Source organism: Anaerovirgula multivorans (assembly GCF_900188145.1).
Taxonomy (GTDB): Bacteria; Bacillota; Clostridia; order Peptostreptococcales; family Natronincolaceae; genus Anaerovirgula; species Anaerovirgula multivorans.
Map to the genome: position 1 here is coordinate 1 of NZ_FZOJ01000006.1, position 57671 is coordinate 57671.

Annotated in this window: 65 protein-coding genes, 1 tRNA gene and 2 pseudogenes (1 of these 68 running past the window's edge); 12 read left to right on the forward strand and 56 right to left on the reverse strand. The window is 36.7% G+C overall.

Features of this window, described 5'->3' with window-relative positions:
* Positions 1 to 661 precede the first annotated feature (661 nt).
* The 5 genes from CHB72_RS07450 to dptF all read right to left on the reverse strand — a co-directional run bounded on the left by CHB72_RS07450 (position 662) and on the right by dptF (position 10706).
* Complete coding sequence (locus CHB72_RS07450; protein ID WP_242975070.1) at positions 662 to 1495, reverse strand: nucleotidyl transferase AbiEii/AbiGii toxin family protein; 834 nt, start codon at positions 1493 to 1495, stop codon at positions 662 to 664.
* Positions 1492 to 2085 (reverse strand): type IV toxin-antitoxin system AbiEi family antitoxin domain-containing protein, encoded by a 594-nt coding sequence (locus CHB72_RS07455; RefSeq protein ID WP_089282261.1) that lies wholly within the window; start codon positions 2083 to 2085, stop codon positions 1492 to 1494. The genes CHB72_RS07450 and CHB72_RS07455 overlap by 4 nt, the downstream gene beginning before the upstream one ends.
* Before the next feature lie 198 nt (positions 2086 to 2283).
* Positions 2284 to 7497: a DNA phosphorothioation-dependent restriction protein DptH gene (gene dptH, locus CHB72_RS07460; RefSeq protein WP_089282262.1), complete on the reverse strand. Its 5214-nt coding sequence runs from the start codon at positions 7495 to 7497 to the stop codon at positions 2284 to 2286.
* Positions 7478 to 8902 (reverse strand): DNA phosphorothioation-dependent restriction protein DptG, encoded by a 1425-nt coding sequence (gene dptG / locus CHB72_RS07465; protein WP_089282263.1) that lies wholly within the window; start codon positions 8900 to 8902, stop codon positions 7478 to 7480. The genes dptH and dptG overlap by 20 nt, the downstream gene beginning before the upstream one ends.
* Positions 8903 to 8906: 4 nt before the next feature.
* Positions 8907 to 10706, reverse strand: coding sequence for a DNA phosphorothioation-dependent restriction protein DptF (gene dptF, locus CHB72_RS07470; RefSeq protein ID WP_089282264.1), 1800 nt, complete (start codon positions 10704 to 10706; stop codon positions 8907 to 8909).
* Between the two features lie 320 nt (positions 10707 to 11026).
* Here dptF and dndB point away from each other — a divergent pair, with 320 nt between their 5' ends.
* Genes dndB through CHB72_RS07495 form a run of 5 tightly spaced genes read left to right on the forward strand, consistent with a single transcriptional unit; the run spans position 11027 to position 17000 of the window.
* A complete protein-coding gene (gene dndB / locus CHB72_RS07475; RefSeq protein WP_089282265.1) occupies positions 11027 to 12118 on the forward strand; it encodes a DNA sulfur modification protein DndB in 1092 nt (363 codons plus the stop codon).
* A gap of 1 nt (position 12119) precedes the next feature.
* Positions 12120 to 13517: a DNA phosphorothioation system sulfurtransferase DndC gene (gene dndC / locus CHB72_RS07480; protein ID WP_089282266.1), complete on the forward strand. Its 1398-nt coding sequence runs from the start codon at positions 12120 to 12122 to the stop codon at positions 13515 to 13517.
* Positions 13518 to 15488, forward strand: coding sequence for a DNA sulfur modification protein DndD (dndD, locus tag CHB72_RS07485; protein WP_089282267.1), 1971 nt, complete (start codon positions 13518 to 13520; stop codon positions 15486 to 15488).
* Positions 15478 to 15864: a DNA sulfur modification protein DndE gene (gene dndE, locus CHB72_RS07490; RefSeq protein WP_089282268.1), complete on the forward strand. Its 387-nt coding sequence runs from the start codon at positions 15478 to 15480 to the stop codon at positions 15862 to 15864. The genes dndD and dndE overlap by 11 nt, the downstream gene beginning before the upstream one ends.
* Complete coding sequence (locus tag CHB72_RS07495) at positions 15864 to 17000, forward strand: cysteine desulfurase family protein (RefSeq protein ID WP_089282269.1); 1137 nt, start codon at positions 15864 to 15866, stop codon at positions 16998 to 17000. The genes dndE and CHB72_RS07495 overlap by 1 nt, the downstream gene beginning before the upstream one ends.
* An 85-nt stretch (positions 17001 to 17085) precedes the next feature.
* On the opposite strand, the gene CHB72_RS07500 is transcribed toward CHB72_RS07495, so the two are convergent.
* The 3 genes from CHB72_RS07500 to CHB72_RS07510 form a co-directional block, all read right to left on the reverse strand.
* Entirely contained in the window at positions 17086 to 17514 is a 429-nt protein-coding gene (locus tag CHB72_RS07500; RefSeq protein WP_089282270.1) for a hypothetical protein, read from the reverse strand.
* Positions 17515 to 17517: 3 nt separating this feature from the next.
* A complete protein-coding gene (locus tag CHB72_RS07505) occupies positions 17518 to 17880 on the reverse strand; it encodes a hypothetical protein (protein WP_089282271.1) in 363 nt (120 codons plus the stop codon).
* 115 nt (positions 17881 to 17995) lie between these two features.
* Complete coding sequence (locus CHB72_RS07510; protein WP_089282272.1) at positions 17996 to 18451, reverse strand: hypothetical protein; 456 nt, start codon at positions 18449 to 18451, stop codon at positions 17996 to 17998.
* A gap of 198 nt (positions 18452 to 18649) precedes the next feature.
* On the opposite strand from CHB72_RS07510, the gene CHB72_RS26375 reads away from it, so the two are divergent.
* From CHB72_RS26375 to CHB72_RS07520, 3 genes and pseudogenes are all read left to right on the forward strand, one after another.
* The gene (locus tag CHB72_RS26375; protein ID WP_207652516.1) at positions 18650 to 18817 is read left to right on the forward strand and encodes a hypothetical protein; all 168 of its coding nucleotides are present in this window, start codon (positions 18650 to 18652) and stop codon (positions 18815 to 18817) included.
* A gap of 252 nt (positions 18818 to 19069) precedes the next feature.
* Positions 19070 to 19147, forward strand: a pseudogene (locus CHB72_RS28235) (Arm DNA-binding domain-containing protein); the annotation flags it as partial.
* Positions 19148 to 19174: 27 nt separating this feature from the next.
* Entirely contained in the window at positions 19175 to 20065 is an 891-nt protein-coding gene (locus CHB72_RS07520) for a site-specific integrase (protein ID WP_242975080.1), read from the forward strand.
* Here the strand turns inward: CHB72_RS07520 and CHB72_RS27270 are convergent.
* The 5 genes from CHB72_RS27270 to CHB72_RS07540 all read right to left on the reverse strand — a co-directional run bounded on the left by CHB72_RS27270 (position 20034) and on the right by CHB72_RS07540 (position 23254).
* Positions 20034 to 20666: a tyrosine-type recombinase/integrase gene (locus CHB72_RS27270; protein WP_242975071.1), complete on the reverse strand. Its 633-nt coding sequence runs from the start codon at positions 20664 to 20666 to the stop codon at positions 20034 to 20036. The two genes, CHB72_RS07520 and CHB72_RS27270, sit on opposite strands and share 32 nt — an antisense overlap.
* A 231-nt stretch (positions 20667 to 20897) precedes the next feature.
* The gene (locus CHB72_RS27275) at positions 20898 to 21056 is read right to left on the reverse strand and encodes a hypothetical protein (RefSeq protein ID WP_242975072.1); all 159 of its coding nucleotides are present in this window, start codon (positions 21054 to 21056) and stop codon (positions 20898 to 20900) included.
* Complete coding sequence (locus tag CHB72_RS07530) at positions 21043 to 22017, reverse strand: tyrosine-type recombinase/integrase (RefSeq protein ID WP_176431252.1); 975 nt, start codon at positions 22015 to 22017, stop codon at positions 21043 to 21045. Before CHB72_RS07530 ends, CHB72_RS27275 begins: the two co-directional genes overlap by 14 nt.
* On the reverse strand, positions 22014 to 22463 hold the full coding sequence (locus CHB72_RS07535) for a tyrosine-type recombinase/integrase (protein ID WP_089282275.1): 450 nt from the start codon (positions 22461 to 22463) through the stop codon (positions 22014 to 22016). Before CHB72_RS07535 ends, CHB72_RS07530 begins: the two co-directional genes overlap by 4 nt.
* Complete coding sequence (locus CHB72_RS07540; RefSeq protein ID WP_176431253.1) at positions 22460 to 23254, reverse strand: site-specific integrase; 795 nt, start codon at positions 23252 to 23254, stop codon at positions 22460 to 22462. Before CHB72_RS07540 ends, CHB72_RS07535 begins: the two co-directional genes overlap by 4 nt.
* 164 nt (positions 23255 to 23418) lie before the next feature.
* On the opposite strand from CHB72_RS07540, the pseudogene CHB72_RS07545 reads away from it, so the two are divergent.
* Positions 23419 to 23580, forward strand: a pseudogene (locus tag CHB72_RS07545) (hypothetical protein); the annotation flags it as partial.
* 94 nt (positions 23581 to 23674) lie between these two features.
* Here the strand turns inward: CHB72_RS07545 and CHB72_RS07550 are convergent.
* From CHB72_RS07550 to CHB72_RS26385, 3 genes are all read right to left on the reverse strand, one after another.
* Positions 23675 to 23751: transfer RNA gene (locus CHB72_RS07550), tRNA-Pro, on the reverse strand.
* 132 nt (positions 23752 to 23883) lie between these two features.
* On the reverse strand, positions 23884 to 25779 hold the full coding sequence (locus CHB72_RS07555; RefSeq protein ID WP_089282278.1) for a recombinase family protein: 1896 nt from the start codon (positions 25777 to 25779) through the stop codon (positions 23884 to 23886).
* 73 nt (positions 25780 to 25852) lie between these two features.
* Positions 25853 to 26005, reverse strand: a complete 153-nt coding sequence (locus CHB72_RS26385; protein ID WP_176431254.1) for a hypothetical protein — start codon at positions 26003 to 26005, stop codon at positions 25853 to 25855.
* A 133-nt stretch (positions 26006 to 26138) separates the two neighbouring features.
* Here CHB72_RS26385 and CHB72_RS07560 point away from each other — a divergent pair, with 133 nt between their 5' ends.
* Positions 26139 to 26648, forward strand: coding sequence for a hypothetical protein (locus CHB72_RS07560; protein WP_089282279.1), 510 nt, complete (start codon positions 26139 to 26141; stop codon positions 26646 to 26648).
* Positions 26649 to 26652: 4 nt separating this feature from the next.
* On the opposite strand, the gene CHB72_RS07565 is transcribed toward CHB72_RS07560, so the two are convergent.
* From CHB72_RS07565 to CHB72_RS07675, 24 genes are all read right to left on the reverse strand, one after another.
* Entirely contained in the window at positions 26653 to 27330 is a 678-nt protein-coding gene (locus tag CHB72_RS07565; RefSeq protein ID WP_207652518.1) for a sigma-70 family RNA polymerase sigma factor, read from the reverse strand.
* Positions 27331 to 27414: 84 nt separating this feature from the next.
* Entirely contained in the window at positions 27415 to 27711 is a 297-nt protein-coding gene (locus CHB72_RS07570; protein WP_141131345.1) for an HU family DNA-binding protein, read from the reverse strand.
* A 39-nt stretch (positions 27712 to 27750) separates the two neighbouring features.
* Positions 27751 to 28332 carry a dTMP kinase gene (gene tmk / locus CHB72_RS07575; protein ID WP_089282281.1) on the reverse strand — a complete coding sequence of 194 codons (582 nt, stop codon included), beginning with the start codon at positions 28330 to 28332 and terminating at the stop codon, positions 27751 to 27753.
* The gene (locus CHB72_RS07580; RefSeq protein ID WP_089282282.1) at positions 28329 to 28853 is read right to left on the reverse strand and encodes a dUTP diphosphatase; all 525 of its coding nucleotides are present in this window, start codon (positions 28851 to 28853) and stop codon (positions 28329 to 28331) included. Before CHB72_RS07580 ends, tmk begins: the two co-directional genes overlap by 4 nt.
* Positions 28854 to 29231: a hypothetical protein gene (locus CHB72_RS07585; protein ID WP_089282283.1), complete on the reverse strand. Its 378-nt coding sequence runs from the start codon at positions 29229 to 29231 to the stop codon at positions 28854 to 28856. It abuts the gene before it with no gap.
* Between the two features lie 60 nt (positions 29232 to 29291).
* The gene (gene nrdJ / locus CHB72_RS07590) at positions 29292 to 31331 is read right to left on the reverse strand and encodes a ribonucleoside-triphosphate reductase, adenosylcobalamin-dependent (protein WP_089282284.1); all 2040 of its coding nucleotides are present in this window, start codon (positions 31329 to 31331) and stop codon (positions 29292 to 29294) included.
* 13 nt (positions 31332 to 31344) lie between these two features.
* Positions 31345 to 31686, reverse strand: coding sequence for a hypothetical protein (locus tag CHB72_RS07595; protein ID WP_089282285.1), 342 nt, complete (start codon positions 31684 to 31686; stop codon positions 31345 to 31347).
* A complete protein-coding gene (locus CHB72_RS26390; protein WP_089282286.1) occupies positions 31679 to 32026 on the reverse strand; it encodes a hypothetical protein in 348 nt (115 codons plus the stop codon). Before CHB72_RS26390 ends, CHB72_RS07595 begins: the two co-directional genes overlap by 8 nt.
* Entirely contained in the window at positions 31962 to 32138 is a 177-nt protein-coding gene (locus tag CHB72_RS26395; RefSeq protein ID WP_176431256.1) for a hypothetical protein, read from the reverse strand. Before CHB72_RS26395 ends, CHB72_RS26390 begins: the two co-directional genes overlap by 65 nt.
* 52 nt (positions 32139 to 32190) lie before the next feature.
* Positions 32191 to 32376, reverse strand: a complete 186-nt coding sequence (locus CHB72_RS07605) for a hypothetical protein (protein ID WP_141131349.1) — start codon at positions 32374 to 32376, stop codon at positions 32191 to 32193.
* Positions 32377 to 32420: 44 nt separating this feature from the next.
* Entirely contained in the window at positions 32421 to 33467 is a 1047-nt protein-coding gene (locus tag CHB72_RS07610; RefSeq protein ID WP_089282288.1) for a P-loop NTPase family protein, read from the reverse strand.
* Complete coding sequence (locus CHB72_RS26400) at positions 33460 to 33987, reverse strand: hypothetical protein (RefSeq protein ID WP_176431257.1); 528 nt, start codon at positions 33985 to 33987, stop codon at positions 33460 to 33462. Before CHB72_RS26400 ends, CHB72_RS07610 begins: the two co-directional genes overlap by 8 nt.
* A gap of 122 nt (positions 33988 to 34109) precedes the next feature.
* Positions 34110 to 34616, reverse strand: a complete 507-nt coding sequence (locus CHB72_RS07620; protein ID WP_089282289.1) for a hypothetical protein — start codon at positions 34614 to 34616, stop codon at positions 34110 to 34112.
* Entirely contained in the window at positions 34609 to 34794 is a 186-nt protein-coding gene (locus tag CHB72_RS07625) for a hypothetical protein (protein ID WP_089282290.1), read from the reverse strand. Before CHB72_RS07625 ends, CHB72_RS07620 begins: the two co-directional genes overlap by 8 nt.
* Positions 34787 to 35557: a DNA-methyltransferase gene (locus tag CHB72_RS07630; RefSeq protein ID WP_089282291.1), complete on the reverse strand. Its 771-nt coding sequence runs from the start codon at positions 35555 to 35557 to the stop codon at positions 34787 to 34789. Before CHB72_RS07630 ends, CHB72_RS07625 begins: the two co-directional genes overlap by 8 nt.
* Positions 35550 to 36107 (reverse strand): hypothetical protein, encoded by a 558-nt coding sequence (locus tag CHB72_RS07635; RefSeq protein WP_089282292.1) that lies wholly within the window; start codon positions 36105 to 36107, stop codon positions 35550 to 35552. The genes CHB72_RS07630 and CHB72_RS07635 overlap by 8 nt, the downstream gene beginning before the upstream one ends.
* A gap of 5 nt (positions 36108 to 36112) precedes the next feature.
* Positions 36113 to 36358: a hypothetical protein gene (locus CHB72_RS07640; protein WP_089282293.1), complete on the reverse strand. Its 246-nt coding sequence runs from the start codon at positions 36356 to 36358 to the stop codon at positions 36113 to 36115.
* Positions 36349 to 36891 (reverse strand): crossover junction endodeoxyribonuclease RuvC, encoded by a 543-nt coding sequence (locus CHB72_RS07645; protein ID WP_089282294.1) that lies wholly within the window; start codon positions 36889 to 36891, stop codon positions 36349 to 36351. The genes CHB72_RS07640 and CHB72_RS07645 overlap by 10 nt, the downstream gene beginning before the upstream one ends.
* A gap of 88 nt (positions 36892 to 36979) precedes the next feature.
* Entirely contained in the window at positions 36980 to 37804 is an 825-nt protein-coding gene (locus CHB72_RS07650; protein ID WP_089282295.1) for a Dna2/Cas4 domain-containing protein, read from the reverse strand.
* A 30-nt stretch (positions 37805 to 37834) separates the two neighbouring features.
* Positions 37835 to 38068, reverse strand: a complete 234-nt coding sequence (locus tag CHB72_RS07655; protein WP_089282296.1) for a hypothetical protein — start codon at positions 38066 to 38068, stop codon at positions 37835 to 37837.
* A 32-nt stretch (positions 38069 to 38100) separates the two neighbouring features.
* Entirely contained in the window at positions 38101 to 38319 is a 219-nt protein-coding gene (locus tag CHB72_RS07660) for a hypothetical protein (RefSeq protein WP_089282297.1), read from the reverse strand.
* The gene (locus CHB72_RS07665) at positions 38313 to 38591 is read right to left on the reverse strand and encodes a hypothetical protein (RefSeq protein ID WP_089282298.1); all 279 of its coding nucleotides are present in this window, start codon (positions 38589 to 38591) and stop codon (positions 38313 to 38315) included. The genes CHB72_RS07660 and CHB72_RS07665 overlap by 7 nt, the downstream gene beginning before the upstream one ends.
* Positions 38581 to 40839 carry a DNA polymerase gene (locus CHB72_RS07670; RefSeq protein ID WP_176431258.1) on the reverse strand — a complete coding sequence of 753 codons (2259 nt, stop codon included), beginning with the start codon at positions 40837 to 40839 and terminating at the stop codon, positions 38581 to 38583. Before CHB72_RS07670 ends, CHB72_RS07665 begins: the two co-directional genes overlap by 11 nt.
* Before the next feature lie 252 nt (positions 40840 to 41091).
* Positions 41092 to 41661 (reverse strand): hypothetical protein, encoded by a 570-nt coding sequence (locus tag CHB72_RS07675; RefSeq protein ID WP_089282300.1) that lies wholly within the window; start codon positions 41659 to 41661, stop codon positions 41092 to 41094.
* Between the two features lie 376 nt (positions 41662 to 42037).
* Here CHB72_RS07675 and CHB72_RS07680 point away from each other — a divergent pair, with 376 nt between their 5' ends.
* Entirely contained in the window at positions 42038 to 42664 is a 627-nt protein-coding gene (locus CHB72_RS07680) for an RDD family protein (RefSeq protein ID WP_089282301.1), read from the forward strand.
* Between the two features lie 48 nt (positions 42665 to 42712).
* On the opposite strand, the gene CHB72_RS07685 is transcribed toward CHB72_RS07680, so the two are convergent.
* From CHB72_RS07685 to CHB72_RS07715, 7 genes are all read right to left on the reverse strand, one after another.
* Entirely contained in the window at positions 42713 to 43255 is a 543-nt protein-coding gene (locus CHB72_RS07685) for a sigma-70 family RNA polymerase sigma factor (RefSeq protein ID WP_176431259.1), read from the reverse strand.
* Positions 43236 to 44246, reverse strand: coding sequence for a toprim domain-containing protein (locus CHB72_RS07690; RefSeq protein WP_089282303.1), 1011 nt, complete (start codon positions 44244 to 44246; stop codon positions 43236 to 43238). The genes CHB72_RS07685 and CHB72_RS07690 overlap by 20 nt, the downstream gene beginning before the upstream one ends.
* Positions 44247 to 44417: 171 nt before the next feature.
* Entirely contained in the window at positions 44418 to 44672 is a 255-nt protein-coding gene (locus CHB72_RS07695; protein WP_089282304.1) for a hypothetical protein, read from the reverse strand.
* The gene (locus CHB72_RS07700; protein WP_089282305.1) at positions 44665 to 44958 is read right to left on the reverse strand and encodes a hypothetical protein; all 294 of its coding nucleotides are present in this window, start codon (positions 44956 to 44958) and stop codon (positions 44665 to 44667) included. Before CHB72_RS07700 ends, CHB72_RS07695 begins: the two co-directional genes overlap by 8 nt.
* 17 nt (positions 44959 to 44975) lie before the next feature.
* The gene (locus CHB72_RS07705; protein ID WP_089282306.1) at positions 44976 to 46208 is read right to left on the reverse strand and encodes a DnaB-like helicase C-terminal domain-containing protein; all 1233 of its coding nucleotides are present in this window, start codon (positions 46206 to 46208) and stop codon (positions 44976 to 44978) included.
* Positions 46209 to 46604 carry a hypothetical protein gene (locus CHB72_RS07710; protein WP_089282307.1) on the reverse strand — a complete coding sequence of 132 codons (396 nt, stop codon included), beginning with the start codon at positions 46602 to 46604 and terminating at the stop codon, positions 46209 to 46211. It lies immediately after the preceding gene.
* Between the two features lie 14 nt (positions 46605 to 46618).
* Positions 46619 to 46939 carry a hypothetical protein gene (locus tag CHB72_RS07715; RefSeq protein WP_089282308.1) on the reverse strand — a complete coding sequence of 107 codons (321 nt, stop codon included), beginning with the start codon at positions 46937 to 46939 and terminating at the stop codon, positions 46619 to 46621.
* 134 nt (positions 46940 to 47073) lie between these two features.
* Here CHB72_RS07715 and xerA point away from each other — a divergent pair, with 134 nt between their 5' ends.
* Positions 47074 to 47922, forward strand: coding sequence for a site-specific tyrosine recombinase/integron integrase (gene xerA / locus CHB72_RS07720; RefSeq protein ID WP_176431260.1), 849 nt, complete (start codon positions 47074 to 47076; stop codon positions 47920 to 47922).
* Between the two features lie 24 nt (positions 47923 to 47946).
* Here xerA and CHB72_RS07725 read toward each other — a convergent pair whose 3' ends face one another.
* The 9 genes from CHB72_RS07725 to CHB72_RS07765 all read right to left on the reverse strand — a co-directional run.
* Positions 47947 to 49575, reverse strand: a complete 1629-nt coding sequence (locus tag CHB72_RS07725) for a DNRLRE domain-containing protein (protein WP_089282310.1) — start codon at positions 49573 to 49575, stop codon at positions 47947 to 47949.
* Positions 49576 to 49603: 28 nt separating this feature from the next.
* Positions 49604 to 51859, reverse strand: coding sequence for a hypothetical protein (locus tag CHB72_RS07730; protein ID WP_089282311.1), 2256 nt, complete (start codon positions 51857 to 51859; stop codon positions 49604 to 49606).
* A 412-nt stretch (positions 51860 to 52271) separates the two neighbouring features.
* Entirely contained in the window at positions 52272 to 53180 is a 909-nt protein-coding gene (locus CHB72_RS07735; RefSeq protein ID WP_089282312.1) for a hypothetical protein, read from the reverse strand.
* Positions 53181 to 53882, reverse strand: coding sequence for a hypothetical protein (locus CHB72_RS07740; protein ID WP_089282313.1), 702 nt, complete (start codon positions 53880 to 53882; stop codon positions 53181 to 53183).
* A gap of 33 nt (positions 53883 to 53915) precedes the next feature.
* Positions 53916 to 54896, reverse strand: coding sequence for a LamG domain-containing protein (locus tag CHB72_RS07745; protein ID WP_089282314.1), 981 nt, complete (start codon positions 54894 to 54896; stop codon positions 53916 to 53918).
* Between the two features lie 3 nt (positions 54897 to 54899).
* The gene (locus tag CHB72_RS07750) at positions 54900 to 55688 is read right to left on the reverse strand and encodes a hypothetical protein (protein ID WP_089282315.1); all 789 of its coding nucleotides are present in this window, start codon (positions 55686 to 55688) and stop codon (positions 54900 to 54902) included.
* 17 nt (positions 55689 to 55705) lie between these two features.
* Positions 55706 to 56455, reverse strand: a complete 750-nt coding sequence (locus tag CHB72_RS07755) for a hypothetical protein (protein ID WP_141131350.1) — start codon at positions 56453 to 56455, stop codon at positions 55706 to 55708.
* 320 nt (positions 56456 to 56775) lie between these two features.
* A complete protein-coding gene (locus tag CHB72_RS07760; RefSeq protein ID WP_089282317.1) occupies positions 56776 to 57387 on the reverse strand; it encodes a hypothetical protein in 612 nt (203 codons plus the stop codon).
* A gap of 14 nt (positions 57388 to 57401) precedes the next feature.
* Positions 57402 to 57671, reverse strand: the 3' portion of a protein-coding gene (locus CHB72_RS07765; protein ID WP_141131352.1) for a hypothetical protein. Its footprint extends 234 nt past the window's final position; only the last 270 of its 504 coding nucleotides appear in the window; the start codon falls outside the window, past its right edge; the stop codon is at positions 57402 to 57404.

The window sequence follows — 57671 nt, forward strand, 5'->3', positions numbered from 1 at the left end:
CTTGGTCAGAATCCATACCTCAATCCTGCAAAGTGCCATCTGAAAATTAATGATCAAGCCCATATCTGTCAAGGTGTGGGCATTTTGACGCTTACAAGCATTTTACTTTGTCTAGTCTAATTTTTTTAAGCCATTTTTATCATTCTCTTATATAGAATATAAAAGCAATTGAATTTGTAACATCTTCAAATACTAGATTGTATTTTTCAGCAATTTTAAAAAAATGGTTTATATCAATGATTTCTTTTGATTGCAATAAATTTCTTAAATTTTGTCTGTTTATAGAATTAGTTTTAAACTTCAACCTTACCACATAGAGTCTCTGTATCTATATAGTCTGTTTCTGTCATGCAACCTACGCTTTTAGGTGAAATTGATTCAATATATTTTTTGCGCTGAATTTCTATTATCGGCATATCCTCAGCATCAATCCTAGGATACTCAAGTAGCTTTGAAAAATCAAAGTTTTTTAGTTCTTTGCATATATTCTAAATTATGAAGCCTACAATATTTAATAAATGGATAAGAATAACTATCACAAATACATTTTTTATTGGTGTCATCGACGCCTATAGAGGCGCGAGACATCCTAATTTACTTATAAATCAATTGTTAAATTTATTCAATTGTCTTATAAAACCTACTATTTAATTGTATTTGCTCATTTTATATTTAAGGTAAGCATGTTCAATATTTCAATAATATCACCATAAGATATATCTTCAGCATAACGGTAATTTTTAGTATACTTCATCCACTGTTTTTTAAAATCTTCACTGTTTCCAATATTATTTATTCTATTTTCTATATCTTCAAAGATATGGGTAGTTCCCCTATTGGCTGAAGTCTTTCTAACTGCATCTGCAAATAATTCTTTATCAAAATCTTGAGTTTTAGCTAAAATATATATATCATAAAAATCCCTAGGTCTAGTATTGAGTTGACCTCGCCTTAATATGGTTTCATACTTTTCAGCTAAAACTGTTTCAATATTGTATGCCCAAACCTCAATAGTTCCATCATTAAAAATCATCTTAAAGCTATAAAGAATTTCTTTTGGTGTTATGGCATTACCAGTTGTTACATCAATCTGCATTGGAGTAATAATTGTATCATAATCAGCTTGAATACTGACTCTTAACCCACCATAATGGTTATCTTCTCTTATAGGCTGAGTTCCTAAAAATGAGAATTTTACATTATCATCTACATCTATTAAGCAAATATCAATAATAGCTTTCGATAAAGACTCAATATTCAATGGATAATTTTTTATCGTTGCATCCATGTCCATTGTTGCTCGATTATCAATACCTACGATAGCTGCAATCAACATACCGCCCTTAAGTATAAGCTTATTCTTGTACTGTGATTTTGATAAACGCTCTAAAAACCTCTCAAACATATAGTTTTGAAGAACTACTTGAGCAGACATATCTTTTTGCTTGGCTAGGTTTTTGATTCTAGCTTTTAAGCTCATAGCTTTATTGCTCATAGTAGTACCTCCATATAATTTTTAATTAATTTCTCGACCTTCAATTTTTTTGCATATTCTATAAGAAGTGCATAATCTGTAGATTTAAGCTTTATATACCTCTTTAATGCTTCATTTACAATTTGAATATCTATTTTATTTCTACTTCTTACAATATCACAAATTGTCCTTTCAACGTTATACACCTTTATCTTATTCCCAAAAGAAGTCATACTATCAGTAATTCCTAATGAATGTAAATCATTTTTAATATAGTAGATTTTGAAGTTCTCAGATATATTTCTAACAACTTTGTAGCTACTTGGAACAGTAGCAGAATACTCAAATGGTGTCCTATCAGTTAAATTATGTAGAAATAAAGCAGTTTCATGAGAATAGATTATTCTAGGATATTTACACTGCATATAGTACATTTCATCCTCAATTGTTTCAGGCGACACATATACACCTCTACTAACACGTTCCAGCTTTCCCATGTCAACAAGCTTTGATAAATATATCCTTGGGATATTTAAATCTTCTAGATCTGAAGTTAATATAGTTCCATTTTTTTGTTTTATAAAATCTTCTAATTTTTCAAGGTAATTCATTTATATCACCTCTTTTTACAAATATACCGATATTGTATATCATATCAGTATATTTGTAAATGTTATTTTTGATGCAATATATTTTAAACCGTTGAAAAGTATAGATTTATACAACAATAGTGTTTTATTTACTAAATATATTTTATACTACCTTCGTACATGTTTTATACATAAAAATTACTTCTCCATCTTAATAAATCATAAAGCTTTCTCCAATTGATCTTGCAATAGCTCTTGTATTAGTTCATTCCTTAACTCCCAAAAAGCTTTGTCCTTAATATATATTGGTCTATTCTCATTTTGTAGCTTAACAAGACTTTCATGTTTCACTAAACTCTTAATTTTAGTGTATATATTATCTTCTTCAGGTTTAGATTGAGTATTAAATATATATCGAACGTCTTTATTATTTAGGTCTGAAACATTATGAACAATCCATGTTGAAATATAATTTTGATACTCATTTTCACTAGTAGAGAAATGACTTAAAAGCTGTGTTGATAGAATTGTCCCTACTCCAAACATCCTACCTTCTTTCATAATCTTTTTAATAGACTTGAAGTTTTTACTTAAAAAGTTATCCGCTTCATCTACCAGAACCATTTTAGATAACTGTCTATACTTACCCTCTTGCTTACTTTCTCCCATGACCAGCATTTGAGTATAAAAAATATCTAGAGTCATAGCAACAACTAAGTTTTGTATTCCCTCATCGTAGCCCGAAAGATCTATTACCGTTACCCCATTTACTATGTCAAATAAAGACTTGGTATTATTGGAATCAGGTTCAAAGATTTCAAATTCATCTAAGTTTTTCAATGCTACATACAACTTATCTTCATTTACATCATCATTATTAAAATATATAGAACACACATCTCTTATGGTTGGGGCAGGTTTGCTCCAGGTATTGACATTAACCTTATCTATGCCCCTCCGTCCATATGCCTCCATAATTATTTCTCGTAACGCATTCTCTTGTTTTGGACCTAGTCCAAAAGCTGTTGAAATGGTCTCCTTTATCATATTGGCAGTATGAAGAGGCAATAAAGGTTTTGGTTTTTCGGGAAGAATCAGCGCCAAGGGGTTATAAGGTAAATGAAATAAATTATATACCTTAGCATTTGTAGCCTCAACAAATTCCTTGTCTATATAGTCTCCTTTGTAATCAAAGATCAGCATGCCAATTGGCCTGTTCTCTACATTATTATCTTCTTCTAAGTGAATTTGAGTAATTAAAGATTTAGTAAACTGAGTCTTGCCGGTTCCCATCGTTCCGATAATACCTGTATTTGTATGGGTTGTTTTCTCAGTATCTGTAGGATACCAAACTAAAGCCTGATTGTTAACAACTTCTTTTCCAAATAAAATTTCTATTGGTCTGCTACTTTTTTTACTAAGTTTAGTTACGTCATCTTCTTGCTCTTCAAGCTCACCCTGGGATACATAAATTTCTTTACTATCCCCTACATTATTAGGATCTTTTTCAGTTTCTGCATCATCATATTCTACTTCAATTAAAGGATTATATTTGTTACCTAGCAAATCTTCTACATTAAAGTCACTTTGGTTATTTAAGAATTTATTCTTCAGGTCTTCTATACTACTTACAATATTGTTATATCCCTCTTGTTCTGAGAAATCTAGAACAAGAATATCTTCCTTTTTAAAAGGCTGTGAATTAAAGTGAGTGCCTTTCTTAAAGGATATTATAGCACCTTTGCCTATATATTCATCTAATGCATTGCTTATTTCATAATCATCATTCAATAACTTTGACCTAATATCGCTATCTATAATACCGTCCCAATTTTGTTCTTGCCAAATATTATATAATTTCATCTTCTCTATACTAACGATTGTTAGTTGCATTAAGAAGTTTCTATAGATCTTCTTAGTCACCTTATTCAAATCTTCTTCGCGTGGTATTAGGAATTTTTCTAATAGTTCTTTGGTTTTGCTAGCTTGGGTTATTGCCTTTGCAATTACACTATAGTTATTTTCACCTATTTTCACCTCTATAGGATAAAAATATACTTTTAGCCCGCCACTAGTATTCTCTATTCCCACTAATAATAAGTCATCTGAATAGGATTCATTCTTTCCTGTTAAATTTTTTATGGTGAATAACCCATCCGTCTGGTTTAACCCTGCTCCACTAGATACCCTCAAGATCTCTTCTAGAGAAATCGGTACCCAGGTAATATTTTTGTGATGGAAATATGCTAAGCTGAGTTTGATCGCAGATAAAATACTTAACTTTTCTCTTGAGAATTGAGATTTACTTGAAATTAGTCTTAAAAGCCAATCTCCATTAACCCCATTAAACAAATTTATTATTTTAGGTAAACTTTCTTCAATCCTAGATACATTCTTACTTTTTAAGAACTCTTCTATTATCACTTGATACTGTTTTGATTTTCTTGTAACAGTAATTGCATCATATCCGCTAGAAGAGGTATATTGATCACTGTAGTGGATGATCAGCAAATCTTTTGCATCTAAATCATTCTTAAAAAAATTCAGGTCAACTTTTGGATCTATAAAAGTAATCCAATGGGAGGATTCATATATTCTGTCTAAAAACTCTTTATTTTTTTCTCCCATAGAAGTTGTAATACTTAGTGTATCGTCAAAAGGATCTCCACTGGCAGCGGATTTTATTAAAGCATTTGTCTTCATAATAAGTTTTAATAAATCATTTTTTTCTGTTGGTAAAAACCTGGATCCGAATCCAGTCCTGTAGGTATCTTTTAAATACACTGACGGCACTCCTGAAATCAAGCCATCTAGTGATACACCAGTATTTACATCAATCATATTACTGCTATTTATATCCACATCCTGTTCCATTTCATAGAAGGTAATATGACTATATTCATAATTCTGGTCTGCTTTATCCTTCTTATAAAACTGAACCTTCTCCCTAACTATGTTTATTATATCTTCTTCACTATAGTATTTTGATCTTAAGTTGATTCCAAAGGAACTTTTTATTGCTTCTATTGAATTGTAAGCTGCAAATTCTTCAAAAATACTAGTAGAACTACTTTCTCCATAAATATATAACTCGATAGAAATTAAATCTTTAGAATCAATATCATTATTCAAACTTCTGTTGTAATAATCTAAGATTCCATTGAGAATCTCTACACTATCTCCAAGATTTATCAAATTAAGTCTTAATATAGATGAATTTGTGTAATCAAATAGATATGAAAAGTGCTCTATAAACTCTTCAATCTTTTCTCTTACTAATTTAGATACAAAGTCTCTTGAACCCTTATATCTAGGCATTTTATGATTTACATAGTAATTCCACTCAAGCGAATGATCTTGTTCAACTGGCTTGTATAGGGTTCCACTATCATTATAAACGTAGGGAATCAAGTAGGTAGCATGTAAATTTTTTAAAATTTCTTCGTCTATCTTTTCATCCTTTAACTTTTCATTTAGTAAAACCTGATATGCTACATTTAAAGGGTGTAATGGCGTCATCATCATTTCATAAGATTGATCCAACCTTTTGATCGTACCTACTTTAATTAAATTCCTTTCTTTTTTTGATAATACTTCACCATTATTTAATTCATCAACTGCATTTAAATATGCGGTAATATATTGTTTAGATAAAGCCATTAGCTCATCATCGTAATAGCTTAAGCTAGGCAGTAGATTATTAACTCTATAATATTCGATTAATTTTTTATAAGAATCAACTAAAGTTTCTTGTACTTGGAGTTCTTCTTCTCTTAATTCATCTCCAATTAATGTATAGAACAAAGCTCCCTTTTCAACAAGAACTTTCTCCATCTCAATATTAAACTTAAAATCCTCTTTAGCAAAATATTCTGTAGTGCCCTGTGTGATTTTATTATTACCTATATACTTAAAGTGTTCTTTGTTTTCTCTTTTGAGCTTCCACACTTTCACACCTGTAATCACTTTAGGTCTTTCCTTTTCCTCTTGTTTTCCCAGAGGAATGATTATATTGTCAATGACAACATTACATCTTATATACTCCTCATCCTCTTCATTATTTCCATCGAAACGAAGGTGTAGTTCTTCATTTTCTTCTATTTCTATTTGTACATTATTTTCATTAACTTCTTCATTTCTCAGATGACCTTGACCTGGGTTGAAAATAATTATATCCTCGTCACTATTACATAAAATGAATTTGTCTGCACCTTTTATAATTATAGAGTAGTTTGTCTTTATATTTTCTAAAAACTTCTCATTGCATGTTAGGACAGCTATTCTAAACTCGTACTTTACTCCATCATTATATACAACCTTCCCAAAGGTGCTTTGTCCTTCTTGAGGTTGAATTGCAATTTTTAATTTTTTTCCTGAGTTCCAAGCATTTATTGGCTCATTACGGTTTGTTCTGATACTAGCTGATTTAACATAGTCGTCGAACGATACTTCTAAATGGATTTCTGTTTCTTTACTTTCATTAAATATTATAATATTTCGTGTCCTTTGCTTTACGATGGTGTCCCCTAAAGGCTTATCCCAAAAGCTAAGCTTTCCTTCTATTGATACTTTTTCAAACTGAATTACTTTTTCCTTTGACTTGTTTTCTACCGATTGTTTTACTTCTTTATATTCTATTTCATGCCACAGTTTGTCCTTAAGTTGATTTACTCCTTTGTCATCAAGAAATTTTTCTAACTCCACATCTGGATTTCCATATTGATGTATGGAATCTATTTTTGCAAAAAAATCTGCATTTTCCTTTAGTCTATTTTTTATAACATTCTTATCTTGAGACTGAGTTAAATTAGGATCATAAAAAAGTCCAAAATCCTTATATTCTTCTCTTGTAATTTCTCTTCTATTTAGAACCTTTAGAATATCCTCGTACTGAAATAGCGAGGAATTATCCTCAAAAACATTTTTATTCATTTCATCTAAAGCAAAATTTAAGATATACCGATCACCTATACTTAAATTGCTATAGTTTAACTGCATTTTTATATCCTTAATTATTGATTCTGTATGAAAGGGCATTCCTTCTTTTAGAAAACTTTCTGTTCCTCTGACAATGCTATCAAGTGTAGTATTGTGTATGAACAATATCGCAGTATTTTTGAATCGGACATCAGTTTCGTCTCCCACCAAATTTCGTAAACGGATTAAAAAATCTGGCTTAACATCATCGATTGTTGCAGCAATAATTACTTTAATTCCGTTAATATCTATGCTATAGGCCTTATACTCTATCTCGTCAGTTATCTTATATATGAATAAGTCTGCATTATCTTCCTTTTCTAACGTTTCATATAGTAACTTGACCTGTTCTTCTTTTTCAAATTCAATATTAAACTTATCTCCGCTTTTTAATTCTCGAGCCTTAAAGTATTCTATTATCTTTTTTCCTAAATAATTATAAAATTGATTTGACATATTGAGCATCCCCACTATCACTTTTTTTCTCAATTAAGTTTAATTTCTCAAATAATTGAATAATCTTGGTTTGTGAATCTCTATCAAAATATAACCCTCTTTTTGTGTATGCTTCAAATAGATCCTTAAGCTTCATCTTATCTTGATTCTTAATGCAGAGCTTAGTCAAAAACAGGAGATACTCTTGTGTAATATTTAGAGTATAGCCTAGGGACCCTCTTTTTCTTAAGAAATTACTTTTACAAAACTCCTCAAACCATTTTGCATAACTATTATAAGCTTTTTTTCTGCTGGTTTTAGATTCATTGAACTGATAGTCGATCGTTCTAAATAGTTCATTAATATGATCATATATTTCATCCTCATGAGATGTGGAAAAGTTAAATTTATTCCAGTCAATGTCCTTAATATTTTGCTTATATATATTTATTGCATCTTTAATACTGTTACTGAATTGACTTTTTTCCTCCGTATTCATGTTGATAATCTGCTGTTTTATACCCCAGTAATCATAACACTGCTTATGATCTTTGGTATTTAAAATTTCTAAAGTATTTGCATGAGAAAATAATGCTCTCATATTACTTTCAAGCATTTTCCATCCCCTCATGTAACTAGTTCTTGTTTTAGAGGTAGTCTCCCAATCTAAATTAAAGAACAGCATTTCCTCGTTATCTATTTCCATGTGACATAGTTTAGAAAACTTTAAGGATAATTGAGCTACATAAAAGAAATAATAATACTTTAAGAGCATTTGAAATCCACTCAGAAAAAATTTTGTATCTTCTAACATAAAAGACAAATCTTCTTTAAAAATCTTGCTAATAAAAGGAAGTGAATTATAATACTGGATTTCTTTCTTGCTCTGATCTTCTGATAGTTTTGGTAATCCATTCAACATTAATCTTTCTAAAACATTTAGTGGTTGTTGATCAAAGCATGTTTTAACCTTTTCTAGTATTTCTTTATGATCGTTGCCAAGTAAAACATCATATAGAAATTTTCCTAGCTTATTGTTATACTCCTTTACCCCTTTACTACCTTGAATATAGTTAAACAGCAATGGGTAGAAAGTGTATATTTCATCTTCCGTAAAAAATAGTTCTTTTAGAATACTTTTTAAAGCAGTTTTATCTTGATCTTCAATTTCAACTCCAGCAATATAATTATCAATATTATTTAAATTGATTTCCTCATCGCTTACTTTTTTTTCATAAGTTATTCTAGAAAATTCTCCAAGGGCATACTGAAAATTCTCAATTACCTCTTTATGCTTACTTTCATATTTTGTAGTATAAGGTAAAATACTTATTGCTTTACCAATATCATGTCTTACACTTTCTTTACCGTCTTTACTTGGGAAGTATCTATTCTTAAATTCTCCTATATTGATTAATAACTCCATCTGCCTATACCCCCTTTATCTCTGTAAATCTATACTCATCAAAGGACTTATTATAGGTTAGCTTAAACCTTCTAGTTTCATTTCCATTCCTATCTTCTATTAAAAGTTCTTTGTTTTGATTTCCTAGTTTCTTAATTTTCTGTATAAACTCTACAAAACTTATATAATTATGTTTATCTTTTTTATTTGGTCTATATCCGTCCTTAACCTTCACTAGTAGCTTGTAGAGATTAAAATCAATATTAATATTGTAAATTTCATTTCGATCTGCATTTGTAAATTTTAAAATTAGGTTAGGCACAAATTTCACAAGTTCGTCCTCTGGTACATAAGGTAAGTCATCTAAATAAGGCTCGATGTTTAATTTTTGACTGGTCTTGTATTTCACTTGATTTTTCCCGATTAATAAACCAATGTTTTCATCCTGGTTTACACCATTCCATTTATAGATAGCACTGTTTATATCCTCATATAAACTACTTAGTGACTTTCTTTCACCTTTATTCCAGTAGTATAAACTCTTCATATAGTCTTTATATATTTTATCTTCTAAGTTCAATTTAGTATTTTTGCATGTAAAAAGATACTGCCTTACAAATAATTTAATTAAATCATTTTTAAAAGTTTCCTGGTCTCTTACTAACTTTATTTGATTAAATATTTCTTTTAGGTTTGTGTTGTTAAAGATGCTGTCTCTTATATAGCTTCCTTCTGCTACATTAAGATACTCACTAAAAATACAGCCCATATCCTCTGTAATATTCAGATTAATAATTATATCATCCAATGATTCTCTTCTTGTTTTTATAGGGTCTAGATCTGAAATAGCTTCCAAAATATTTGAAAGTTCCTTATGTCCATACAGATTACTAGTAAAGTTATATTTTATATGCTCTTCAAACTTTAAGTTCTTTACTCTATCAGCCAGTCTATTAGTATTTGCATTATCCAGTTCATTGTTTACCACAAGGTCATATATAAAATTTAAAAGAGATCTAGTCGAGATGATAATTTTATTCTTTACTATGGCCTCAACGAGAATATCAATAATTTTTTGTTTTACATTCTCTTTCGATAACATCTCATAGTTTTCTTTTATAGGACATCTATATCCCTGCTCACATTTTAGACAGTGATCTTCATATGCTTGATAAAAAGGATTACCCTTGTCAGCACCTGTCACCTTATTTAAAATTTCTTTTATATATTCTGATCTAGGTCCTTCATCTGTTAAGGTAAAAATATGATAATCACTAAAGTTTATAAACTGGAAATTACTTTCCTGGTTAAAGGTGTTATTAATAATGCTTGCTTCTAATATTTTTTGACTATTTACGTAATTAATTAGCTTAGTAAATCGATCTTTATACTTTGAATCTATAAAATTATTTAATGCTCCTAAGTTAATTGCTAGGATTAATTTAGTTTTTGCTCCACTTCCCAAGCCTTCGTCTGAAAAAGCATCTAGCACATCATTGAGTGTGTCAATAGATGTTTTTTGAGGCTCTAGACTTTCTGTAGCATCGTTATGCTTATCAAATCGTTTCATTAGTTCAGGATGTTTATCAATAAGATAGGAAATAAGATGAGATTTTCCATCACCTACTCCGCCACACACAAGAATGAGTTGAGATTCGTCGACTTCACTAGCTTGTTTGATCAGATCAAATAATTGATCTTGAACCTCCCTCTTTACATGCATATAATTTTTAAAAGCACTAAAAGAGTTTAGGTTTTCTACAGCTTCTTTAGAGGACTCTTTTAGTTTTTTTAACTCTTTTATTAAACAATTGTTATGTAACACAAGCCCATTCCCCCTTTTCTTCTGCCCTATAAGCTAAAGTAATCTATAAAAAATACGTACTTCTTATATAAAATTTAAAATTAATATCATTTTCAAGAATATTTTATCATATCCTTGGACTTAATCCCAGTAGATAACAAAGTTTTACATTTTATTACAATCTTCGCGCTAAAAGTTGGCTCGTATTTAAACCGTATTTATGACTATTCATTTTTTACGAACATATATTCTATTTTTTTTGATTATTTATTGACTTTGTACAGTAATTAAAGTACCATATAATTAAATATTAAATATTACGTACGTAAGGTGGTTTTGTTATGAGTGGAAATTTTTATTATTCTTTTCCTGCGGTCAAAGGTAGGCAAGCTAAAAGAGATTTTTTCGTAATTATGTGTCCGTTGAACATAATTTCAAAACTTTTTATATTTAATGAACATGATGAGCTTCCTCCAGAATATAGGGCACAGCGAATTCTCAATAAAAATCGTATACCTGATATTACTGAGTACATAATTGCTAATCCAAACGAATACGTTTTTTCTTCTTTAACTGCCTCGATAGACGGTGAATTTGAATTTGCTCAACTAGCCACTAATCAGGATTTCAAAGATATTGGAGTATTGAAAATTTCTATGGACAGTAGGTTGTTAATTAATGATGGCCAGCATAGAAAATATGCGATTGAGGATGCCTTAAAAGCTAATCCCGAATTATCAGAGGAAACAATTTCTGTTGTTCTATTTATAGATGAAGGTCTGAAGAGAAGTCAACAGATCTTTTCAGATCTAAACAAACATGCTGTAAATGTTTCTAGATCAATAGGTATTTTATATGATTCTAGAGATGACTTAGCAATGGTTACAAAGAATTTATTGGATTCAAATACAAAATTAAAGAAATTTACGGATCTTGAAAACTCAACCCTACCCAAGTTCTCAAATAAATTATTTACTTTAAGTAACTTATATAGTGCAAACAAGAGAATTATTGGTAAAAATTCTCTGAGTGAGCCGACCTTGGTAAATTTTATTATTGATTTTTGGAATTTCTTAACTGATGAATTATATGAGTGGAATTTAGTGTTCAATAAAGAAACTAGCCCTTATAATTTAAGAAATGATTCAATAATTTCATATGGAGTTGTTTTAGAGGCACTTGGAATGGTAGGTAACGATTTATATGAAACCCAAGTTGATCATTGGAAAGATTATTTGAAGAATATTAACAAAATCGATTGGGATCGCAGCAATCTTGAAGATTGGTCTAAAAGAGTAATTTCTTCTTCTGGAAGAATTTCTAAGAATTCTAATTGTATTAAGCTAACAGCGAACCTAATTAAGATCAAACTAGGTCTGCCATTAACCAAAGAAGAGGAAAAAATAGAAAATAAGTTTTTAAAGGAGCGTTAGTATGTTTGATGGATTAATAGCAGAAAAAGGATTAAAGAATGTAATACAAGAAAAGCATGAGGAAATCAAAAAAGTTTACTTAAATGACTCTCGACCTTGGATTATTGGTTATAGTGGTGGAAAAGATTCTACAACAGTAGTTCAGTTAGTATTTAATGCTCTATCCGAACTTCCTAAAGAGCAATTACATAAGCCTGTATATATTGTATCCTCAGATACACTTGTAGAAAACCCTCTAATCATTGAGTACATTAGCAGCAATATGTCTCAAATTGAGGAGTCAGCTAAACATCAAGATATGCCTTTTACATCTCATTTAGTTACCCCTCTTGATTCAGATACTTTTTGGGTGTTACTACTAGGCAAGGGGTATCCATCTCCTAGACAGAAGTTTAGATGGTGTACAGACCGTTTAAAAATAAGCCCAATTGATCGATTTATTAAAGAGAAAGTTGATCGTTTTGGAGAAGCAATTGTCGTTTTAGGAGTGAGACGATCTGAAAGTTTTTCTAGAGCTAATGTTATAGATAGTCATAATATAGAAGGAAAAATTCTCAAGAAGCATTCTACTACTAACAATGCCTTTGTCTATGCTCCTATAGAAGATTTTACGCTGGATGATGTTTGGATTTATTTACAGAATGTACCAAGTCCATGGAGTGGTGACCACAAAGATCTACTTTCACTATATAGAAACTCCCAGGATGCTTCAGAGTGTCCTATCCAAGTAGATAAAGATGCACCATCATGTGGTAATAGCCGTTTTGGTTGCTGGGTATGTACAGTAGTAAAAGAGGACAAATCTTTGAGTGGTTTCAGAAAAAATGGTCACCCAGAACTAGAACCTTTAGTTAAGTTTAGAAATGAATTATATGATATTCGTGAGAATCCTGAATACAGGTCAAAAAGAAGAATGAACGGTAGCATATATTTCATTATAAAAGATGGTGTGAAGGTCCAAGGTCTTGGTCCCTTCAACTTAGCAGCTCGCAAAAAATTATTGGAGGAGCTTCTCATTGCAGAAAAGTCTTACCAACAGCTTTCAGGAACACAAACTAAGCTAATTAATGAATTTGAGTTAAAACTTATTAGAGATCATTGGCTACAGGATGGTGACTGGGAAGATTCCTTGCCGGCGATATATAAAAAAGTTACTGGTAAAAACTTTGTAACTACATATGATGAACGACCACTTTTCAGTAGTGATGAGCTGATTCTACTCTCCTCTATCTGTGAGCAAGAAGATGTAGATCCTGAACTCATCAAAAAACTAATTAATATCGAAAACTCTTACTACGGTCTAAAAGCTAGATCTGGTGTTTTAAATAAAATAGACTCTACATTGAAACAAGATTGGGTTCATGAAGAGATTGTATTTGAGGAAGAAGGTGTGTCTTAATTGATTATAAATAATATAACAATTACTAATTTTGGTATTTATAGTGGTAGTAATTATTATGATTTTAAAGTAGACAAAGATAAGAATATCATATTAATTAATGGAAAAAACGGTTCTGGAAAGACTACCCTTTTAAATGCAATTAAACTGTCTTTATATGGCCCCTATTTTTTAGGATATCAAGCTTATAATGATAAGTACTTTGAATATGTTCACAGTAAATTAAATGCTTTTGCCCTAAATAGAGAGAATGAAGACTTCTCAATCTCTATCTGTATTAGTTTTTGGGAGAAAGGAAACTTAGTTCCTTATACAATTACTAGAAAATGGTTCTTAGAAAAAGAAAAATTAACAGAAGAATTAGTGGTTACTAAGAATCAGAAATCATTGGATCTTTATGGAACCCATAGCTTTTTAAACTCAATTCATAGCTCCATCCCCCCTCTGCTATTTGATGTGTTTTTCTTTGATGGAGAGAAGATTGAGAAGTTATTTTTACTTAAGAACGGAAGTCGAGAAATATTTGGCGTTTTTGATACGATCTTCAATTTAGATCTCTTTAAAACTTTAAAACTGGATTTAAGAAAATATCTTAAGCAAAAAAATATATATTCATCTCTAAGTGAACAAGAAAGAAATTATACTGACTTAATTTCAGAGCATGATCACATAATAGATGCTATAGAAAATCAAGAAAAAGTGATCAGTTTACTTACGGAAGAGACTTCATCTACTGGTAATAAACTTTCAAACTTAGAGGCTGAATTCCAATTGATTGGTGGGTTACAAGAGCAAGAGTCTATAGAGATCCAATTGAAGATTGATAAATTAAATAAAACTAAGCAAAATATTGCCAACAAAAACAAAATGATTATAAGTGAATATCTACCCTTTTTAATTATAAGAGAAACTATGAGAGATTTAGTTCAAGAGCTTGAAAATGAGAAAACCATAACTGAAGATATTCTAATTTCCAATAAGTTGAAAGATGATTCATTAGTAGACCATTTAGCCAATGATCAACATTATAATGTTGATAGACTTAAAGAACTGCTCTCTTCGATCTCGGATTATTTTGAGAAAAGTGTCACCAATACGACAATATACAATCTAGCAAATAGTGACTTCTATTTTATAGAAAATTTACTTACAGAGATAGATACTATTGAGGATGCTGCGTTAGACAATTACTTTAAGCAGATTAAGAAGTATAATGACCAACTGCTTGAGTTAAATAAGGAGTTGGAACTAAGTCGTAGCAAAGAAATTACTGAGAAAATGTTAGAAATTAAAGAGATTAATTCTGCTTATATAATGCAAAAAGAACGCTTAGTTTTGGAACAAGAAAAACTTTGTTCCTTACAAGATCAATTGGCTACTATCAAAAATGAGGTTGAAAAGATTCAACAACAGATTATGGATTCGAAAAAAGATGAAAATGTTTTTAATATCATCTCCAAGATTCATAAGGTTATTGATGAATATACCAGACAAACTACTTCTATTAAGTTAACACAACTGGAACAATATGTTACTGAGATTTTTAAAACGTTGATTAGAAAAGATGACTTCATACAAAAAATTGAAATTGATAAAACAACCGGACAAATCTACTTAATTAATTCTTTAGGTATGCCAATGCCAGAGGATAATTTATCTGCTGGCGAAAAGCAAATTTATATTTTATCTCTACTTTGGGGAATGTTACAGGTTTCAGGAAGAAAGATTCCTTTAGTCTTTGATACACTACTTGGGCGATTAGATAAATCCCACAAGTCTAATATTGTGAAGAATTTCCTTCATACTTGTGGTGAACAAGTCATTATTCTTGCAACTGATTCAGAAATTGATGATGAGTATAACGATTTACTAAGCCCTTATGTAAGCCAGAACTACAAGATCGACTTTGATACTCAATCTAAATCTGTAAAAATCAAGAATGAAATGAAGGTGATAGATCATGCGGTTTAGCCTTAAAACATCTGACGAAGCTCAAAGAATATTGCTAGAAATGAAGGATATAACAAACATCACACCAAATATACTTTCACGGTATGCTATCTCCTTGTCTTTGGCACAGCCTGAACCAGTCAGTAAATTCAACTATAATACCCGTGGTTTAGAGTTCAATCGCCACATTTTAACTGGTAAATATGATGTTGTTTTCAAAGCACTTATTTCACATAAGCTTCAGAAGGAACTTACTGATGAAGAGTACTATCCTGATTATATTAAAGCCCATTTAGAAAGAGGTATACGATTATTGCATGCGGAATATAAATATGCTGGTAATGTTGAAAATTTTTTAGTGAATCTTTCTAATTACAAGTTTGGAGGGAACATGTAATGATTTATCTAGACCATGCTGCTACTACTCCCATAGACCCAGAAGTAGCTAAAGAAATGATTGCTTATTTGACTAAAGAGTATGGAAATCCTTCAAGCAAGTATTACACACTTGCAGAGAATGCTAAGCAAGCACTTGCAAGAGCACGGCAAAGTATTGCTAATTTAATCACTTGTGAAGAGGATGAAATTATCTTCACAAGTGGCTCATCAGAGGGTAACAATTTTATAATAAAGGGCATAGCTGATGCTTTCTCTCATAAAGGGAAACATATCATTACAACAAAAGCTGAGCATAAATCTACATTAGAGTGTTGTAAACATCTAGGTACTAAAGGATTTGATATTACATACTTAGACCTAGACCAATATGGTAATCTCGATGTAGAACAATTAAAAAGAAGTATAACAGATGATACTCTTCTGGTCTCAGTAATCTGGGGAAATAACGAAATTAGCACACTTACAGACATAGAGAGAGTATCCACCCTATGTAAAAGTGCTAATGTTCTACTTCACGTTGATGCAACCCAAGTATTAGGAAAGGTTGAAATAGATTTAGAGAAATTACATATAGATTTTCTGACTATTTCAGCTCATAAGATCTATGGCCCCAAGGGAATCGGGGCTTGCTATATCAAAAAAACTAAGCATGATACAATCTCCCAAATCACACCTCTGATCCATGGAGGCCACCAAGAATTTGGCGTTAGATCTGGTACACATTCAATGCATAATATTGTAGGTTTTGGAAAAGCAGCTGAAGTCGCAAAACGAGATATGTCTACATATATTCCTAAAATTATTGATCTAGAAAACTTATTGAAGTCTAGCCTATTGGAAAAAGTACCTGATGTTATATTCAACGGTAATCAAACTTATAAGATCCCAGGAATATTAAGTGTTACAGTCCCAAAATTGAACAACGAGTTGTTTATTAAAATGATTAGTGACAAAATCGCTATATCCACAGGATCTGCTTGTGCTCTTGGAGAACCATCCCACGTCCTAAAGGCTATGGGTCTAGAGGACTTTACATCAAATACGATTAGAGTTAGTATTGGTAAGTTTAATGATGAAGGTATACTAGATTTAGTGGATTATATTAATACGTATATAGAGAAGTTTACTATATAAAAAATAGGTCAGGCTATATTTCCTGTCTCCTGACCTATTCTTAATCTTATCACAATGATAATTGATAATTGTTTTTTTAAGAAACTTAGCTTTCTTTATTTAATGTATCAATCATTTTAAAAAAATTAATAATAAACATCTCAATAGAGTATGGTTTGTCTTCAAAATATTCTTTTAAAACAATTATTCCTCCATTGGCATACTTGTTTATTTCCTTCTGTCCTTCCTCACTTAAGTTAGAGGGTGACTCAGAGTCAATATATTTCTTAATTGTCTCATGTACTGTTTTTCTGTCTTCAAGACTTACTCCCATTTTATCTAATTCCTTTTTCAAAAAAAGTGCCGTGATAATTTTACTTTGTGCTCTATATTCTTGTGGGAACCTTAATATGAGGTCTCTTACTTCACTTCCCGGCATTGCCTCCTTCAGGCCCTTAGATAATCCAGCTATAAGACAAAAATAGTAAATATCAAAATCAAACCATGTATCCGCTTCCTTTGGTAATCTAAACATAGTCTAATCCTCCTCTTCCCTCTCTTTGTGGAACTTTAAGAAGAATTCTCTTTCTGAAACACAAATGCCATCATTAGTGTGCTGCACGTTGTCGTAATTTTTTGTTAACTCTTCTAATTCCTGATCACCACTCCTAAATAGTGTTATATATTGTATTTTTTCATCACATGCTTTTTCTAAAAGTAAAATGAAGCTCTCACGTTCACTTGAAATAGTAAATGCTATAAACTGATCAGTTAGTTTTGGAATTAATTGTGCCACCTCTGCACGAACTTTTAAATCTATTGAGTTTGCGGGACTATCAACAATAAATGGTAGTTGACGTTCAGTATTACTAAATAGAGTAGCTAAAAATGCATATGCCACTGATAAAGTTTCTCCAACACTATCAGCGTCTTGACCTTCTAGATGAAGTACTTTATCAATTTTGCTTATACGTATATCATTGTTTGGTAATAGTTTTTTTATTAGGCTATTTGAATCATTTCGTAATGCTCTCTGCGATCGCTATTTGGGAGCTGATTTTAGCTTTTTTTAGTATAGTATTTAATATTTCTGTTTTTTCCTTAATTTCGACAGTTTCTGTAATTTCTGCAAGTTTTTCTTTAGCATCTTTTAACCATAGTTTTAAAACAGCAATCCCATATGTTTTTTCAATAGCTTGAGTATCATCTTTGTCATCAAATTTATTTAAATCATTAGTAAGATTTTTCTTCTTCACTTCAAGTTCCTCTATTTTTTCTTTAGCTTCTTGTAATTTATTGTCTCCTCCTGCAATGGTTTCTTCAAGCACGTCAAGATCTGTCTTCGCCTTTTGTCGCTTTCGGATTGCATCTCGGTATTTTTCTATTTGTTCTTTAAATCTTACTTCATGTTCTTTTGGGTCTAAACCTATCTGTTCTGCGATCTCTGATTTCATGTTATTTAGTAAAGCCATGTTTCAGGTCATCCTAACAGATGGTGGTTCGGAATTTCAACATCCGGTAAAACTTGAATCGGCGGTACTAGGCGAACTCGTATTTATTATTGTGACCCTTATAGCTCATGGCAAAAAGGCATGATTGAAAAGAATCACGAATATATTCGATTGGTTCTTCCAAAAAGTCAGTCCTTTAATGAATTGACGCAGGAACTAGTGACATTATTACAAGATCATATCAATAGTGAAGCAAGGGACAGTCTTAACGGCTGTACGCCATATAAGCTGTCCCAACTTCTTCTGGAACAATCACTTCATCAGTGCTTAGATCTATTAGAAATAGCACCAGATGACGTAACATTGAAACCAGAACTACTGAAATAAAATAGTTATAGCACAGGCAGATTTCACTGTATAGAATTTAGTCTTACACTAAAGGCATGTGGAATTTAGTCTCGCACACTATTTTCAGATGCCCCTTTGGCATGCAAGAAAACCTATGGATATGAGCCTGTAATATAAGTATAGAGGATATTTAGGCGTTTGTTAAGCGTCAATAACGGAAGTTAATCCTGCATAAAAGACTAACTTCCGGGTTACTGGAATTTACTTTTTCATTTAACGAATGGAAAACGAAAGCAGAAATGGTTTTCCGGCTACAATACCAAAAAGGAGGCTGAGAAGGATATACCTGAGATTATATCCAAAATCGAAAAGAATCAATTTATAAACGTAAAGGACATTACCTTATCCGAATTTCTAGAAAAATGGCTTAAGGATTATGCAAAACATAACGCAGTTGCCACCACCTACTCCAGCTATGTAGATGCAGTAAAACATCTGTCACAGGGCTTAGGTCTGATTAAATTGGATAAACTCCGGCCTGACCTTATCCAGAGCTTTATTTCCACCAAATTAGAAACCCATAGCAACCGAAATGTACGATACTATTACAAGATACTGAATTGTGCTCTGAATACCGCTATAAAATGGCAAATAATTAGTTTTAACCCCTGTGTTGCTGTTACTCCTCCTAAGGTGCCTAAAAAAAGTATAGAGATATTAGATGCTGTGGAGGTCAATGTCCTCTTAGATGCTGCAAAGGAAACAGTTATCTATATGCCTATCCTATTAGCCATCACCTGCGGGATGCGAAGGGGTGAGATCCTAGGACTGAAATGGAATCACATCGACTTTGAGAACAATATCCTTCACATCAGGGATAACTTAGTTAGAACCTATACTGGAGAGGTGCTTACACAAAACCCTAAAACTGATACAGGTAAAAGATCCATTACAGTACCAGCAGAAACTATTAAGGCCTTGCGACAACATAGAAAATATCAGCTAAAGGTGAAGTCTATGCTGCATCATCAATATCAGGATGGAAACTATGTATGCTGTTGGGAGGATGGCCGGCATTTTCACCCTGACTATGTTATCAGTGCTTTCAAAAAGCTTATTAGAAAACTAGAGTTGACTGACATACGATTCCATGACTTACGACATTATGTTGAGAGTTTTGTTATGTGGAGTGAATTGATTTTAGTCTTGATTTTACAGGCTTTTATCAAAATCACTCCACATAATAATAAATTCACTACTTACCAAGCGAGTTTAACCAGTCCATAAGCTCCCCATCCTTTTCCCAGTCAGGATACACATTCGGAAGCACATCCTTATACGCGTTTTCGATAGCCTTTCTTTTCATTTCAGTATCTGACCTCGCATAAATCTCAGTAGTATTACAGTCGACATGTCCAAGAAAATCACGGATATATATCAAGTTCACGCCGGACTGCAGTAAATGCATTGCTTTTGCATGGCGAATTACATGAGGTGTAACCGGAAAGCTGACTTGAAATCGACAATTCTTTCTTGCCATTTCAACATACTTATCAAGTACGTAGGATATACCCCAGCGCGAAAGCCTCTGATTTTTTTGATTCACGAAAAGATAGTTATTCCCTTTTGAAATACCCGTATGGTATTCTTTCCGCTCAATATATTCTTTCAGGAGGTCCCTTGTCTTGCTCATGATTGGCACCTGCCGTATCTTAGCTCCTTTCCCATGAAGCGTGACAACAGCAGGGTTATCCAGACGTATGTCTTTTAGCTGTATTTCGGTCATTTCCTGGACTCTTGCCGCAGTATCATAAAGGACTGATAGAAGAACTGCATCTCGAAATCCGGAAATTGTTGTACAGTCCGGCTGAGATAACAGTATCTGCATTTCCGGTCCAGTTAGGTATGAGACCATCGACTTTTTGCCTTTCTTGTTTGGGATGGAAAGAATACGCTGTATTTCGTGAAGGTTTTCTGGGTATTCCTTTTGTACATACCGAAAAAAAGAATGAATGGAAGCCAGTCGCTGGTTTCTTGTGGAAATACCGCAATTTCGTTCTTTCTCCAACCATTCCAGGTAAGATGTTACAAGCTTGCTGTTTATGGAAAGTATTCATAGTCATTCCGGTTTCAAACTGCGTTCATTTTCACAGAATTTGAGAAATAGCTTGAATGTGTCACGGTAAGATGCTATGGTTTCTTTACTGGCATTCTTCTGGTTGGGAAGGTAATCTGACAGAAAAGAAGAAAGATATTTGGGGAAATCAGCTTCTTTCATTGTCAGCACTCCCTTCCGGAATTAGATAGCCAAATCCTGTTTCTGAACAGCTGATGATGTGTGGATACAGATCAGCTGTCAGGCGCAGGTAATACTGGGTTCCCCTGAAATCGGAATGACCCATGTAAGCGGCAAGATAGGGAAGGATGTTTGTAAGCTCTTCCCCGGCAAGTACACGTTTCTTTAAGCACTTCACTGCATAATTGTGCCTAAGGTCATGGACTCTCGGGCGGGATTTTGTATGAGCTATCCCTGCTTTTAAAAGATACTGACGGAACCTGCGGTAAACAGTACTTTGATCCATCTCTTTGCCTTTTCCCACGTGAAAGAGGTATGAATCATTTTTTGAGTACCGGTGCATAACAGCCAAGTATTCCGTCATCTTTTCTACAAGGCTTTGCGCCAAGGGTATCAGACGATCTTTGTTGTTTTTGGCATGATAAACCGTCAGTGTACCGTCTTCTATGTGAAAGTCCGCAACAGTCAGGTTCAATGCCTCTGAAACCCTCATCCCTGTCCCGTATAAAACCCGGAATAGAAGGTAATCCACCTGTATACGGTTTGTATAAAACGATTCCGGCCAAGTGTCAATCGCTGTAAAAAGACGTTTCATTTCATCATCCGTAAAAATGTATGGGATATGTTTGCACCTGTAATATCCGGAATGTATTAATGGAACATATATTTCATGAAATCCTTGGGTTTTCAAGAATTCAGCAAAATCTCTTAAGAGGGTTTCTTTGCGGTAATGGGTGGAGGGCTTTTCGGAAGCATCATATATGAATGTTTCTAGCATTGATTTTGTCAGGCGGATTCCGGTATAGCCTTCCCTGTCATAGAAAGCAGCAAACCTCCTGATACATTTCTCGTGCCATTCATATTTAAATCCTGTCATATGTTTCTGATCTATGAAAAGCTCAGCCATTCCTGAAATGGTATCCGGAAGCATATTTTCACTCATTGCATAAACACCTCCTCCAGATCGAGAGCGCATTTTCGTAGTCCTTCCACATCAATTTTCAGATAGATACTGGTAGTATTGATGTTCTGGTGTCCGAGTGTTTCGGATATTACAGGAAGTGGTGCATTTGAATCCAGCATCTGCCTTGCAAGGGTGCTCCGCAGTGAATGCAGTCCGCAGTGCACTCCCTGGGGAGGGATAATCCCGGCGGCATCCATATACTTGTGAAGTTCCCTATGAAAGGCTTCATTTTCACCTACGGCATCAAATGGTGCACGATGCCGTACAAAAAGGAGGTTACATCTGGTATCCGGACGCCCGTTTTTCAGATAATCAATCACTACCCATCCAATATCATCAAGTAACGGTAATTCAATGGGATAGCTGGTTTTTTGCATGGTTAAGCTGATGGTCCTTCTTTGCCAGTTTATGTCGGTGATTTTCATCTTCCATATATCACTTGCCCTAAGCCCCGGCGGACAACCATAAGAATTATTGCATAATCACGCTTTCCCTTACAATCTTCCCGATCGATGGAACCCAGTAGCTTTAATACATCCTCTTTTTTCCACGAGTGCGGAATGAATGCATTTCGCATCAAGCGTACACTAGGGAGATTACCAGATATATTACAGGCCATAAATCCCTTTTCATGTAAAAAGCCAAGATAATTGCGGAGGACATACAGGATGGTTGCAATGTATTTGGGCTTTAAATTTGAATAGGCTTTGAGAAATCTTGTAACATGTGAAACTGAGATTTCCTTAGAAGAATGAACACTATTTTCCTTAAGATAAAGGATAAATCTCCTGACGGTGGTATTATTGGATATGATTGTTGCATCGGCATAGCTGCGGGCATGGTACTCATCCTGGAAAAGCTGATATTCCTTTTTAAATTCTTCCGGGCATAGAAATGGAGGTACTTTTGATCGCATGTAGAATCCAAGTTGGCCTGTTTCGTGATACCTTAGAAGGTTTTGGACAGGCTTCAGGTATCTGTTAATTTTCCGATTACCTGCTCCCCATAATCCTTCCATCGTGATACCTGTTTTCGCTTGGATAAAAAGCAAAGCAGTGGTCTCGTTCAGTTCAGATATCTGCTGGTTTAACATGAATTTCATAAATACATTTAGGACGCAAGAGTGGTTTTTGATTGTGTAAACAGAATACTCTTTTTCACTCATCCACGCGAGAACGGCATCAGCAGATTCTTGAACGTGTTTTAAATCATTCATATGACTCATCCTTTCTTTACTAAGATAGGATAAGTATGTTTTATTATGTAGAGTAATTCAATAGAAGATGCTTGTGCTTGTAAGGAAAATTTAAAAGACTCCACATAACAAAACACTCCACATAATGTTTATTATGTAGAGCTCTACATAATAGGCATACTCATGCCAGCTTGCTTTTAGCTGACGGTGTTAATGTCAAAGTCATCCAAGAACGTCTCGGCCACTCAAATATTTCTATCACCCTCGATACCTATTCCCACGTATTACCCAACCTTCAGAAAGAAGCCGCCAACAAAATAGATTCTCTTCTAAAATCCTTCAAATAAAAATTACGTTTGCAAAATGTTTGCAAATGGCCCCTAAACTGCAAACAGCCAAAAAAGTAAAAAACCTGCATTCATTGAAAATACAGGTTTAAACTGGTCTGGCTGACAGGACTTGAACCTGCGACCTCCAGACCCCCAGTCTGGCGCGCTACCAAACTGCGCCACAGCCAGATACATATTTAGTTACCTACTATATTGTATGTGGATTTCTATCTGTTGTCAAGTAGTTTTACCATAAAAATATAGGGGTATACCTCTATACCCCCTCATTTTATGAAATTCTTCTCCCATATTTTATTATGGCTATAAAATGATAGCAATAAAACCACTGTTACCATCGTTGATGATCTTCTGCAATGTTTTTTGAAGCTTAATTCTAGTATCTTCTGGCATTACAGTCAATTTATTTTGCAATTGCTCTTTCACCATATCATGAAGGGATTTTCCAAACATATTCGTTTCCCATATTTTTTCTGGATTTTGTTCAAACTCATCTAGCAGATACTTTACCAGCTCTTCACTTTGTTTTTCTGTACCTACTACAGGGGAAACTTCTGTAGAAATATCAGCGCGAATGAAGTGTTTTATTAGGGACAAACGCAAATCCTTTCTATGGTAAACTTCCACCGCCGCCCCTGTTTTTAGGGTGATTTCCATTTCAACTTCATTATCGTTCTCACCCTTACTTACAGTTACTCGGTCTAAGAATTTGTCTATTATCTCAGTATCTATTTTTTCAATAAAATCTTCTTTAGACAACATTTTTTCTATATCTGTTAGCTGACTAGCTAGATCAGATGTAGCTTTATTGAGTTTTTCGTATTGCTCAATTTGTTCTTCAAGACTCTCTATAGTTTGGTTGAACTCATCATTTCTCCTTTTAAACTCATTATTTCCGATCATATCATTCAAGCTCAGGTCCAGTAGCTTATCTTTACGTTTATTGATCTGATCTACCTGTGCTTTTAGACCTTTTATATCTTTATCGTGGTCTGCATTCTCTACGTTAGCTCTGTAAACATCCATTAGATAGTCTGCAAATCTAGACTTGTGTCGCAGCACGAAATTTAATATCTGTTTCAGTATAAAGTTTATTTCCTCAGTGTAGATTGTGGGAAGATCACAAGCTTTTTTCCCCCCGTTCCTGTATTCCTTGCATTGCCAGACTTCTTTATCAGGCACGGTCTTATACTTGTATAGGGTTCTCCATAGTGGGTTACCATGTTCCTTACAAAATAACTTACCCGAGTATAGATATTTATTCGTATAGCTTTCTTCTTTCGACATCACCTTACCCCTTTTGTGCTCCAGTAGTTCGTTAGCTTTGTCCCATACCTCCTCGCTGACAATAGGTGGGGCGGCCTCAGTATCTTTATAAATGATCCAATCATTCTTATCTAGGTACTTCCTCTCCCTAGTTAAGAAGTCAACTATCCTTGTACGATTAGCTGTGAAGTATCCCTTGTACCTTGGATTCCTTATTATATAAGAGAGGGTGGAGTAAGACAAAGGATTGCCATTATTATTAACATAACCTTCTTCTTTTAAAATTTCCCCTATTCTTCTGAACCCAATTTTCCGACAGTACAGTTCAAATATTTTTCTAATCATTTTAGCCTCATCTTCTATAATACAGAGTTTACTATCAACTAGCTCGTAGCCCCACATTCTAGGGTTAGCATATATCTTACCGTTTTCTGCTGATCTTTTCTTCCCCCACTTAACACGTTCACTAATTTTCCTGCTCTCTTCTTGTGCCATCGAGGCCATTATAGTCAAACGCAACTCAGAGTCGGGGAGGAGTGTATTAATGTTATCACTTTCAAATAATACCCCTACCCCATTTTTAAGTAGTTCCCTAGTGTACTGAATGCTATCCAGTGTGTTCCGAGCAAACCTTGATACTTCTTTAGTTAAGACAAGGTCAAACTTCTTAAGCCTTGCGTCATCTACCATTTTATTAAAAGCATCTCTTTTATCTGTTCTAGTACCAGACAAAGCTTTATCTACGTAACCATCTACAAAAATCCAATTGTCTTTACCTTTTATAAAGCTCTCGAAGTATTGTACCTGATTTTTAAGAGATTTTAATTGTTCTTCCTCTTTAGTAGATACTCTGGTATAAAAAGTTACTCTTAAGTTTAGGTCATATATAGATTTTCCTAGCATTAGCTCATTTCTTATCGTGTATAAGTCCATACTGCTCCCCCCCTATATAAGTTTGTTACCTACGATTATATGATAACTAGTTACTCTTTACAAGAAGGAAAGGTTATAGTTTTTCTAAATCAGCTTTAGCTTTAGTATAAAGTTCATAGTCAATTATTCCTGCTTCATACGCTCTTTCATTGATTCCAAGCAGTATTTCTTTTTCAATATTTCTATCAGCGACACCTAAAATAGTCTGCTTCGTAATATTACTCATATTTCTCGCCCCCCTTGTTAGAGTATATGTGTAAATGCTTGTCCTATATGTTATATACTGGACAAGTAAAGAAAAGTTAAGGTTGTCTAATTTGGTAAAATAATGTAATATAAATCTAAAAGGAGGTTTTACCATGAAAAAGCTTTTATCAGTAGTACTTATTATCACTGTTTTATTGGTGGGGACGGGCACCGTCCTAGCAGAGTCTAAGGATATGTACAAGATTCCGTACAGCAACCCTTATACAGATGGCACGTATACTGTTGACGAGATATCATCCTTCTACGACTTAACTAAATATACTTGGCTAAACGAAGAAGGATTAAGATATACAGGTGCTCTAGTAGGCACATTATGGGGAATTTTAGACGTAGTGGGTGCGTATGACGTTATAACACTAGACAGTGGCTACGCTGTACCTGAAGACTTTGCGGCATACATGGAAAATGCCTTGGCTGACAGGTTAGCTAGCTTAGAGCAGATAAACCAGTTCGACTCTTTGCCTAGCATTAATAGCATGGTTGCAAGTTATCTTAACCAAGTCTCATCTTATGCAACTACTGAGGACACCTTTGACATGTATGGACATACGCTTGATTTAATATCAGATATCTATGAAGGAATAGAAAGACTAAAACCTTAAGGTTTTAGTCTTCGTTTACATAATCTATATCTTTAAGCATTTCGGCTACTTTTTTCATAATCCTACTAACCCTCATCTGAGATACTCCTGTACTTTTGGCTGTCTGGGTCTGGTTACAGTCTTTCAGCATATGCTCTATTATTTCCATTTCTTTCTCTGTTACTTTATCTCTAACCATGTCTAGTATACTATCTACATACAACTTGCCTACTACACCATCTTCTATCTCCCCGCCCGTCTCATCCTGTAACATCGCACGGCATCCATCTTCTAAGCACACAGAGATTGGTGTCACATGGCGACCTATGGTTAGTGCCTTAGTTATGCTACTCTCAGTCTCACCTAGTATATAGGCTAAGTCTTCAACCGAAGGTAAATAGCCCATCTCTTCTTGTAACTGACTGATTCTAAGTAATAACTTGCTGGCACTTCTTGTAGGACGGATTATACTGCCCTTATCTCTTAAAAACCGCTTTACTTCTCTAGATATTACAATAGCTGCATAGGTCGAAAATTTAAAACCTCTGTTAACATCAAAGGCTCTTATAGCCTTGATAAAAGCTAGCCTTCCTTGCTGCAATAAGTCGTCTTTCTCTATATGATTTTGCTCTAGTATATCCTCTGGTGATGCTATATACTTTCGGATAGCGAACCATATTAACTTCTCGTTTTGGCATATCACTTCCCCCATGTAGTGGGAGTCGTTCTTACATCTGATAATATTTTCAGTTTTGTAGAGTGAGTACATGATATGAAAGAAACTCGTCTAAACAGACGAGCCTATTCCTTTCACCTTGCGTTTTGTGGAAGCTGACATGCTTGCAACAACAGTCTTAGTAGAGGGTATTGTCATCGGTTTACCAGTACTGGGGTTCCTACCCTCTTTAGCTTTTCTCTCTCTAATCTTGAAATTGAAAAACTCTGGAAACATTACGTCGTTACCATTCTCTAGACAAGAAGTTACTACACTCGCCACTTCCTTGAGTCTTCTCATAGCTTCCGCCTCTGATATGCCATATTTTTCAGCGTATAGCTTTTTTAGACCTTCTGAATGTATCTTCAATTTAACCACTCCTCACATATATAGGATAGACCACAAACCTTATTCTGTAACATACAACTCTATAAAATTTACAATGGACTCATTGAGTTGCTCTGGTGAAGCCTTCGAAGCGTCTAATAAAAATGTGCTATCGTTTGAAAAGAGTTTGTAAGCTTTTCTTACTCTGTTAGTATACTCGAAGTCTCTCTCTAGCCTGTCTGCATCCTTGCTTCTCTGTATATACACATGTAGTGGCAGGTCCAGCACAAAGGTTACGTCAGGACTTGTCAATCCTTTTTGTAAGTCTGCCAGAAGCTGTGTGTCAATGCCCTTTCCTGTCATATAAGCTAGGTTAGACAGTGTGAACCTGTCGAGTATCAAGTAGTCTAGCTCCTTTTCATATTCCTCAAGCTCCTTTATAAAGTCGTACCTGTCTGCCTCATAAAGTAGGTGGGCGGCATTATCCGTTAAATCTACCTCCCCCGCCAACCATTGTTTAATTAGTGCGCCCACGGGTGTCTCATACCTGGGAAAGTGTACTACCTTTACTTTCTTACCTGTCCCTCTAAGATGCTCTTCAAGGAGAGCACATTGAGTACTCTTCCCTGAAAAGTCTATTCCTTCGATGCAAACTGTTATCATTTAATCTCCTCCGCATTATTGAAGGTAGTCCCAAAACCCCCACGGTTTTTATTTTCTAGTTCGTCTACCTCCACAGGTACTACTGGTAGTGTAGGTAAGAATACTATCTGACAGATTTTATCGCCATTCTTTATAGTGACAGGCTTATCTGTCATATTCTGCAGTTCTGCTGTATACTCATCGTCACTACCACGGAATAGTGGGTCTCCAATTCCTACTCCATTTGTCAACCTGACCCCCCACTTCCTAAAAGTGGAAGATCTTTGACACAAGAAACCTACTCCCCCATAAGGTACTTCTATCGCCACGTTAAGAGGAACCTTACCTGATTCCATAGGCTGCAGAACCAGAGGCTCTTTCAGTCTAGCAAACACATCATACCCTGCATTACCATCTTCCTTGCTGAGGGGAGGGAAGCTCTTGTCGAACCTCTTATACCTCATCTCACAAGCTTTGCTACCCCTTTCTAGCTGATTTAGCTTAGCTTGCATAAGTCCTGCTATATCTGCTGTTTCTCTCATCTAAAAGTCCTCCCCAGGTTTCAGTAACTTTGGCTTCTCCATAATTTGGCTTGCTTGGTGTTCCGCCACCATTTCTGCAAATTTTTCTTCGGTAATTTTTTTGACTTCACAGTCCTCGGACAGTTGGTATCTCATACCATCACATAGAAGTACGGCGAAAGATTCCATGGGTTCTTCTAAGAACTCCTGTGTCATATGGTCATAGATAACGTGTGCTACTTCATAGCCAGCAACCCGCCCCGCAAACCAACAATTCAGTTCTACCTCTCCATCCACAGGGTCATTCACTTTAAACACGTTAGTTGGGACACTTATAAAATTTCCTAAAAGCCCACTGATTAACCCCTCTGTTAACTCTTGTTCTTTTGTTTTTACCAAGCTACATCACTCCCTCTCTATTATTACTTACCGGACAAAACCTAAAAAGTTAAGTGTTACTTATCGAATAGGGCATAAACCGCTCTCGCAACTGTCCGTACCTACGTCTATCTCTGTTTCCTCCTGCTCATATTTGCTGATTAGACCAGGATCAAACGACTTCATTTCACCCGCTCGCTTAGTAAACTCTTCTTCACCTATAGCCTCGTAAGGCATAAGGTCATATACATGATCCCCATCTGACAACAGTGTGATAGCTACTATGGAATCCCAATTATCCCATATCCAGTCTTCTACTGCCCCCCACTCGTCATCTTTAACTGTAACAGTTATGCTGCAGTTATGATTTACGTAGTTATCCATGAACAGTTTATAGTTCTCCAACTGCTCTATAGCAGACACATCAGCTTTTGTTTTTCCCTCTGGGGCTTTCACTGGGAACTCCACAACTTTAGTAGAACAATTTTCTGGGTCCTGCCCCACCTCTGGAAATACAGGATAACCTAACTCTTCGCACACTTTCAACAGTGGGTCATGTGCACTAATTCTAACACGTCTAATATAGTACGGAGAATGAGAATAGTGCACGCCACTAGATACAGTGGGTAACTGACTAAGTGAACCTTCTGGTTTTTCCGTAGTTACTAGAATAGGTGTACTAACCCCAAGTTCCTCAGCATACTCCCTTGCCTCATCTTCTGCAGTTACTCTCAATATATTTAAAAGCTTGACTTCTAGTTCCTTGCACATGTCCATTGCGTTAACCGTATCCTGCCACCCTGTTAAGGAACAACCTAGTAGCCTATCTCTGTGCTGGACTGTATTCCATTTAGGTAGTTCTAGCTCTACCGTCGACATCCTTAGCCCCGCCCGAGCGGACAACATCTGGGCTGCTACTAAGCTAAGCAAATCTAAACCTCCGTCTGGAGTAACAAATGCATGAACATTAACGGTTGTAAGGTTACACATTCCACGAGAATCCAGTAAAATTTCCCCACAGGGGTTCGGTAGCTTGAAGTTCGGATTCCTCTTTAAAGCGGCTTCCTCATTCATCCACCCTGGTTCTCCTGTGTATCTTACTTGCTCTAAGTGTTTCTTTAACTGCTCTCTAGTAGGCTTGCTCCTATATAGAATAGAGTTATTACTCATCTGGCGGTGGGATAAGTCTGTATTTATCTCCCACTTGCCATCTACCCCACTATATAAATTAGCCTTAGCTTCCATACAGTCTTTATCATTAACATCTATAATAGCTATTTCAGAACTTCTTCGGACCCCGCCCACCACTACGTTTTCCGCTATAATATTAGCAATGTCTAAACAATCTATGGGCTCTAACTTCTCACCTGTTCCTTTTGACATTAACACGTTAACAAGTTTCTCAAACATAATTTTCAATGATTCATGACCAGATGCCCGCCCACCAAAGGTTTTTAACTTCTCACCTTTTGGTCTTACGCTATTGTAATTTATAGTTACAGTTTTGATCTCTCTATAATCGTTTCTCCAAAACATCTGTAAAAGGTAATCTAGTGCCTGTACCCATCCATCCTTGCTGTCCCCTACGGCAATCCAAACATGGCTACTATCAAAGCCAGAGTTTAAGGAAGTGTGTTCATCTCTAAAATATTTAGACATAGGCTCATAAGGAATGTGCTCGACATTTGGATGATTCAGTATCTTAGGTAGCTTAGCTACATCCTCAGGTAACAATCTAACTCCTACACCAGCTCCCACCATTAACAGATAAAAAATATCCCTAAAAGCCTCGAACTCATCCACGACTGTTGCACAACAGTTGAAATTGCTAGTGGGATACTTATCAGTGACAGGTGTCTGCCCGACCCAAAAAGTTCTCCCTGACAGAAACTGTCTTAGATGGAATATATTGTCGTATAATCTCTCTGCTTCTTCCACTGGAGTGGGGGCTAGGCTACAGTTGTACTCCACTGCTCTTCTGACAGTCTCCCACCAGTATTCTCTCCTCCCCTCACTACTCAACCAACGTGAGTAAGTCCTGTAATAAACAAAGCTACCTAACTCTGTCATTGGTGGTTGAATGTGTTTATATTTCTCCAAAAACTTGTCTGATAATAACATGTATTGCCTCCCTCTAGAATATATTCTTGATGTGGTCTAGAGCTTCATGTAAAAAAGTGAATGACCTGCATAAAAGCTCACACAACATAATGCTGTCCACATGGTTTCCCACCCCATATATGGGGGTATTATTAGTATAGAGCAGGTATATCAATATTGCCTCGTCGAGAGGTAAAGTTTCTTTACAAAGATTTACTACTACGTAGTCAGGCACTTCCACGGCTCTCCGCATCTCGGATAGATTTTCCCGCCCGTTCCTATCACTGTCCTCTCTGTACATATAAATAGAAAAGGGGTACAGCTTGCTATCAAACTTTAGGTCCTCACTGAAACCTATAAGCAACACATTACCCATCCGCCTCACCTCCATGTAATTTCTCTACCATTGTGTAGAAATCTCTATCCCTCAACACCATATAATCTGTACCATCCCCAAAAGAGAAAGCAAGGGCGGGGGTCTTGTTTGTCTCAAAAGCCTCCACCGCAATTTTATCTAGCCACTCTCTTTTTATAGTAATGGATTTAGAGTCTTTAACCTTGGTCTTAGCCTCCACCCTAAAATGTTCAGAAACTACGTCAGACTTACAGTAGTACTGGTTGCCAGACCCGGGAGTCGTTCTAGCATCTTCTTTAATCTGTTTTAGGCTTCTTGTTATTCGCTTTTCCTGTCGCTGTGATGACCTTCTTACATCCATCGACTGTCACCTCCACTGGCTCGTCAAATTCATATACTAGCTTCCCATTCTTATCTAAAACCCTCATTTGGTAAGCAGATATCTTTCTCATGTTGCTACCGCACTTCTTCATACACACTGCCCTCCCCTAACCCTCAGGTCTTATAATATTTGAAAGCAAAACTTTAATGATTAGGCACTCCATACATATCAGGTGTATTTTCTTCTTCCCATTTTGTACCATACTTTTTATTTTTATATATCCCAGAATCACAGGTGTAATTAGAGTCAGTCATCGACCTTGTTAAATGACAATTTCCAGAAATCTTGTCTATTTTTTCGTAATATTCGCAATCAATACATTTGGGCACTATATGACCCTCCTTCGCATAATCACCATTTTTTCCATCCCACACTATCCCCTTATTACTTCATTGACGATATCTAGTATCTTAGTGTACAGTTCCCCGCCGCCATTTTCTATACTGTCCATAATGGCTTCTCTAGCCTTGGTGGTCCCATTCCATTTAAGATCTTTTCCGTCCTCCTGCATAACCTCACCAGTTATAGGATTCATGAGAGTTAACCAAGATGTACCATGCAAGACATTTATTTCCTTGGCTACAGCAACTAACTCACTGACTCTGTCTACACCTTCGTCATAATAAACATCTACTGTAGCTGTTCTAAAAGGTGGGGCGATCTTGTTCTTGGTAACCTTAGTTCTAATTTGCTGTCCAAAATATTTAGCACTAAAACCAGTACCCTTCTTAAACAGATCACCTATGGACACTTCTACAGTAGTAGTAGAAGCATGTTTGATACTGCGGCCGCCCCCTGTTACTGTGGGGGTCCCATACGCGGAGAATCCACCTATTTTATCCCTAAGTTGTTGTATTATAATTAGAGTAGTCCCTGACTTAGCAAGCACTCCTGAGTTAATAAGCTTACGCATAGCCTTAGCGTTAAGCTTAGATGTACCACCCACCCTACTCTCTTTTTCCCAATCAGTTTCTTCAAGTTCATCTTTCGGAACGAGTCCATCAGCCGAGTCAAGTACTATATAAGCAAACCTGCCTGACTTGAGCATGTATTCAATCATGTCATATACCTTCTCTGCAGGGCAGTCAGGTTGCGACACAAGAAGTTTACTAGTATCTACACCAAGTGTTTCAGCCCACTTAGGATTGAAAGAGTTCTCCAAATCAATTACAGCATTCTCCTTTTCTGGCTCTGCCTGCTGTGCTTCTGCTATTGCCAAACAAGCTACACTTGACTTACCACTCTTCTCGGGCCCACTTAACAGGACTAACCTACCTTTAGCCCACCCGCCACCGAGGGCGAGGTCGAGCATCAATGACCCACTTGACCTAACTTCTATATCAGCTAACCTACCTTCACCTAACCTAAATATAGAAGTCTCTCCAAACTCTTTACGAAAAGCCTGCACTATATCACTCATTCTCTCCCACCTTTTTAATAACCTTATCAAATAGTTTATTGGCAATTCTTCTACGTTCCTGACATGCTGACTCCATAGGGTCCCAATTTTTACCCAACCACTCTTTGGGTGATTTATTTAATGCGCCCTTATACATATCAAAAGAATTTTTAAGCATTAAATCCTTAATAAATTCAGAACGTTCCTTATTCTCTGTTAGCACTTTACTAAGATTACTGTGGTCAAAGTTAAACATACTCTCATATGCTAACATGCCGTAATAGCACTCTTCGCGTGTAGGCATTTTGCCTCCCTTAGCTTCTGAAATAATGTCATACAGTGTTCTCACATCATCGCCTCCCCACGTAAAATTACAACCCCCACAAACAAATTTTGTCTTATCGTCGTCCACCGCCCACAGCTCGGTAGTGCTCTTGGCTATAACCTTTTTAGTGAGTCTCCCGTAGTCCCTTGAGTCTATATACATACACACCTTAACCCATACACGTATATTTTCACTACCACACTTATCACACTTCATTTATGCACCCCCTATCTATAAACTCTTACTGATCTTCATAAAGGAACAGATTCTTACGCTTCTCCCACTTACCCTCTAGGCCATATGGACGAATATTAATCTCATACTCTGTAACGTATACTCTATTTGGAATTTGCATCTTGCCCACCCCCAAGCTGCAGATTTACCCAAGGTTTGAATACTGTTGCATCTACATTTTCAAAGGCAGGCGGGACAGCAGAATCACACTCAACAGGGTACTCTAAGTCACAAGCTTTCAGATACTCTAATATCTTTTTAGGTGAGTTTATCTTTTTAACATTAGAGTATACCTTCTCAAACTCATTCTGAATCTTTTCCATGTCACCGCGATATAGTTCATCTAATTTATTAGAAACATATTCTTGCTTATACTGCCCCTCACTATAACGGAAGGGATTATAATAACTTTTACGCACTACTACGTCTCGGTATAATTTTGAGAGTTTCCTTACGTACTCGTCCCACTCAAGACACGCCTGCTCCACCTCAGTACCTACGATAGATTTAGTAATCTCCGCTTTTTTAACCGCTCTGAAATTTTCAAGTGCTTTGTACCTTTTTGACCTTACCCACTCTAGAATCATTGTTTTTGTTGGTAATTTACTCATCTTCGTCCTCCCCCACATTTGCTAAATAATTTTCATAAGCCTCATCACAAGCACGCCCCTCGCATAGGTTCCACGGTCCCGTATTTACCCTGGCCCTACCATAGTCTGTACATATGCAGTACTCGCATATTATCTCCTCTTCTGCTAAATCTTTTATTATTTTAGCTCTATTACTCACCCCCCATACCCCCCTTTAAAAATGTTTGTATTCGCTCATTGGCTAAGCCAGCCCAATACCTCCCTGCATACTCCCCTTTTTTATTGCATACACCGTTGTCGAAAGCTATAAAGTTTCTGTTAAGTTTCACTGCCGCCAGTGGTATACTCCCATAACCTGCTGTAAGGTCTAGTACGATCATGCCCTCGTTCGTATAAGTCTTTATGAACCACTCACATAATTTTAGCGGTTTCTGTGTTGGATGAACTGGGTAGGTGTCCCATGAAAACTCAAGCACATCCAAAGGACATCTTTCAGTACTCCCGCCACCGCTTATTCCTGTTTTGGTAGCACCATAATTACTGCCGTCGGTCTGGTGCTTGGTGTAGTAGTTTACAGGTTTGTGACCAGCAGTATTTTGGGGATTGTAAATAGGCAAACGGTCGTAGAACACTAGTACATCCTCATGAGCTTTCATAGGCATCTTCTTTGCGTTTAAATGACCTTTAGGTTGCATCTTCCTGCACACTACCTTATACCTGTACTTGTTAATATTGCTGCACATCAACTTACCTAAGAATTTCCCTTTAGCAAATAAGCAGACAGCAGCATTACGCTTTTTAACCCTGTTGCTTGTCTGCCAAAGTAGATCAAATGGTACTATGCTATCCCAATTATTACGTGTTTCACCATAAGGTAAATCGCAGAACACCATGTCCACACTATTGTCCTTAATGCCCTTTGACCCTTCTATACAATCAAGGTTGTGCACTGTATTAATCATGCCCATACCTCCCTATGGTCTTTCCATTGTCACCTCTCCTGATATCAATTACGTCATTCCCCCGACGTGTTAGCTCTCTGGACAATGCAAACACTCTTTGTTCGTAGCCCTCCCTCAAAGCTTTGGTGGCAAGCATTAAGGTTAGCGACTCTGTGTATTTCTTCTCCCACTCCCTGTATATTGGTTCTGTACAAACTTCTGCTGACCGAATCTCCCGCCCACCATCCTGCAAGGTGTACAACTGCTGTTTCACAGTGTCCCTTATCTCACGGGCAGAGGCTTGGTCTATGTCAGTAATAGCCTCACACCACCTAGCATAAGCAAGGACGCTAGTCCACCTATCTAAGAAGTCACCTAGAATGTGGAAAGGTATATTAGCCATACCGCCATGCTGTTTTTTAACTTTTTCCCACTCAGTGAATATATTCACACCTTCAGCAAGCTCTACTGGCTTGGGTGGGATAGGCAGACCTGCTTTTTGTACTTTACTAATGATTACCCTACTATTCGTATACTCGTTGAGCTCACCTTCTATCTGTCTCCTATCCAATTCCCTCACTCCTTTGGCATTGTGAATACTGGTACAAACATTTTGTCGTCTTTACATGCATGACAGTCTACAATAAACTGCTGTAACTCATTTAAGACTTCCGCCGCTCTTTCGTGACTGCCATAATCTGGTGAGTGGTACGCATAGACATCATCACGTGCAGAAAACAGTAATATACGGAAGTCACTTATCATAGGGAGAAATCCCCCACATCCGATAGGTATTAAAATATCGTCAAACCTTACCCACATACACTCGCCCCCTTTAAATCCTTAATAATGTCTTGCTGAAATTTTGTCAGCCTAGCGTTGGTCTTTAACGCTCTTACTATCTGTGCTAACACGTAAGCGTCTGCTAGGTTATCATCCGTAAACTCTTCCCCCCACCGCTTATACACTTCCAACATCACAACATTCTTTGGTGAGTTACCCTTACCTGTGGCAAATTTCTTCACTTGGGAGGGGGTGGGTTCAATAAAAGTTATGTCTGTGTCAAGTAACTCCTCGCGTATCCTGTAGCCCATATAAGCTATGTCGAATACTGCCCTACCCCTACTACCGTAAGAGAAGCCCTCTACAGCTACATAGATCTTATATTCGTTTCCCTTAAGCTCAGACATAATACAGTCTTTTATATCCTTTACCCTTGCCATTGTATCTTGCGTATGGTTCTCTTGTTTAGACTGCTTAGTAACAATACACCTGCTCAAAACAATCTCTCCATCTTCATTTAATATAATAAGTCCTGTACCTGTTAGTGATGGATCTATTCCTATAAAATACAATTTATCACCTGCTTTCTTTGATTAATTGGTTACATATATACTTACCGGGGAAATCTCTAAAAGTTAAGCAAAAAGAAAAAGAAACCTTTTACGGTTTCAATTCCACACTCTTATCTACATCACACAAATGTTTATACTGACAAAACCTACACGATTGGTTAACCTCTTTGTCTGGTAACTCTTTGGAATCTATAGCTTTCTCTATGCCTACTATATGTTTACGCACCCACTCTATTTGCTCATCAGTATATGTCACAAGATATGCCTTCAAATTCTGTGTATCTTTACACAAATATAAAAACATTACGCGTTTAACACCTAAGCTTAGACAGTATAAGGCTCCTTGTTTGACATGGTCTTTCAATGGCTCTATTAGAAGACTAAAGTCTTTTGAGTTTATAGTTTTAAATTCAAATAGGAAGGAAATATTATCAAACTCCATCCACCCGTCCACCATACCTGATATAGGGAACTTCTCTGTGTAACTATGGTCCAAGAACTTGATTTCCATGTCTGGTGCATCACTCTGTTTGAGGAACTCAAGACCTTCTTTACCAAAATTAGGTAGCTCTTCCTTAGGCAAGAGTTCTACCTCTAGCTCGCCCCCCATAAGTTCCTTCATAGACATAAATACATCTTCTTGTACCCACTCGTGTAATGCAGTACCTACCTGCAGTATTCTTTCTGATCTTGGATACTTTTTCTTGATACCTTTCTCCCCGCCCAGAAAGTAATAAGTCTGCCTCTTACACTTATAATACTGAGAAGGTTTAAATGCCAACCGATCTACCCTTGGTTTCTTGGGCGACGTTAGCAGAAATCCATCAATAGCTTTTATAAACTTTTCTTCTATAGTGACAGAAGCTTCCTTCTCTTTTTGTTTTATTTGTTTTGCTAAGTTTCTTAATCCCAATTTACCATCTCCATTCTATTAGATAAGTCTTTAACCCCAATGTCCGTGCTTTTTCATTATATCTATTACTTCATCTGCATATGGCTCATCAGTATTGATAATAAGATAGGTATTATCTTTTTTGCCTTGTACCGCCTTACCTTCATTAATTTGACGTTGTATATGCACCAAGTCTATCTTGTCGTGAAGAGGCAGGTACTTGTCTGCATCCTCACACTTAAATATAATAAATTTGTTAAAGCTCCCACCTTCTAAGTTAGCCACCATATCTCCTCCACTCTTTTCCAAAATATTGGCTAAAACCAGTCACACTCGTCGAACCATGAATCTGCATCACACTCAGCAAGCTCTGCGTACTCTATAGCCTCATCTAGATACTCAGAAATAAACTTCTGTGCTTCGTGTTTATACCTTCCGTGAAACTCTACGTCCAACACTTCCTCTATGAACAAAATAGCTGCCTCTTGCTTAGGTGTAATAGGTTCTCTAATGGCATTTGCCAACCCTTTTAACATAACGCAGCCTCATCTTTTTTCCATTCTGCGAACTCCCTTTGGCTCATGCAGGCTATAAATGGCACGTTGTCTACAGTGGTTCTCAGCCTGTATGGGTATGATTGATCATTCATATACTCTATATCAACAATTAAGGAAGCTTCATCTGCTAACTGTATTAGCCTTTTTGCACTCACATGTATGGCAGCTCCTTCCGATACAGAATAAGAACCTATCTCTGTGCCTAACTTTAAAAATAACTTCACTTTATCAACGTACTCCTTAACATTCACTAAAATCGCCCTCCCTTAACGAATCTACTTCATCATCACTCATCTTCTGCGACCACCGCCGCCCCACTTCTATATCCGACTTCATACCACAGTCTAACTGGATAGTGTTACACAGAACATCAGCTATCCTTCTAAGGTTATCCATTCCGATGTTTTCTGGAACATCTAATATCTGCTCATCGTGGACCCATAAAATGATCTTACAGTCTAGCTCCTTCAATAAAGGTTGCATATCTATAGATGCCTTCTTTATTTGGTAAGCACTCGGGGTTTGTATGAGGCTATTAATACCTTGTCTATATGCTGAGTCTAGTGCCCAATGAGAACCTAGCTCCCCCCGCTGTAACTTCTTATCCCAGTGACGATAACTTTTATCCCTCTCCCATAAGCCTATCTCTGGATACAACCTTCGCTTTTTACCGCCGTAAGACTCTGCAAACTTGGTTTTTAGAATCTTTTTCCTCTCTACTGTCATCCACCTAGCTACTCCCTTATAGGTGTCGTAAAATGCGTTAATATAACCTTCGGCGGCCTCCGCAGTAACAAGTAAATTATCAGCAAGGCCCATCTGTGTCGTGCCATAAACTACTGAAAAATTTGTAGCTTTCGCTTTAGCACTTCTTATGAAATCGAGGTACTTGCCGAAGTCTACAGCCTCTACAAATGCTTCTTCGGTTGGTTCGACTATCAGTTTCTCATCATATAAGGTAGCAATGTCAGCATTTGTAATTTTTGAGCTGTCTACGCCGCCGTCCGCATCTGTAAACTTGTCTATAAGACCTCTATAAGCTTGAAAATCTTCATAGGTTACCTGTTTCTCTGGATGTAGTCTGTTATATATAGATGTAGCAGTAATGGAGTGAATATCCTTACCAGTTGCGAACGCATCTAAAAGTACGGGATCTTTAGACAGGTGTGCCAGCCATCGTAACTCCTGCTGACTAGCATCTATACTAGCCAGTAATCTGCCTTCATCTGCTATAAACGCTCTCCTAATCATCCCGCCATCCTTGCTTGGCAAATTTTGAAAATTCGGATTGGCACACGACATCCTCCAAGTAACAGCATGACTGGGTTTGAAATTCGGATGAATCCTATCATCATCTAGCTTAGTAGGCAACGAGTCTGCAAAGGCACTAGTAAGCTTTGATTGTTTCCTATATGTTGTTATGTTCTGCAACAGATCTAAACACATCTTAAAGTATTCTCTTGCCTTGTCGTACATATCTGGTTTTAAGAAGTAAGGTAAGTTATCTTTAAACAGTTTTGCGTAGTATATCTCGTCGCTCTGCTCCCCCGCCTCTATACGCTTTAATGTACCTTCTAAATCTGCTGTAAAGATACGAAGTCCTGTCATCAATTTAGCCATAGTCTTCTTATCTGTAGAGTTAGGCTTCTTTTTGTTCATCTTGGGTAACTGCAACTTATCGTAGAATACTGGTGCCAACTGTGCTGGGGAGTTTAAGTTAATGTCCCCGATGACAGCTTTTATCTTAGCCTCTAACTCATCTAGACCCGCGTGGAGCTTTGGTGAAACCTCGCCTACGAGGTACTCGACGTCTGTACGAACACCGTCATATGTTGCCTCTTTTACTATGTCAAGAAATGGCATAGATATATTAAACATCAAGGACTTGATCTTACTTAGATGCGGCATATTTAGGTGCTTTTCTTGGAACTCCGCCAACTTATACGTCAGTTCAGTATCTTTAGTAGCATAGTAGGCGGACAAGTTACCTGTCCTAGTCGCAGGGTTCAATAAAATCGGAACAGTGTCAAAAGTAGTCCTACTACCAAAAATTTTGGAATATGTGTCAGCAGGTACCCTAAGATACTTCTCTGCCAAAGGTTTTAGTTGTTTATCCTCATTCTCATCTAGTAGAGACTGTCCTTCTATAGTGTCGAAGTAGGCTGGTGGCATTACAATACCTAACCATTTTTTCAGTGCACACCAGTCAAAACAGTAATTATGCCATATAGTCTTTAAGCTATATCTCTCTAGTAATGGCTTTAACCTACTTGCTACTAGTGTTTTATCTAGACACTTCACATAGTCTACCCCTACTTCCCCCGCCCCTTCTTCTACATGGTCCTTGTGCTTCAACGGAATGTAGTACCCTCTGTGGGGGGCATAGAAAGAGATTCCTACTATTTCATCTTTCCACCAATCTAACCCCATAGTCTCCGTATCTATGGCTACTTTACCTAGCTTACTCAGCTTGCTTAGCCATTCGCATAACTCGTCCAAGTCGCTTTCTGTCCATACAGTAATATAATGGTCGGGCAGTACGGTGTTATTAGCCAGCTCCATAATTTGAAGCTCTTTTTTAGTGGGTCCTTTCTTGACTGGTTTTTTCCTGGCTTTCTTTGGCTTACTTTCTAAAATGTCTTTAACATCATCCATTAAATCCCTCCTCTATAATTACTTACCAGACAGAACATAAAAAGTTAAGCAAAGAAAAAACCCCAAAATTTTTGGGGCCCTACTTTGTCATGCTTTCTAGAACATATAATCATCACTTTCAGCAACGTCACTCTCGACATCTATGTCTCTTGCACCTGAGTTAAGCAACGTCATTAGCTCTTCGGGTGTTTTTGGTGCTACTATTTCGTCTACATCAGGTAGCTCTAGTGTAGACGAGTCAAAAGCTTTGATGTCCCTCGCAAAGAAGTGGTACTTGGTATTCAGCTTCTCTCCCTCTCTTTTGATTTTCAAATCTCTCTTAGTGATATCACCGTACTCTTCCACAAGAGCAAGAAGAGCTGTACCTACAGTTTTACTTGCCTTGAATATTTTAGTTTTGTCGTCTTTTCTGTCATAGACTACGATGAAAGACTTAAAGCTTGCATTCTTACCCATCTTACAAGCAGGACATCTATCCTTACCCAAACAAGTAAAGTTCTTCCATCTGCCATCAATCTGCTCTGCGTGCTCGTATACCGACATGATTTCATCCAATGGAGTTATAATCCTTATCTCTGTAGACTCTCCATCTTTCAGTTTTAGGTAGGCTACCCCACCCTCATTTGCTTCCTTGATAGCACTTAATCCTTTTCCTACATACGCCATTTTTACATTTCCCCTTTTCTCATTTATTCTGCTACATAGTTATATACCGGAATAAGTGGGAAAAGTTAAGTAAATAAATTGTTTATGATAACCTTAAACTACCCTAATTAATATAAACAATGGAAATATTGACCATTAAACCATATATTGGTATACTTTAACTAGATATAGGTAAAGTATTCCTAAATTGTATAATTTTTTTATTCCTTAAATGAGAAGAATATGTTTCTCAATGTGCCACAAAGAAACATTGCTGAATGCCCATGTAATTTGGACTTTCTTTTTTGGTCTGGGGGGAATCTTATAGGCAGTACAGCACATAAATATAAACCATAAAAAACTCCAGCCATTGGGGTATAAAAAGGAGGGAAACACTATGTTTTGCAGAAATTGTGGAAAAAAGGTAAATGAAAATTCAAATCTGTGTAGTAGATGTGGGTTTGACCCACTGGAAGAAAGTCATTATTGTCAGGAATGTGGAGATGCTACAAAGGAAAATCAAAAGGTCTGCGTAACCTGCGGTTTTGAACTGCATAATAAATTACCTGTAGAGTATGCTGGATTTTTTCGACGTTTGGCTGCAATGCTACTTGATGTTATCTTTTCAGTAATGATTTACTGGATATATAGCATCATATTGCCTATTGTTTTCATGATTATTGGAATATATACGGCGGAATTTAGCGATATATATAGGTTTACGTTTTTTGTTCCAAGTATCCCATTTCTCTGGTTATACTTTGCCTTAACAGAATCCTCCCAAAAACAAGCTACCCTTGGTAAAAGGGCTTTAGGAATAATTGTAGTAGATACAAATATGAATCGTATTTCCTTTGGAGCAGCCAGCAGTCGCTTTTTTGGAAAGTTTTTATCGAATCTTATCTTTGGAATAGGCTATATCATGGCAGCCTTTACAGAACATAATCAAACACTGCATGACAAATTGGCAAAGTGCTATGTTGTAAAAAAAGGTTCAGATATGAGGAAAAAGGTTACCGGATAGTAATTACGGGAATTACTATATTTAATACAATAAAAAAGCATAGAAATTCTATGCTTTTTCGTATTTTTCTCGTATATTCTTCCATATTTGGCTTATTCTTGCCTTAGAGCACCCTGTTAACTGTGCTATCTCCACAAATGAATACCCTGCGCACCTAAGTTCAAAAACCTCCTTCTCCTTGGTTGTTAGACCTAGGCTATCGACAAGCATTGTAAGTTCTACCTCAAAGTAACCAACTTCATCCGATGTTAAACTAAGTAACTGTTGTTCACTTACAGAACCTTGCTCAAAAGTAGGTACTATCGAAACAGCTTCTGTGACCATAACATTTTTCTTTGTATTTGACCTGTCAATCATGCTATTTATAACGTTGCTTACCACCCTATCCACAAATGTACCAAACTTGGATCTAGCTGGGTCATACATATCCATAAATCTGTATACCTTTATCATGGCTTCTTGGGCTACATCGTCTGCCTCCATCCCGCCTGTAAATTTACCCCGCATCTTGAAATTGCATAATTCCTTAGTCTTTAATAAAATTGCATCAATATCGTTTACAAGTACCATTTCATCTAAAGTTCTTTCCATTTTCATGTTCCCCCTTTAAATTTTTCATACTTAGTAAGTATTTAACGTAAGATACTTTCTCTATATCTTTCATTCTGCCCGCCCTCAGTAGGTCATTTGCATCTTTAAAGTTTCCTTTGGGATACTTCACCACGTTTACTTTTATAGGAGTATCCTTTAGTAGTTCATAGGACTTGTGTGTACAGTCCACCCCCCACTTATCATTATCATAGAACAGATTTACCTCATTAAAGCCTAAGCGTATAAGCAATCTTACCTGCTCTTTAAACAAGAATTTACCTAATACTGCTACTGCTGGTAGACCTGATTGGTAGCATGAGATTGTGTCGATAGGGGCTTCATTAATGAAAACCTCCCTAAAACCTCTGTTCTTTAAGTAGTATAGTCCATAAAGTACATCTTTCTTCACAGCATTGTTAGGAATATGAAAATGTTTTGAATTAATTGAACGAGTCACTATGAATCTACACCCTCCAGTTAGGTCTCTAACAGGGAATGTAATTGCACTATTAACACTGTCGTACCCCACCTCATATGTCAGTAATGACCTATTTGTAAATCCTCGTCCTTCTATATATGCGTGGCGTTTCTTCATAAGTTTTAGAACTTCTTCATCGCTTACATACTGAATACTTTCTTTTGATAAAATGCTTTTAACATCTACGAGTCTATCTTTGAGAGACTTTTCTATAGTTGTCCTCTTAAGAAACCCAAGCATGTCTAAGCCACTGTCACCATATACATACCTTGCTAGGTCATCTACAGTACCTGACTCACCACAGGTAAAGCAATTATACGAATACGGTTCTTTAGTCGAGACCCCAAAAGATGGCTTGCTCTCAGAGTGAAAAGGACAGCAACACATTATATCCTCACCCGAAGGCTTAGCTTTACCAAAGGCATTAGGGTTATTACTGTTAGAGTAGTCACTTTGAAACATTTGAATGATTTGTTGTATATCAATACCTTCTATGTGAAGTATACCTCTCATAATACCGTCTCCTTTACTATAAAACACTCAAAAACGTTTGTCAACCATTACAGAAAACTTTTTCTTAATTATACAGAACGTATGTTCTATTGTCAATAATTTTCTGTGTTACTTATTTTTACCAGTTAAGTTGGCAAAAGTTAAGTAAAAAACCAGAAAAGTTTTTCTGGTTTATGCTTTCGCCAACTTATCCTTCTTAGGACAGACAACAACTTCGCCTAATTGCTGCTGTTTTCCGTTTAATATTTTCCAGTAAGCACATTTTCTACTTTTAAACAGCTTACATTTTTTGCATATAGGCATTACAGTGCATACACACTTCATTGATACTTGTGTTTGAGATTTAGCAGGTACAAGACCCTCGCTAGTCCTCACGCTCTTACGACAAGCTTCTTTATAATCACACTTAGCACAACCTTTATTCATCTTCCCCCACCTCTTTCGCAGATAAGCTAAAGGACACAACTTTATCCAAGTACAGAGACTGTAAGGTGCTATTACTATCTAAAAGAACCAGTGGCTCTCCATCTGTTTTTAGCCTATCAATACGCTTTGCAAAAGCTGCTGTTAACTCGTTAGCAGTTAACTCAATCTCTCTCACAACATTTCCGTCCTTGTCCTTCTGCTCCAGTCTAGGATTCTTCTCAGTCCATCTGATAACAGCCCTGTAGCTGTTCTCAAGTGTATAATCAAGTGTCATCTTAAATTCCATTTACACCATTCCTCTCATCACATATTTAGTGAAGCTTCATCTGTTTCCATATATATACCTTGATCTACGTTAGTAGACAAGTAAAAGTCCAAATTCTTCTCTCCCTCACGATTTTTCTTTAAAGACAGTTTAAACAAATCACCAGACAAGTTTACAGTCACTACCCTTGTTGCTTTTTGTGCAGGGTTATCAGATTCTTGTATCTGGTGTATCTCAGGAGTACTATCCCCCGCCGCCCCTCTTCCTGCTTGAGCTAGCAGCATGGCAGGCGTTAGTGTATTCAAGTTAATCTCACGTATGGCATTAGAAGTATTCACAATTCGCTTCCTTGTATCACGCTCACTGGTGCCATCAGAGATATCATATAGCTGATCAATGACAATGAAACCGGGTCTCTCTAATTCTATGATAGACCTAATGTCATTTGGGGTGAACTGCCTACCTTTGTTATCTTCTTGCGTAAGAATAAGCAGACTATTATTTTTCTTTTCCAGCTCCTCAAGGTACTCCTTATACAACTCAATATCAGCTAACTTCCCCCTGTTTAATGCCTTGTTTGAAAAGTGCTGTCTCATTGTGTCTAGCCTATATGCTATAGACAGCTTAGGCATCTCTGTAGAAATATAGATAACTGGAGAATTGATGGATGCTCTTACAAAAGACAGCCATACGTGGTACAGGAAGTAACACCCTATCAAGCTCTTACCATTTCCTAGTCTTCCTGATATCAACACTAAGTCATCATTCTGCCACCCACCTGTCGCCTCATCTAGTCCTGGTATCCCTGTAGTTAGTCCTGTCAGCCCCTCTTTACCATGCTTCTCCATATAAGCATCGAACCTCGAACGAGCATCCTTAACCCAGTCATACCTAGTTGGTTTACTGATATGCTCCTTGAGTAAACCGTCAAGGTCTGCCCGCATACGCCACATAACGTCTATTGCATTCTGTTCTTGTAGCATTTCAGCGTTCTTAATTAAGACAGGCTTGTAGTCTACAAAAGCCTTGTTATTCTTCACTACACTTGCGAGATACTCTGGACTCTCTAGCTCCTCGTAAACATCGAACTCCTCAAATTCCGATGCAACAGTACCACGATTTGGAAATACATTATTCTCCTTCCTAAACTGCTCCACCCACTCAAAGATGTGTCCTGTTGTAATGAAGTGGTCAGGGGTAATTTCAAGGCTATGCAAAAACTTAACATCTTTCCTCATTATATAGTGATTCAATAACTGAATTTCTTCCAACTAATCACCCCCAAAAATATCACCAAACTCATTTTTCTTCTTCTCTGGCAAGTCACCGGTCTGATGGTAGCCGTCCAAGATCGCTTGAGAATAGGATGAACAAAATACTCTCAAATGCTTAACTTCAAAAAAGTCCAGTTCAATAAAGTACTCCATATACTGTTTAACAATGTCTTTGTCTTTTACTTTCAATAGGTTAGAAAGTTGTTTTAGATCCCCGCCCACAGGCATATACAGAGATTTAAGCTTAAACTGGTACAGATACTCAAAGTACCTTCTAAAATGGTGGAAGCCCCATTCATCTACTGGGTCAGTAAAGCTTACTTTTTTCTTAGGTTTCTTACCTTCACTTTCAACATCTACTTCTAAAGAAGCTTTAATTACTTTTGGTAGCATCGCCCCACCCTTTCTTATTTAGTTGTTATTTTCTGATGCTGTAGAATACTCTCAATAGCCCAATCATACCCACAAAAGCCCTTTGTCTTTTTCCTTAGCTTAGTTGCTTCCTTACTGTCTATCTGCCTCACACTTATTGACATCCCCCACCCATCACCGAAGCTATAGCAGTAGCTTCCATTGGAAAGTATTTTGTCAAATAGTTCACGTGCGTTTTTACTTGTGCCATACCTTTGCTTGAAATTAAATACTTTAGCATAATAGTTATCCTCCCCCGTCCACTTCCCATTCCAGCTTCCCACGTGTGGCATACTCAGTTCAAATACCATTAACATTTAACCACTCCCTTTCTTTAAGTGTTCTACTTATACTTACCGGATGAAAATAAAAAAGTTAAATAATTTAAATAAAACTTTACAGCAAAAATATTATGTGATATTATATTATGAGAGATAAGGAGGTCGATAATGTGGAATTAATAGAAAAGTTCAAAACATTCTTGGAGTTTGAAAAGAATAACTCTGACAACACTATTGATGGATACGGAAGGGATTTAAACCAGTTCTTTGAGTTTATAAAGATAGACCCTACTGAGGTTAGTGAACATCATGTAGTGAGTTTTCTTACAGATAGAAGAAAGGAAGGACTGTCCCCCACCACAACTAATCGAAAGCTATCCGCAATAAAAGCTTTCTACAGATTCTTGGTTAGAAACAGAATTGTTACATTCAACCCAGCAGAAAATATCGAAGTGGCTAAAACTACTAAAAAGTTACCAGAAACACTTAAGGTAGAAGACATTAAAAATATGCTAGATAAAATAGACAATCTAAGAGATAGGGTAATGATAGAGTTACTCTTTGCAACAGGAATACGGAGAGAAGAACTAGCAGAGCTAAAAGTTAACAGTGTGGACTTTGTTGATAGTTCTATCAGAGTCATCGGAAAAGGAGATAAAGAGAGAGTAATACCTGTCCACCCACACGTTATGGAAAACTTAAAGATTCTATTACAGCAAAAAAGAAGTGAATGGGTGTTCCCTTCGAGACATAAGAGAAAAGGGCATATATCTACGAGGCAGGTAAATGATATAATTAGTAAATGGGGCAAAGAAGCTAATATTAGTGGAGCCACCCCCCACAAGTTCAGACACACCTTTGGGGCAACCCTGTTTGAGAATGGGGCAGACATAAAATCTATACAGGATATGCTAGGTCATGTATCTATAGATACTACTAATATATACACTAAAATAAACCATAAGAGAAATAAAGAAGAATATATGAAACACCACCCAATGTCAAAAGAAGAGGAATAACATCCTCTTCTTTCTACATATCTCCTAAATTATGAATGCATAATCTCCTCCTAAGTCTATTGAAGCCTCAAGATATACCTCAGCACCTAACTCCTCCGCCCAAAACTGCCTTAGAATAATTTCTACATCTAGGTCATCAAAAGAATCAGTTGCAATAAGCTCAGCCTCAGCTTCTATTTTAGAAGAACCTTCTTTTGACTCGAAACCTACCTCGGTATCTAGGTCACTATCCCCGTAAGCTTTGATTGATACCTCAGCATCTATTTCAGATGAACTTTCCTTTGCTTCAAAGGTTACTTCAGCATCTAGGTCAGCAAAGTTGTAGACTCTTAGATACAACTCTGTGTCTAGCTCAGCCTCCCCGGGAGTAGCAATTAACTCAACTTCAACGTCTAGGTCACTGTCACTGTAAACACACAGAGTAACCTCTGCATCCAGCTCTGCCGCAAGTTCCTTTAACTCAAAAACTACCTCAGAGTCTAGATCACTTAACGCTACTGCACCTATCGTTACCTCAGCATCTAAGTCTGACACAAGCTCTTTTGCTGCAAGATTGACTTCAACGTCTAGGTCACTGTCACTGTAAACACGAAGAACAACCTCAGCATCCATCTCTGATATACCGCTTAACTGGCTTATTGTGACCTCTGCGTCTATATCATTATAGTCAGGAAGTAGTATATCTACCTCTACGTCTAGTTCTGCTCCCCCCGCCGTTGCTATAAACTCTACCTCTGTATCTAGTTCTGCAACATCGGTTACAGCTACAAGCACATCTGCATCAACGTCACTTGAATCTTCTTTTGCACTAAATTCTACTTCGGCATCCATGTCAGATACATTAAAGTCACTTAGTATATCTACCTCAGCGTCTAGGTTACTACTGTCCGTAGCTCTAAGAGTAACCTCTGTGTCTAAGTGGTATATACCTACGTTGTCAGAAAACTTAAAGTACGAAACTTCTAAAACAGGTGGTGTGCTTGATTCCCTTGACCCAAAATATGCAGGAGTGGATTCTTCGTAGTTAATAGGTCTTATAACAAAAGACCTATTCTCCTTTGTGTTATACCATTCCTTAACATACTCTGTTAAGTCTATCTCTATCTTTCCCCCACCCAAATGGGTCATGCGACTAGTTATATTACTGCCTTCATTAGGCATATAGTTCCACTTAACAGTAAGTTCTTCCCAGTTATCAGAAGTCTCATATAAGCCTAGGTCAAAAACAGATTCTATGTCACTCACTATCGTAAGGATTAGCTTGGCATTCTCTACCTCTATATCTTCTGGTAAATTTTCAAGAGAAAAGCCTAAATAAGACTTAAACTTTCCCTCACCTGCTTGCCCCGCCACCAAACTAGATGCTGAACCATAGTTAATATGTGGAGCAAATTCTCTAACAAGAGAATCTTTTATAGGTGATAGCTGATCAGTAATGTATGGAGGTGGGACTACACCCACTTTACCGTACATAGCGTTATCAGGTCTTATAAAAACTGCTGAGTCTAGCTCGCTAACTTCGTTTACTACAATGGTTACCTGTGAGTCTAGCTCATATTGAGCTGTCTTTTGCTGTATATCAACCTCTACAGGTAACCTATCTAGCTCTTCATTATAGTTTACTACTATCTTACCGTATAACTTACCTTCCATTTAATCACATCCACTCATTGTATTGAGCTTATACAGGTTCTGCTTTTGATGTTATCTTGAACTCCCCGCCCCTCCGGGCATGTTTACTTGTCGCTATTCGTACGTATAAGTCTTTAGTATCGTTATGAGCCATTACGTCTGTAAGCTGTAACAGGTGCAATGGGGTAAAAGGCATTTCATTTTCACTAAACTCTACTGCAACGTCTGGTATTAGCTCGGGCGTAACCCCAGTAGATGGGAACGCTGTGTCGAAAACATCCTTGGCGGAAATCTCCACACTATCTACAGCAAAACCATTTTTATTTTCTAGTGTCACCTTCTTAGCTGGTGTAGTCTGCCCACCTACTATAGTACCGAAGTCTAACCACTCAAGTAAGTCTCCTTTGCCATCTGTGAAATAACTGCCATTCTCATCTTTAAACATTAACCCTTTATAGGTACCCAACACTTGGAATGTCTCTGTGTAGTACCCTCCATGAGTATCCTTTATTTCCAGTTTGATGTCGTTCATTACTCCTTTATTTAAGTCGTCGCTATCCCATAGATAGCTAAAGCTTCTTGGGGAGGGGGCAAAAGGAATATAGTCAAATTTTAGTACTCCATTAATAGACACCCTATAGGTTACATCATCTCCGTCCGCATCTCCTATTGTACCGTTTACACTAAATTCTGTGTAGGTGTACACTAGTGTAGGGTCTTCATTTGATAAAACTAGGTTGCCCACCCACTCAGATATCTCGCCACGCTGATCCCTAGCCTCTACCTTTATACTGTTCTGACCGGGATTAAAATAAGGGTAGTTATATGCTCTGGTAAAACTATTTCCACTAGCTATACTGGTCCAAGTATCTACTTCTTCATAACTTTCCCCCGCCTTTTGTATCAAAACCCTGTACTGTACTGTGTCACCTTCCAAGTCCTCGATCGTACTTGTAACCGTAGCGTACTCGTTGTGGACGGTATCAGGATTTATAGTAGGGTCAACGATAAGTGGGGCGACGTTAGGTTTAAAAGTAATCGTCATATTTCTTACTACAGGAGGCTCGTTAGGATTTTGACTGGAGAGTATAGCTCTGACATACATACTCTCCCCGTATATCTTATTGCCGAACAGCTCTTTAAACTCTATAGATGTTAAAGCTTCTAGTTCAGCTTTAGTCATTTCTCTATCCGCTACCCACTCGGCACCGTCATAGCCATACCATGTAGTATTATCTTTTGACAGCAAGTACCTTGTATAAGTCTCTGCTAATACCCTTTGCTCTAGCTGTAAATCTTCTTCACTATTCGTCCACGTCAGTATTGTAGGCGAGGCTAACGAGTAAATTGGCTTATATTCAGGTACAGTTAATTCTAATTTGGAGTTTTCAAAATGAATATAAGTATAACTAATTTTACTTTCTATAACATCTTCATTATCCGTCCAAGTGTAAATTTCCACTGGCTTTTGTAATTCTGCCCACTTTTCTTGAGGAATTATGGATAAATCATCCATCCCATTCTCTTCAAAATCTTCTTTAGTTAAAGGTTCTTGAATTGTTTTTTCTACCCAATTACTATCAGAGAAAGTGTAGATTTTATCCAATGATTTAATCAGAATAAGTAAAACCAGAAAAGGTAAATTTACACCATATAAAATATCGTCAATGATATCAAATTCATTATCACTTGTAATGGTATTGCCTTTATCAACACCATGGAACCTTGTTCCACTACTCACAATACAATTATATAACATAGAACTCCCATTTCCACTGCGTATCCCTACACAGTTGATAAAAGCATTATTATAAAATGGTATTTCAGTTCCTCCTGCGTGTTGTAAGTTTACGCTACAGCCAGTAGCCGTGATGTTTCTGAAATTCATTAATACGCTATTATTTATTCTTTGTAAAGCACTATTAGTCCACCACGAACTTGTATCAAAAGTTCCAATAAGTCTACAGTAATCCACACTAATAGCAATATTCCCAGAATAACTATTCCAAACACCAATATTTCTAATTTCTAGTTTATATAATATCTTTCCATTTCCCGCTACATTGCAACTTTTTCCCTCAAAGTCTACTATTGCCAAACTGATTTCAGATTCACTTTTTAGAGTTAATATCTTAGACTCAAACTTACTCATTGTAGGAATTGTATAAATAGAGTTGGGCTTTAAATTAATCACGTCATTGTCTATAGCAATGTCTAAAGCTTTGTCTAATGTTTTTAAAGGATTAAGTGAAGACCCATCAGATAAATCGTCACCATTTAATCCATCAACATGTATTTCTGCCACTTATTTCACCGTCCTTTTTTAGCATATTACTTCAATTAAAACATTTCTATTATTTCGCTTCTTTCACACTCTTAACATTTAATACAATAGGTACTCTATACGTTCCGTCTAACGAACTTTCCTCAATATCATACCTATGAATTATACATCCTGTGTAATTATAAATAACTTTCTCATCTGAAAAGTTTCAGAGTCTCTCATTATATACTCACCTTGTACATCAGCAATTCCCTTAAATCCTCTTACAGCTAAATTATTAACCCCTTTACTCTTAAATTTGATTTTTAACTGTATTTAAAACAACCTTATCATCGTCATTAAAAAAGAAGATGAATTTTCCTGCTTCTTTCAAGCCATATTTTTGATTTTTACTCATTCTCTCCTTTATTTAATTTTTAATTTTGAGTAAAGATTAATTAACCTCTACTCCTGTCACTTTAATAAAGTCTTCTAAAGTGGCTTTAAATAATTTACCTTCATCCACCATTTCTTCTGCTGAATTAACACTAGCAGGTTTTTCTTCCTCAGCATCAGTCCAAACTATTATTTCAAATTCCTCTTCTTGGTTTAACCTTTCCATTGGAGAGAATGGGTCTGTTTCTATCACTAAGAATTTAGGTTTTTCACCTTCCCTATCGGTCCAAGCTATTACTTCAATTTCTTCACCTTCAAGTTCTTGAAGTTTTTCATCAGTGATACCATTTAAAGTATCCATACCATATGTTTCAAAATCTAATTTTGTTAGTGGTTCTAATAGAGCAGTTTCAACCCATTCACCTTCGGATAATAGATGGATTTTATTAGAGGATTTTATTAGGTGCTTATATGTGTCTATACCCCATATCTCAAACTCTGCTATGATATATCTTCCATTATTAGGGTCTACGCCCTTTTCAGTAAGATAAAGCCTGTAAAATGAATACGCATTTAAACTATCTACTTGATACTCTCTAATTTCTGAACTGCTCCACGTTGGCTCACTTGAAACAGAGTGTAAATCAGTCCAAGTTTCATTATTGTTACTACCTTGTAAAATCCATCCTCTCGGCATGGAAGTTGTATACTTAAAAGACCCTGCTAAACTATCTGCCTGTAGCTTGTATTCTTTAACACAATATTTTTTAGGCATTGTTACAGTTATCGTTGTATTTATGGGAGCATTATTCCCACTAAACCAAGAGTTTTCAAAGTTTGTAGGGGGCTCTCTGTCAAATAGCTTCCATATAGCATGGGTTTCATTAAGTTGCGAATTAGTGTTTACAGAAAAACCGTCTTGTGTGTATCCTGTCATTTTAGGAACAATTCTGAATAAATTAGCCATTTATCTCACCCCCATCCCGTTTATTTTCCACTCATTCTTATTTATGGTCTTCCTAACAACTCTACCATCTTCTAAAACCCCTGCTTCATTCATTTCAATAGCAACTTTACTAACTTCTTTTTCATACCCTTCTAGAGCATCCATTCCCCACTGTTCAAATTGCTCTTGTGTAGGAGTTGATAGGTTAGGGTATGTTAATGCATTGTCTAATAAAGTGTGAATTTTATTTGAAGATTTTATGAGGTGTTTTGTATTATAAGCATCAATATCTACTAATTCACCATCTTCATTAATATCAATAGCATCAAATGACCATCTTCTTAGGTCGTTTTTTGCTTTGAAGACCGCTTCGTGAATTTTACTAACCAATCCTGTTACTTCAAACATTAGTTTTTGATGTGAGGTTCCACTATTGACTGAAAATGATGGGTACTCTACACCATCTATTGTACATGTTAGATCTGTAGTATACTCAGTGTGTACAGAAGCTATAAATCTTAAATCAGTACCCTTAAACTTAAATCTTGCGGTCACATCAGTATCTATTGGATTGGTGGGTATATAATGAAGAGTCCCATTGTAGTAAGCAGAGTTATAGTGTATACCCCATCCAGTACCTGTATATTCAATATAACTATTTGTATCATCGTATCTTTCCCAACCATTCTCTGGTTGTAATAATTGCTGTCCGATTAAACTCATTTATGTCACTTCCTCTCTAATAAAATCAAACTATTATTTAACTGTCATACTTTGTATTTCATTTTGCCATTTATCTGGTGCAATCTTTCTAGTATATACCTTACCCTCCCCCTCATCCCTGTCATATTCCATAGTTTTTACTGCTTTGGTGGTTGGGGTGACTATGCTAGCTAAGCTATCCATGCCATATTCTTCAAAGTTGGCTTGCGTTAGTGGTTCTTGAAGTTCCGTATTTATCCATTCGTTAGCTGGATAGGTGTATATGTTACTGGTCGATTTCACTAAATATTTAAACATGTTTAAACTATAGATGGCATCTGTTCGCATAGCTATATTTTGAAGAGTTCCGTTATAGTTCACATTAGCTGAATTTATTACTGTAGTCCCACTTTCCTCATCAAATCTATAAAGTCCAACAAGTCCTTCTTCGTTGCCTTTTAAATATCTGTTATGATAGTGTGCTACCTCCTCATCAGTTAATGCCCTATCCCAAAATCTAACATCGTTTATTAATCCCTTACTAGCGTAGTGTGTTGTAGATACAGTATTACTTAGGAACCTTGGCGGATAAGTACCACTAGCTGACGAAATCACACCGCTTCTTACAAAAGGTGATCCTTCACCTAAAAACTCATCATTGCTAAATAGTCTTACTTTGTTTGTTTCGGTATTTACTGCTGCTGTAAAGATATAAACTTGACCTAGCTGAAAATTCGGAATGAGTGCAGTAGCAATCACCAGAGAATCAGTAGTCATCAATCTTCCACCAAAAGCTAGAAGTTTTGTACTCACGTCTACGTAAAAATTGAATTTGGTGTTACTACCACCGATGCGTGACTGAAATATATAAAAATGATTACCGTCATGTACACCACCTGCACTGACTATACAAGCAGCTTGGATAGTCATTTCTGTCTTTCCTGCTAGACTATCCGTAATAAAGGATTCTGGGATTGTGACTCCAGTATTGTAACTGCCGTTGTTCACAACAGCACCAATATTATTTTCACTCAACTGTTAATCTCCTCCTTGCTTTAGATTTGACGATATACTCAGTATATCTTTAAATCTATTTAAGTCTAATTGATATTCATGCACTCTACCTTCCCCCACGGCATATTTGAAAATCATATCTTCTGCTATCTCTATCTCTTCTTCTTTATCTTCACTGGCCTCTACTTCTATAGACTGTATTTTAGCTTTGCCTTCTGTGGGAACTTGTAGGCTGACTTCCCCCGCCCCTTCACCTTCAAAGGTAAAACCTTCTCCGTGGTCGAGTATTACATCTCCTGTGGTAGTGGGGGATAAGTCATGTTGAAACCTTCTTTGAAACGTAAAAGTATCCCTATCCTCTTTTATAATACTATAGGAAAAAGTATTAGTGAGTCCGTTGGCATCCGTTACTGTCAACAACACTGTATTATCTGTCAATGTAAGATTCTCTGTAGATATTTGCAGACTTAAGTCTGCTGGTGTGGACTGTGTATCACCTGAAGTTATGTCGACACCGTTAACTATTAATGCGTAGTTTATACCTATACCACCGTCACTAGTTACTTCACAAGTCAGCACAACATTTGATGCATCCGTGTCCCATATGTTAGTGCGCGAGAATCCAGCAGCACTAATGGACGGTGGAGTGCTGTATATTTCATAATGGTGTGCCCACGTATCAGGAGATACATCCCACACAGACGTTGCATAGCCGTTGCCCGACACGTGTGGGTTCTGTGCATCTGGTTCTATATTGTCCGTAAAATCCCAAGTATCTGGGTATGCCAACCACCTAACTATAGATTGTCCCATACGATATCATCCTCCCCCTACAAGCACAGCCTACAACCTACTTCTGCGGAGGTATACAAATCAAGGCGACTTGATAACGTTCGAAACACGCCCGCACCCATACCTGAACTATACGCCCCACCAACGAAATAGAAGTAAACATGGCCATAGCCATCACTATAATTGCGGCCACTGTCGTACAAACCGCCAGTAGTATTGGTTAACCCAGATGTGCGTGGAATAAATCCACTTTTAGGCTCAGTACGTATTGTTCTTATGTTACCTAGATTCATGGAAAGCGATGCTGATATCCTTTCATACCCTGTACCACCATTATTAAAATAAACATTAGACACGTCCAAAGGACCATTAGGGGAACGGCATCCATCCAGCATTACAGCCAGATTACCGTAGATATCTTCAATGCCCCTGTAAGACACCTGAACAGCATCTGCGGTAGATCCGTAGGTGTTGTTGCCTCTTTCCAGTGTACCACCTGTACTAACCGATGCCGCACCACTAGTATACCCTAAGCCTATTTGACTCTGAGAGTCTGGGTGGCCATATTCAGTTATATAAAGCATTTGGATAAAACGCCATAGGTAATAGTCTAGCTGTGTCCACCCTAGCCCCATTGCTTTAGCAGCATCCCGTACAGCCTGTATGGTAATACTCCCTCGTGGTGTCTTGTTTGGTAGGCTCCGCAGCTTACCCTGCGGGTCAATCCAGCCAAGAAATGCACCTATATATCTGTGGTCTACCTCCACGGGTGTACCCGCAGCGTCCACGTGTACACTTCTGTCCCTAAAAAAAGCATGGTCTATCTCCCACTCGTCCGCCCCGACGTAGTCAGTAGCCTGCGGGTCACCGGACACACCAAAATGGAATATATTACCATCCGCATCATACTTCTTAACAGAATATGCTTTGGGAATCTGAACCATGGCGTTCTGACTCAGTGTTTCAACTTCCTCCCAGTCTACTTCAGTGCCGTCTGACTTCAAGTTACTGTTATCGGCATCTAAAAAGTACGCTACGGAATGATCTGGATTAACTACACACCTAGCTAACTGCCCCCAAGGAGCTACTTGATTTAAATTGTGTTCACTCATATTTTTACCTCCCAATTCAATTCCCCGCCCACATTAGCTATGAGAGGAGCTTCAAAAGAATCTAAAACTCTGTCGCCGTTAACAAACTCTAGACACCCGTTCAAATCCCTGTCAGATACTAGATGCACAGTAAGTATATACTCATTATCTCTACCATGTGGCAGGGTAACAATAGGCTTAAAGTTAAAAGTTGTTTCACCAATAACCATTTCAGACTTATAGCCAAAACTATAACTTATAATGCCATTTAAAAACTTTCCCTTCTTCTTTCGCCCGCCCACATTAGTCTCTGAGTAGGCTCTTTTGTAGGTAATAATGTCTCTTTGGTACATGTTTTGGTTAGTTAACTCGTAGATATTATCTTTAGTCCTATACCTTATATCAACACGCTTACCTAGTATATTGAAAGTACCTCTTGAACACTCAAACCACATCTTCTTCTTTCTTCCTACTAAACCGAATCTTACTAATTTTTCCTTCTCTATATCGTAAAAGCTATTCTCCCTTATAGTCTCAAAGTCAAACTCGGCTAGACCGCCCTTATAATATTCTGCTAGCCACACATAGTCTTGAGATACAGGGGAGAAATTGGGACAATCTCTAAACATCCTCCCCGCCCCCCTTACACGTAAAAATACTCTACACGAAGCTTGAACTGCCTTAACCCTGCGGACACACCATGCAAGTCAGACTGAAAGTAGTTCGTAAGTTTGGCAAAGTTTACTGTGTTTGCTAAAACTCCAGTATTCGCAGTTCCTTGTATAGTACCTTCTGCCGCCCCGGCAGCACCTATAACATGTTTAGTTGCGCCCCCAACCTGAGTAAATGTGCTCTCATTTAACGAATCTACCCTTGTATAGACCCACTTGTTCGCAACCACATCCATCGTGTC

Coding starts and splice junctions, on each gene's coding strand:
- CHB72_RS07450 (WP_242975070.1), bottom strand. CDS start 1,495: ATGAGCAATAAAGCTATGAGCTTAAAAGCTAGAATCAAAAACCTAGCC.
- CHB72_RS07455 (WP_089282261.1), bottom strand. CDS start 2,085: ATGAATTACCTTGAAAAATTAGAAGATTTTATAAAACAAAAAAATGGA.
- dptH (WP_089282262.1), bottom strand. CDS start 7,497: ATGTCAAATCAATTTTATAATTATTTAGGAAAAAAGATAATAGAATAC.
- dptG (WP_089282263.1), bottom strand. CDS start 8,902: ATGGAGTTATTAATCAATATAGGAGAATTTAAGAATAGATACTTCCCA.
- dndB (WP_089282265.1), top strand. CDS start 11,027: ATGAGTGGAAATTTTTATTATTCTTTTCCTGCGGTCAAAGGTAGGCAA.
- dndC (WP_089282266.1), top strand. CDS start 12,120: ATGTTTGATGGATTAATAGCAGAAAAAGGATTAAAGAATGTAATACAA.
- dndE (WP_089282268.1), top strand. CDS start 15,478: ATGCGGTTTAGCCTTAAAACATCTGACGAAGCTCAAAGAATATTGCTA.
- CHB72_RS07495 (WP_089282269.1), top strand. CDS start 15,864: ATGATTTATCTAGACCATGCTGCTACTACTCCCATAGACCCAGAAGTA.
- CHB72_RS07500 (WP_089282270.1), bottom strand. CDS start 17,514: ATGTTTAGATTACCAAAGGAAGCGGATACATGGTTTGATTTTGATATT.
- CHB72_RS07510 (WP_089282272.1), bottom strand. CDS start 18,451: ATGGCTTTACTAAATAACATGAAATCAGAGATCGCAGAACAGATAGGT.
- CHB72_RS27270 (WP_242975071.1), bottom strand. CDS start 20,666: ATGCAGATACTGTTATCTCAGCCGGACTGTACAACAATTTCCGGATTT.
- CHB72_RS27275 (WP_242975072.1), bottom strand. CDS start 21,056: ATGAAAGAAGCTGATTTCCCCAAATATCTTTCTTCTTTTCTGTCAGAT.
- CHB72_RS07530 (WP_176431252.1), bottom strand. CDS start 22,017: ATGAGTGAAAATATGCTTCCGGATACCATTTCAGGAATGGCTGAGCTT.
- CHB72_RS07535 (WP_089282275.1), bottom strand. CDS start 22,463: ATGAAAATCACCGACATAAACTGGCAAAGAAGGACCATCAGCTTAACC.
- CHB72_RS07540 (WP_176431253.1), bottom strand. CDS start 23,254: ATGAATGATTTAAAACACGTTCAAGAATCTGCTGATGCCGTTCTCGCG.
- CHB72_RS07555 (WP_089282278.1), bottom strand. CDS start 25,779: ATGGACTTATACACGATAAGAAATGAGCTAATGCTAGGAAAATCTATA.
- CHB72_RS26385 (WP_176431254.1), bottom strand. CDS start 26,005: ATGAGTAATATTACGAAGCAGACTATTTTAGGTGTCGCTGATAGAAAT.
- CHB72_RS07560 (WP_089282279.1), top strand. CDS start 26,139: ATGAAAAAGCTTTTATCAGTAGTACTTATTATCACTGTTTTATTGGTG.
- tmk (WP_089282281.1), bottom strand. CDS start 28,332: ATGATAACAGTTTGCATCGAAGGAATAGACTTTTCAGGGAAGAGTACT.
- CHB72_RS07580 (WP_089282282.1), bottom strand. CDS start 28,853: ATGAGAGAAACAGCAGATATAGCAGGACTTATGCAAGCTAAGCTAAAT.
- nrdJ (WP_089282284.1), bottom strand. CDS start 31,331: ATGTTATTATCAGACAAGTTTTTGGAGAAATATAAACACATTCAACCA.
- CHB72_RS07595 (WP_089282285.1), bottom strand. CDS start 31,686: ATGGGTAATGTGTTGCTTATAGGTTTCAGTGAGGACCTAAAGTTTGAT.
- CHB72_RS26390 (WP_089282286.1), bottom strand. CDS start 32,026: ATGGATGTAAGAAGGTCATCACAGCGACAGGAAAAGCGAATAACAAGA.
- CHB72_RS26395 (WP_176431256.1), bottom strand. CDS start 32,138: ATGAAGAAGTGCGGTAGCAACATGAGAAAGATATCTGCTTACCAAATG.
- CHB72_RS07610 (WP_089282288.1), bottom strand. CDS start 33,467: ATGAGTGATATAGTGCAGGCTTTTCGTAAAGAGTTTGGAGAGACTTCT.
- CHB72_RS26400 (WP_176431257.1), bottom strand. CDS start 33,987: ATGAAGTGTGATAAGTGTGGTAGTGAAAATATACGTGTATGGGTTAAG.
- CHB72_RS07620 (WP_089282289.1), bottom strand. CDS start 34,616: ATGAGTAAATTACCAACAAAAACAATGATTCTAGAGTGGGTAAGGTCA.
- CHB72_RS07630 (WP_089282291.1), bottom strand. CDS start 35,557: ATGATTAATACAGTGCACAACCTTGATTGTATAGAAGGGTCAAAGGGC.
- CHB72_RS07640 (WP_089282293.1), bottom strand. CDS start 36,358: ATGTGGGTAAGGTTTGACGATATTTTAATACCTATCGGATGTGGGGGA.
- CHB72_RS07660 (WP_089282297.1), bottom strand. CDS start 38,319: ATGTTAAAAGGGTTGGCAAATGCCATTAGAGAACCTATTACACCTAAG.
- CHB72_RS07675 (WP_089282300.1), bottom strand. CDS start 41,661: ATGGCGTATGTAGGAAAAGGATTAAGTGCTATCAAGGAAGCAAATGAG.
- CHB72_RS07680 (WP_089282301.1), top strand. CDS start 42,038: ATGTTTTGCAGAAATTGTGGAAAAAAGGTAAATGAAAATTCAAATCTG.
- CHB72_RS07685 (WP_176431259.1), bottom strand. CDS start 43,255: ATGGAAAGAACTTTAGATGAAATGGTACTTGTAAACGATATTGATGCA.
- CHB72_RS07690 (WP_089282303.1), bottom strand. CDS start 44,246: ATGAGAGGTATACTTCACATAGAAGGTATTGATATACAACAAATCATT.
- CHB72_RS07695 (WP_089282304.1), bottom strand. CDS start 44,672: ATGAATAAAGGTTGTGCTAAGTGTGATTATAAAGAAGCTTGTCGTAAG.
- CHB72_RS07700 (WP_089282305.1), bottom strand. CDS start 44,958: ATGGAATTTAAGATGACACTTGATTATACACTTGAGAACAGCTACAGG.
- CHB72_RS07710 (WP_089282307.1), bottom strand. CDS start 46,604: ATGCTACCAAAAGTAATTAAAGCTTCTTTAGAAGTAGATGTTGAAAGT.
- CHB72_RS07715 (WP_089282308.1), bottom strand. CDS start 46,939: ATGTTAATGGTATTTGAACTGAGTATGCCACACGTGGGAAGCTGGAAT.
- CHB72_RS07725 (WP_089282310.1), bottom strand. CDS start 49,575: ATGGAAGGTAAGTTATACGGTAAGATAGTAGTAAACTATAATGAAGAG.
- CHB72_RS07735 (WP_089282312.1), bottom strand. CDS start 53,180: ATGGCTAATTTATTCAGAATTGTTCCTAAAATGACAGGATACACACAA.
- CHB72_RS07740 (WP_089282313.1), bottom strand. CDS start 53,882: ATGAGTTTAATCGGACAGCAATTATTACAACCAGAGAATGGTTGGGAA.
- CHB72_RS07750 (WP_089282315.1), bottom strand. CDS start 55,688: ATGGGACAATCTATAGTTAGGTGGTTGGCATACCCAGATACTTGGGAT.
- CHB72_RS07760 (WP_089282317.1), bottom strand. CDS start 57,387: ATGTTTAGAGATTGTCCCAATTTCTCCCCTGTATCTCAAGACTATGTG.